This window comes from Nonomuraea sp. NPDC049607 (assembly GCF_040675375.1).
Lineage (GTDB): Bacteria > Actinomycetota > Actinomycetes > Streptosporangiales > Streptosporangiaceae > Nonomuraea.
On sequence record NZ_JBFAOV010000017.1, the window covers coordinates 112,937 to 167,909 of the forward strand.

Annotated in this window: 52 protein-coding genes and 1 pseudogene (2 of these 53 cut by a window edge); 25 read left to right on the plus strand and 28 right to left on the minus strand. The window is 72.2% G+C overall.

The window, feature by feature from the left end; translation table 11 throughout:
* The 8 genes from AB0J97_RS29955 to AB0J97_RS29990 form a co-directional block, all read left to right on the plus strand.
* Positions 1-369 carry the end of a cytochrome ubiquinol oxidase subunit I gene (locus AB0J97_RS29955; RefSeq protein WP_364094539.1) on the plus strand. It extends 801 nt beyond the left edge of the window, so only the last 369 of its 1,170 coding nucleotides appear in the window; the start codon falls outside the window, past its left edge; it ends in the stop codon at positions 367-369.
* Between the two features lie 10 nt (positions 370-379).
* Positions 380-1,144, plus strand: coding sequence for a cytochrome d ubiquinol oxidase subunit II (locus AB0J97_RS29960; protein ID WP_364094542.1), 765 nt, complete (start codon positions 380-382; stop codon positions 1,142-1,144).
* A gap of 7 nt (positions 1,145-1,151) precedes the next feature.
* Positions 1,152-2,876, plus strand: a complete 1,725-nt coding sequence (gene cydD / locus AB0J97_RS29965) for a thiol reductant ABC exporter subunit CydD (protein ID WP_364094545.1) — start codon at positions 1,152-1,154, stop codon at positions 2,874-2,876.
* Complete coding sequence (gene cydC / locus AB0J97_RS29970) at positions 2,873-4,552, plus strand: thiol reductant ABC exporter subunit CydC (protein ID WP_364094548.1); 1,680 nt, start codon at positions 2,873-2,875, stop codon at positions 4,550-4,552. The genes cydD and cydC overlap by 4 nt, the downstream gene beginning before the upstream one ends.
* Positions 4,553-4,634: 82 nt before the next feature.
* Positions 4,635-5,255 (plus strand): hypothetical protein, encoded by a 621-nt coding sequence (locus AB0J97_RS29975; protein WP_357695814.1) that lies wholly within the window; start codon positions 4,635-4,637, stop codon positions 5,253-5,255.
* On the plus strand, positions 5,252-5,575 hold the full coding sequence (locus AB0J97_RS29980) for a transcriptional regulator (protein WP_357695812.1): 324 nt from the start codon (positions 5,252-5,254) through the stop codon (positions 5,573-5,575). Before AB0J97_RS29975 ends, AB0J97_RS29980 begins: the two co-directional genes overlap by 4 nt.
* A complete protein-coding gene (locus AB0J97_RS29985; RefSeq protein WP_364094552.1) occupies positions 5,572-6,477 on the plus strand; it encodes an ABC transporter ATP-binding protein in 906 nt (301 codons plus the stop codon). Before AB0J97_RS29980 ends, AB0J97_RS29985 begins: the two co-directional genes overlap by 4 nt.
* Positions 6,470-7,210, plus strand: a complete 741-nt coding sequence (locus AB0J97_RS29990) for an ABC transporter permease (protein WP_357695808.1) — start codon at positions 6,470-6,472, stop codon at positions 7,208-7,210. The genes AB0J97_RS29985 and AB0J97_RS29990 overlap by 8 nt, the downstream gene beginning before the upstream one ends.
* Before the next feature lie 70 nt (positions 7,211-7,280).
* Here the strand turns inward: AB0J97_RS29990 and AB0J97_RS29995 are convergent, their stop codons facing one another.
* The 6 genes from AB0J97_RS29995 to AB0J97_RS30020 form a co-directional block, all read right to left on the minus strand.
* On the minus strand, positions 7,281-8,516 hold the full coding sequence (locus AB0J97_RS29995; protein WP_364094555.1) for a trypsin-like peptidase domain-containing protein: 1,236 nt from the start codon (positions 8,514-8,516) through the stop codon (positions 7,281-7,283).
* A gap of 191 nt (positions 8,517-8,707) precedes the next feature.
* A complete protein-coding gene (locus AB0J97_RS30000; protein ID WP_364094558.1) occupies positions 8,708-10,243 on the minus strand; it encodes an AMP-binding protein in 1,536 nt (511 codons plus the stop codon).
* Between the two features lie 101 nt (positions 10,244-10,344).
* Complete coding sequence (locus AB0J97_RS30005) at positions 10,345-11,172, minus strand: MetQ/NlpA family ABC transporter substrate-binding protein (protein ID WP_357695802.1); 828 nt, start codon at positions 11,170-11,172, stop codon at positions 10,345-10,347.
* A 10-nt stretch (positions 11,173-11,182) separates the two neighbouring features.
* The gene (locus tag AB0J97_RS30010; protein ID WP_364094562.1) at positions 11,183-11,839 is read right to left on the minus strand and encodes a methionine ABC transporter permease; all 657 of its coding nucleotides are present in this window, start codon (positions 11,837-11,839) and stop codon (positions 11,183-11,185) included.
* Positions 11,836-12,798: an ATP-binding cassette domain-containing protein gene (locus tag AB0J97_RS30015; RefSeq protein WP_357695798.1), complete on the minus strand. Its 963-nt coding sequence runs from the start codon at positions 12,796-12,798 to the stop codon at positions 11,836-11,838. Before AB0J97_RS30015 ends, AB0J97_RS30010 begins: the two co-directional genes overlap by 4 nt.
* A gap of 296 nt (positions 12,799-13,094) precedes the next feature.
* Positions 13,095-13,907 carry an SAM-dependent methyltransferase gene (locus AB0J97_RS30020; RefSeq protein ID WP_364094566.1) on the minus strand — a complete coding sequence of 271 codons (813 nt, stop codon included), beginning with the start codon at positions 13,905-13,907 and terminating at the stop codon, positions 13,095-13,097.
* Between the two features lie 39 nt (positions 13,908-13,946).
* On the opposite strand from AB0J97_RS30020, the gene AB0J97_RS30025 reads away from it, so the two are divergent.
* Entirely contained in the window at positions 13,947-14,366 is a 420-nt protein-coding gene (locus AB0J97_RS30025; protein WP_364094569.1) for a helix-turn-helix domain-containing protein, read from the plus strand.
* An 88-nt stretch (positions 14,367-14,454) separates the two neighbouring features.
* On the opposite strand, the gene lon is transcribed toward AB0J97_RS30025, so the two are convergent.
* Positions 14,455-16,815, minus strand: coding sequence for an endopeptidase La (lon, locus tag AB0J97_RS30030; RefSeq protein ID WP_357695792.1), 2,361 nt, complete (start codon positions 16,813-16,815; stop codon positions 14,455-14,457).
* Positions 16,816-16,991: 176 nt separating this feature from the next.
* On the opposite strand from lon, the gene AB0J97_RS30035 reads away from it, so the two are divergent.
* Together AB0J97_RS30035 and AB0J97_RS30040 are read left to right on the plus strand one after the other, a co-directional pair.
* Positions 16,992-18,485: a sensor histidine kinase gene (locus AB0J97_RS30035; RefSeq protein WP_364094573.1), complete on the plus strand. Its 1,494-nt coding sequence runs from the start codon at positions 16,992-16,994 to the stop codon at positions 18,483-18,485.
* Positions 18,482-19,138, plus strand: coding sequence for a response regulator transcription factor (locus AB0J97_RS30040; protein WP_357695788.1), 657 nt, complete (start codon positions 18,482-18,484; stop codon positions 19,136-19,138). Before AB0J97_RS30035 ends, AB0J97_RS30040 begins: the two co-directional genes overlap by 4 nt.
* Before the next feature lie 285 nt (positions 19,139-19,423).
* On the opposite strand, the gene AB0J97_RS30045 is transcribed toward AB0J97_RS30040, so the two are convergent.
* Positions 19,424-19,777: a helix-turn-helix domain-containing protein gene (locus AB0J97_RS30045; RefSeq protein ID WP_352359473.1), complete on the minus strand. Its 354-nt coding sequence runs from the start codon at positions 19,775-19,777 to the stop codon at positions 19,424-19,426.
* 179 nt (positions 19,778-19,956) lie between these two features.
* Between AB0J97_RS30045 and AB0J97_RS30050 the strand changes: the two genes are divergently transcribed.
* Positions 19,957-20,823 carry an NAD(P)-binding domain-containing protein gene (locus AB0J97_RS30050; RefSeq protein ID WP_364094578.1) on the plus strand — a complete coding sequence of 289 codons (867 nt, stop codon included), beginning with the start codon at positions 19,957-19,959 and terminating at the stop codon, positions 20,821-20,823.
* 314 nt (positions 20,824-21,137) lie between these two features.
* The gene (locus AB0J97_RS30055; RefSeq protein ID WP_364094581.1) at positions 21,138-22,460 is read left to right on the plus strand and encodes a phenylacetate--CoA ligase family protein; all 1,323 of its coding nucleotides are present in this window, start codon (positions 21,138-21,140) and stop codon (positions 22,458-22,460) included.
* Positions 22,461-22,503: 43 nt separating this feature from the next.
* On the opposite strand, the gene AB0J97_RS30060 is transcribed toward AB0J97_RS30055, so the two are convergent.
* From AB0J97_RS30060 to AB0J97_RS30085, 6 genes are read right to left on the minus strand one after another with little or no spacing between them, the layout of a single operon-like run.
* Positions 22,504-24,093: a fused response regulator/phosphatase gene (locus AB0J97_RS30060; protein ID WP_364094584.1), complete on the minus strand. Its 1,590-nt coding sequence runs from the start codon at positions 24,091-24,093 to the stop codon at positions 22,504-22,506.
* Positions 24,086-25,768 carry an ATP-binding protein gene (locus tag AB0J97_RS30065; RefSeq protein ID WP_364094587.1) on the minus strand — a complete coding sequence of 561 codons (1,683 nt, stop codon included), beginning with the start codon at positions 25,766-25,768 and terminating at the stop codon, positions 24,086-24,088. The genes AB0J97_RS30060 and AB0J97_RS30065 overlap by 8 nt, the downstream gene beginning before the upstream one ends.
* Positions 25,755-26,756 (minus strand): ATP-binding SpoIIE family protein phosphatase, encoded by a 1,002-nt coding sequence (locus AB0J97_RS30070; RefSeq protein WP_364094590.1) that lies wholly within the window; start codon positions 26,754-26,756, stop codon positions 25,755-25,757. Before AB0J97_RS30070 ends, AB0J97_RS30065 begins: the two co-directional genes overlap by 14 nt.
* On the minus strand, positions 26,744-27,127 hold the full coding sequence (locus AB0J97_RS30075) for an anti-sigma regulatory factor (protein ID WP_357696075.1): 384 nt from the start codon (positions 27,125-27,127) through the stop codon (positions 26,744-26,746). Before AB0J97_RS30075 ends, AB0J97_RS30070 begins: the two co-directional genes overlap by 13 nt.
* Positions 27,128-27,135: 8 nt before the next feature.
* Positions 27,136-27,501, minus strand: coding sequence for an STAS domain-containing protein (locus tag AB0J97_RS30080; RefSeq protein ID WP_357695774.1), 366 nt, complete (start codon positions 27,499-27,501; stop codon positions 27,136-27,138).
* Entirely contained in the window at positions 27,501-28,343 is an 843-nt protein-coding gene (locus tag AB0J97_RS30085) for an STAS domain-containing protein (protein WP_364094593.1), read from the minus strand. The genes AB0J97_RS30080 and AB0J97_RS30085 overlap by 1 nt, the downstream gene beginning before the upstream one ends.
* A 247-nt stretch (positions 28,344-28,590) precedes the next feature.
* On the opposite strand from AB0J97_RS30085, the gene AB0J97_RS30090 reads away from it, so the two are divergent.
* A complete protein-coding gene (locus tag AB0J97_RS30090) occupies positions 28,591-29,241 on the plus strand; it encodes a biliverdin-producing heme oxygenase (RefSeq protein WP_364094596.1) in 651 nt (216 codons plus the stop codon).
* Here AB0J97_RS30090 and AB0J97_RS30095 read toward each other — a convergent pair.
* The 4 genes from AB0J97_RS30095 to AB0J97_RS30110 are packed head-to-tail and all read right to left on the minus strand — an operon-like array spanning position 29,238 to position 33,253.
* Positions 29,238-31,247 carry an APC family permease gene (locus AB0J97_RS30095; protein ID WP_364094599.1) on the minus strand — a complete coding sequence of 670 codons (2,010 nt, stop codon included), beginning with the start codon at positions 31,245-31,247 and terminating at the stop codon, positions 29,238-29,240. The genes AB0J97_RS30090 and AB0J97_RS30095 overlap by 4 nt on opposite strands.
* Before the next feature lie 22 nt (positions 31,248-31,269).
* A complete protein-coding gene (gene crcB / locus AB0J97_RS30100) occupies positions 31,270-31,647 on the minus strand; it encodes a fluoride efflux transporter CrcB (RefSeq protein WP_364094602.1) in 378 nt (125 codons plus the stop codon).
* Positions 31,644-32,036 (minus strand): CrcB family protein, encoded by a 393-nt coding sequence (locus AB0J97_RS30105; protein WP_364094605.1) that lies wholly within the window; start codon positions 32,034-32,036, stop codon positions 31,644-31,646. The genes crcB and AB0J97_RS30105 overlap by 4 nt, the downstream gene beginning before the upstream one ends.
* Positions 32,036-33,253, minus strand: a complete 1,218-nt coding sequence (locus tag AB0J97_RS30110) for an ammonium transporter (RefSeq protein ID WP_364094608.1) — start codon at positions 33,251-33,253, stop codon at positions 32,036-32,038. Before AB0J97_RS30110 ends, AB0J97_RS30105 begins: the two co-directional genes overlap by 1 nt.
* A 241-nt stretch (positions 33,254-33,494) precedes the next feature.
* Here AB0J97_RS30110 and AB0J97_RS30115 point away from each other — a divergent pair, with 241 nt between their 5' ends.
* The 9 genes and pseudogenes from AB0J97_RS30115 to AB0J97_RS30155 all read left to right on the plus strand — a co-directional run bounded on the left by AB0J97_RS30115 (position 33,495) and on the right by AB0J97_RS30155 (position 41,546).
* A complete protein-coding gene (locus AB0J97_RS30115; protein ID WP_364094611.1) occupies positions 33,495-34,427 on the plus strand; it encodes an urea transporter in 933 nt (310 codons plus the stop codon).
* A gap of 9 nt (positions 34,428-34,436) precedes the next feature.
* Entirely contained in the window at positions 34,437-34,742 is a 306-nt protein-coding gene (locus AB0J97_RS30120; protein WP_357695758.1) for an urease subunit gamma, read from the plus strand.
* 32 nt (positions 34,743-34,774) lie between these two features.
* Positions 34,775-35,080: pseudogene (locus AB0J97_RS30125) on the plus strand (urease subunit beta); the annotation flags it as partial.
* A 238-nt stretch (positions 35,081-35,318) separates the two neighbouring features.
* Complete coding sequence (gene ureC / locus AB0J97_RS30130; RefSeq protein WP_357695756.1) at positions 35,319-37,043, plus strand: urease subunit alpha; 1,725 nt, start codon at positions 35,319-35,321, stop codon at positions 37,041-37,043.
* A complete protein-coding gene (locus tag AB0J97_RS30135) occupies positions 37,040-37,711 on the plus strand; it encodes an urease accessory UreF family protein (RefSeq protein WP_364094616.1) in 672 nt (223 codons plus the stop codon). The genes ureC and AB0J97_RS30135 overlap by 4 nt, the downstream gene beginning before the upstream one ends.
* An 89-nt stretch (positions 37,712-37,800) precedes the next feature.
* Positions 37,801-38,478 (plus strand): urease accessory protein UreG, encoded by a 678-nt coding sequence (gene ureG / locus AB0J97_RS30140; RefSeq protein WP_357695752.1) that lies wholly within the window; start codon positions 37,801-37,803, stop codon positions 38,476-38,478.
* On the plus strand, positions 38,460-39,401 hold the full coding sequence (locus AB0J97_RS30145; RefSeq protein ID WP_364094619.1) for an urease accessory protein UreD: 942 nt from the start codon (positions 38,460-38,462) through the stop codon (positions 39,399-39,401). Before ureG ends, AB0J97_RS30145 begins: the two co-directional genes overlap by 19 nt.
* A gap of 81 nt (positions 39,402-39,482) precedes the next feature.
* The gene (locus AB0J97_RS30150; RefSeq protein WP_357695749.1) at positions 39,483-40,082 is read left to right on the plus strand and encodes a TetR/AcrR family transcriptional regulator; all 600 of its coding nucleotides are present in this window, start codon (positions 39,483-39,485) and stop codon (positions 40,080-40,082) included.
* A 57-nt stretch (positions 40,083-40,139) separates the two neighbouring features.
* Positions 40,140-41,546 carry an MFS transporter gene (locus tag AB0J97_RS30155; RefSeq protein ID WP_364094622.1) on the plus strand — a complete coding sequence of 469 codons (1,407 nt, stop codon included), beginning with the start codon at positions 40,140-40,142 and terminating at the stop codon, positions 41,544-41,546.
* Here AB0J97_RS30155 and AB0J97_RS30160 read toward each other — a convergent pair.
* Positions 41,536-42,765: a cytochrome P450 gene (locus tag AB0J97_RS30160; protein WP_357695745.1), complete on the minus strand. Its 1,230-nt coding sequence runs from the start codon at positions 42,763-42,765 to the stop codon at positions 41,536-41,538. The genes AB0J97_RS30155 and AB0J97_RS30160 overlap by 11 nt on opposite strands.
* A gap of 135 nt (positions 42,766-42,900) precedes the next feature.
* Between AB0J97_RS30160 and AB0J97_RS30165 the strand changes: the two genes are divergently transcribed.
* Positions 42,901-44,283: an FG-GAP and VCBS repeat-containing protein gene (locus AB0J97_RS30165; protein ID WP_364094626.1), complete on the plus strand. Its 1,383-nt coding sequence runs from the start codon at positions 42,901-42,903 to the stop codon at positions 44,281-44,283.
* On the opposite strand, the gene AB0J97_RS30170 is transcribed toward AB0J97_RS30165, so the two are convergent.
* Genes AB0J97_RS30170 through AB0J97_RS30195 form a run of 6 tightly spaced genes read right to left on the minus strand, consistent with a single transcriptional unit; the run spans position 44,268 to position 50,116 of the window.
* A complete protein-coding gene (locus AB0J97_RS30170) occupies positions 44,268-45,764 on the minus strand; it encodes a HAMP domain-containing sensor histidine kinase (RefSeq protein ID WP_364094629.1) in 1,497 nt (498 codons plus the stop codon). The genes AB0J97_RS30165 and AB0J97_RS30170 overlap by 16 nt on opposite strands.
* Complete coding sequence (locus AB0J97_RS30175; RefSeq protein WP_357695739.1) at positions 45,761-46,453, minus strand: response regulator transcription factor; 693 nt, start codon at positions 46,451-46,453, stop codon at positions 45,761-45,763. Before AB0J97_RS30175 ends, AB0J97_RS30170 begins: the two co-directional genes overlap by 4 nt.
* Positions 46,450-46,998, minus strand: a complete 549-nt coding sequence (locus AB0J97_RS30180) for a hypothetical protein (RefSeq protein ID WP_364094633.1) — start codon at positions 46,996-46,998, stop codon at positions 46,450-46,452. The genes AB0J97_RS30175 and AB0J97_RS30180 overlap by 4 nt, the downstream gene beginning before the upstream one ends.
* Positions 46,999-47,008: 10 nt before the next feature.
* Positions 47,009-48,268, minus strand: coding sequence for an ABC transporter permease (locus AB0J97_RS30185; protein WP_364094635.1), 1,260 nt, complete (start codon positions 48,266-48,268; stop codon positions 47,009-47,011).
* Positions 48,255-49,010 carry an ABC transporter ATP-binding protein gene (locus tag AB0J97_RS30190; RefSeq protein ID WP_364094638.1) on the minus strand — a complete coding sequence of 252 codons (756 nt, stop codon included), beginning with the start codon at positions 49,008-49,010 and terminating at the stop codon, positions 48,255-48,257. The genes AB0J97_RS30185 and AB0J97_RS30190 overlap by 14 nt, the downstream gene beginning before the upstream one ends.
* Positions 49,007-50,116 (minus strand): biotin/lipoyl-binding protein, encoded by a 1,110-nt coding sequence (locus tag AB0J97_RS30195; RefSeq protein ID WP_364094641.1) that lies wholly within the window; start codon positions 50,114-50,116, stop codon positions 49,007-49,009. Before AB0J97_RS30195 ends, AB0J97_RS30190 begins: the two co-directional genes overlap by 4 nt.
* 176 nt (positions 50,117-50,292) lie before the next feature.
* Here AB0J97_RS30195 and AB0J97_RS30200 point away from each other — a divergent pair, with 176 nt between their 5' ends.
* Positions 50,293-52,041, plus strand: coding sequence for an efflux RND transporter periplasmic adaptor subunit (locus AB0J97_RS30200; protein WP_364094644.1), 1,749 nt, complete (start codon positions 50,293-50,295; stop codon positions 52,039-52,041).
* 108 nt (positions 52,042-52,149) lie between these two features.
* Here AB0J97_RS30200 and AB0J97_RS30205 read toward each other — a convergent pair whose 3' ends face one another.
* The 3 genes from AB0J97_RS30205 to AB0J97_RS30215 all read right to left on the minus strand — a co-directional run.
* The gene (locus AB0J97_RS30205) at positions 52,150-53,706 is read right to left on the minus strand and encodes an alkaline phosphatase D family protein (protein WP_364094647.1); all 1,557 of its coding nucleotides are present in this window, start codon (positions 53,704-53,706) and stop codon (positions 52,150-52,152) included.
* 85 nt (positions 53,707-53,791) lie between these two features.
* Entirely contained in the window at positions 53,792-54,382 is a 591-nt protein-coding gene (locus AB0J97_RS30210) for an HAD family phosphatase (protein WP_357695728.1), read from the minus strand.
* Positions 54,379-54,973 carry the 3' portion of a hypothetical protein gene (locus AB0J97_RS30215; RefSeq protein WP_357695726.1) on the minus strand. The gene runs 227 nt beyond the window's last position, so the window shows 595 of its 822 coding nt (coding positions 228-822); the start codon falls outside the window, past its right edge; its stop codon occupies positions 54,379-54,381. Before AB0J97_RS30215 ends, AB0J97_RS30210 begins: the two co-directional genes overlap by 4 nt.

Sequence of the window (54,973 nt, forward strand, 5' to 3'; positions counted from 1 at the left end):
CTGGCGTTCGTGCTGCTCTTCATCCTCCTGCCGCTCATCTACTGGCTGCCGCGCTGGCGGTGGACGCACGTGGTGCTGATGCTCATGACCCCGGTGCCGTTCGCGCTGGCGATCCTGGGCTGGATGGCCAGGGAGATCGGCCGCCAGCCGTGGATGGTGTGGCAGAAGCTCACCGTCGCCGACGCCCTGACGCCGGGGCTGACCTCGGGCATGGTCACGGCCTCGCTCATCGGGTTCGCCGGGGTGCTGGGGCTGCTGGCGGTCGTCGACTACGTCCTCATCGCCCGGATCGTCCGGCGGGGTCCGCGCGACCTCGACCTCGGCGCGGTCCCCGCCGGCGCCCGGCCCGCCCCGGCGATGACCTTCTAGGAGTGCTGACATGGAAGTGATCTGGTTCCTGTTCTTCGCGGTGCTGCTGGCCGGGTACTTCGCGCTGGAGGGCTTCGACCTCGGCGTCGGCCTGCTGCTGCCGGTGCTGGGCAGGACGCGCGCCAACCGCGACCGCATGGTGGCCGCGATGGCGCCGTTCGTGCTGGCCAACGAGGTGTGGCTGGTCGCGGTGGCCGGGACGCTGTTCGGCGTGTACCCGCGCCTGGAGGGCGAGGTGCTGTTCGGGCTGTATCCGCTGGTGGTGGCCATGCTGCTGAGCTGGATCCTGCGCGACGCCGGGCTGTGGTTCCGGCGGCGGCTGGACGGCGCCCGGTGGCGCGGCTTCTGGGACGCGATGATCGCGTTCGGGTCGCTGGGGCTGTCGTTCGGCTGGGGCATGGCGCTGCACGCCGCCGCCACCGGGTTCACCTCCTCGCCGGTGCATCCGGTCGGGGTGCTGCTGGGCGTGCTGACGACCCTGCTGTTCGCCTTCCACGGGTGGACGTTCCTGGCCTGGCGGGAGCCGGGAGCCTTCGGGGGCGTGCGGTCGGGGCGGGCGCTGGTGGTCTCGGGGCTGGTCTCGGCGCTGCCGGTGATCGGCCTGCTCGTGGGGGCGATGCCGTTCTTGCTGGAGCACAGCGCGCCGGCGGCTACGTTGAATGTGCTCAGTGTCATGGCGTTGCCGTTCGCGCCGATCATGCTGGGCGCGCAAGTATGGGTATGGCGGACTTTCCGGCCAGGTAAGGGCGCCGTCCCGCTCCCCTCGTTCTTCTGAAGGCCACGTGCATAAGGATCTTCTGCGGCTCATGCGGGCCGAGCGCTCGGTGCGCCGCCATCTGACCGTCACCATGGTCGCGGCCGTGCTGGCCGGCCTGCTCGTGCTCGCGCAGGCCGAGTTGCTGGCCGGGGTGCTGTCCGGCCGGTTCACCGCCGCCGCGCTGGGCGCGCTGGCCGCCGTCGTGGGCGTACGGGCGCTGCTGGCCTGGACGCAGGGCGTCTTCGCCGGGCGCACGGCGACGGGGGTGAAGTCCGCGTTGCGCCACCGGCTGCTGGCCCGCCTGGGCGAGCTGGGCCCGTCCAGGCTGACCGGTCACCGGTCGGGCGAGCTGGTCACGCTGACCGGCCGGGGCCTGGACGGCCTCGACGCCTACCTGACCGGCTACCTGCCCTCGATCGCGGTGGCGGCCGTCGTGCCGGTGGCCGTGCTGGTCCGGTTGTTCGCCGCCGACCTGGGCAGCGCGGTGATCGTCCTGATCACGCTGCCGCTGATCCCCGTCTTCGGCGCGCTGGTCGGCATGACGACCAAGGCCGTCACCGAGCGGCAGTTCCACGCCCTGTCGCGGCTCGGCGGGCACTTCCTCGACGTCGTGCGCGGGCTGCCCACGCTGCGCGCCTTCGGGCGGGCCCGCTACCAGGCGACGGTCATCCGGCAGGTCGCCGACGCCCATCGGAGCGCGACCATGCGCACGTTGCGGGTGGCGTTCCTGTCGTCGCTGGTGCTGGAGCTGTGCGCGTCGTTGTCGCTGGCGCTGGTGGCGGTGCCGATCGGGCTGCGGCTGCTCGGCGGGTCGCTGGACCTGACGACGGCGCTGCTGGTGCTGCTCTTGGCGCCCGAGGCGTACCTGCCGCTGCGGGCCATGGGGACCCGGTTCCACGCCTCCATGGAGGGGGTGGCCGCCGCCGACGCCGCCTTCGCCGTCCTGGACGACGCCGCCGGCGACCCGCCGGGCGCGACCCGCCCGTACGCCGGGCACGGCGCGCCGGAGATCCGCCTGGAGAACGTGACCGTCCGCTACCCCGGCCGCGACGAGGCCGCTCTGGAGAACGTGACGCTCACCATCGCGCCCGGCGAGCGGGTGGCGCTGGTCGGCGAGAGCGGCGGCGGCAAGAGCACGCTGCTGCACCTGGTCCTCGGCTTCCTGCGCCCGTCCGAGGGGCGCGTCCTGGTCGACGGCGCCGACCTGACCGAGCTGGACCTGGACAGCTGGCGGGCGGCCCTGGCGTACGTGCCGCAGCGCCCCCACCTGTTCACCACCTCCGTGGCCGACAACATCCGGCTCGGCGCGCCCGGCGCCACCCTGGAGGAGGTCCGCCGGGCCGCGGCCGCCGCGCACGCCGACTTCGTGGACGGCCTGCCCGAGGGGTTCGACACCGTCGTCGGCGAGCGCGGCGCGAACCTGTCGGCGGGCCAGCGGCAGCGCGTGGCGCTGGCCCGGGGCTTCTGCCGCCCCGGCGCCACGGCGCTGCTGCTCGACGAGCCCACCGCCCGCCTCGACGGCCGCAGCGAGGCCGCCGTCGTGGCCGCCACGGCCGAACTGGCGCGGGGGCGGACCGCCGTCATCGTCGCGCACCGGCCCGCGATGATCGACCTGGCCGACCGGATCGTCCGGGTGCACGAGGGCCGCGTCGTCTCCGACACCACCCGCGACCGTCCGGCCCGCCCAGGAGGCGACGATCACAGGGAGCCGCAGGGCGTGGCCTCCCTTCCCGAGGGGAGCGCGCGATGAACCGGCGCATGGGCACCCGGCTGGCCTGGGCCGTGCTGGCCGGGGCGGCCGCCGACCTGGCCGGGCTGGGGCTGATCGCGGCCGCCGCCTGGCTGATCACCCGGGCCGCGCAGCAGCCGTCCCTGGCCGCGTTGAGCGTGGCCATCGTGGCTACCAGGGCCTTCGCGACCGGCAAGGGCGTCTTCCGCTACGCCGAACGGCTCACCGGCCACGACGTGGCCCTGCGCGCCCAGGCCGGCACCCGCGAGCGGCTCTACGAGGCGCTCGTCCCGCCCCAGCGCCCCCGCCACGGCGGCGCCGACCTGCTCAGCCGCATGGTGGACGACACCGAGGCCGTCCAGGACCTGCTGGTCCGCGCGCTGCTCCCGGCCGCCGCCGCTCTCCTGACCGGCCTGGCCGCGGTCGTCATCGGGCTGTTCGTGCTGCCGGTGACCGCGCTGGTGCTGGTGGCCGGGCTGGTGGTGGCGGGCGTGCTGCTGCCCGCCGCGACCGCCGCCGCCGCGCGCCGCTGGTCGGCGCGGATCGCCCCGGCCAGGGCCGCGCTCGCGGCCCGCGTGGCCGACCTCGTGCACGGCTCGGCCGACCTGGCCGCCTACGGCGCGGGCGAGCGGGCACTGTCCGGCGCGCTGGCCGCCGACGAGTCGCTGGCCGCGCTGGAGCGCCGCCAGTCGCGCGTGCACGCCGCCGCCCTGGCGGTCGGCACGCTGGCCCAGGGCCTGACGGTGGCGGCCATCGTGCTGCTCGCCCAGGGCGCGGGCGCCGGCTCGGTCGCCACGGCGGTGCTCGCGCTGACCGCGCTGGTGTCGTTCGAGCCGGTGCTGCCGCTGGCCGCGGCGGGTGAGCGCATGGCCGGGATCACCGCCGCGATCCGGCGGCTGCGCGAGGTCCGCGCCGCCGCCCCGGCCGTCACCGAGCCCGCCGCGCCCGCGCCCGTGCCGTCCGCTCCCCTGACGGTCGAGGTCGAGGGCCTCGTCGTACGCCACCCCGGCGCCGCCAGGCCGGCCCTCGACGGCGTCTCCCTGCGCCTCACTCCGGGCCGCCGGGTGGCGATCGTGGGCCCGAGCGGCGCGGGCAAGAGCACGTTGCTGGCCGCGCTGATGCGCCTGGTCGAGCCCGAGTCGGGAAGCGTCCGCGTCAACGGGGCCGACCTGCGCGACCTGTCCGGCGACGACGTCCGCACGCTGATGACCGGGCTCACCCAGGACCCGTACATCTTCCGCACCACGCTGCGCGACAACCTGCGCCTGGCCGGGCCGGACGCCGATGACGAGCGGCTGACGGCGGCCGTACGGGAGGCCAGGCTCGGCCCGTGGGTCGAGCGCACCGGCTGGGACGCCGAGCTCGGCGAGGACGGCAGGACCGTCTCCGGCGGCCAGCTCCAGCGCCTGGCCCTGGCCAGGGCGCTGCTGTACGACCCGCCCGTCCTGCTGCTGGACGAGCCCGCCGAGGCGCTCGACGAGGAGACCGCCGACCGCCTGATGGCCGACCTGCTGGACGTCATCCGCGAGCGCACCACCGTGCTGGTGACCCACCGGCTCAAGGGCCTGGAGTCGGTCGACGAGGTCGTGGTGCTCGACGAGGGCCGCGTCGTCCAGCGCGGGCGGCACGACGAGCTGGTGGCCGTGCCCGGCTATTACCGCGACCTGTGGGAGTCCGAGGCCCTGACCAGGCGGTAGCCGTCCCGCCCGCCCTGCTGTAGAGTTTGCGCCGTCATCAGGTTTAAGATACAAACCTGTTTGCGGGACAAGAGGGGCAGGCATGGTGGACGACGATCACGCGCGTACTCCGGAGGAGACGCTGCGGCTGATCGAGCAGCAGCGGACCGCCACGGTCAGGCGCCTGCACGGCGACCCCGTGCTGCTCTACGTGCCCTGGGGCGTGGCCTGGCTGCTCGGCTTCACGGCGCTGTTCCTGCACTACGGCCTCGACGGCGTGCCCTACGCGCCGATCTCCCGCCCGCTGGCGCTCACGGTGCTGTTCGCGGGCATGTCGCTGGCCGGGGCGATCGCCGTCTTCGGCATGGTGAAGATGGGGGCGCAGGTCCGCGGCGAGACCTCGGCCAAGGGCATGATGTACGGCTACGCCTGGGTGGCCGGCATGATCTCCATGACGGTGCTCGCCGTACGCCTGAGCCCCCAGCTCTCCGCCACCGAGAGCGGCCTGCTGTGGGGCGGCGGCTTCATGATGCTCGTCGCCCTGCTCTACATGGCCGGCGGCGCGATCTGGACGTACTGGCCGATGTTCTTCGTCGGCGTGTGGACGGCGGTCGTCAACGGGGTGGGCGTCATGCTCGGGGCCGGCTGGCACGCGCTGCTGACGGCCGTGCTGACCGGCGGCGGCTACATCGTGACCGGGATCGTGCTGCGGCGGCGGACGTGAGCCATGGCGGGGCCGTCCCCGAGCTCGACCCGGTCATCCACGCGCAGGCCAGGCTGCGGGTGGTCGCCACGCTCAACACCCTCGGCGGCCGCGACGAGATCGCCTTCCCCTCGCTGAAGGACCTGCTCGGGATGACGGCCGGCAACCTCTCGGTGCATCTGACCAAGCTGGAGGACGCCGGTTACGTCCGTATCACCAAGACCCACAAGGGCCGCACCCCCGTCACGTACGTCGCGCTCACCCAGCGCGGACGGCTGGCCTTCGAGGACTACACCAAGGCGATCCGCGCCTTGCTCGACAACGCTGGAGGAACCCCATGACGGCCCTCGCCAGAACGGTGGAGGTCACCCGCCGCTACGGGGACGTGCTCGCGCTCGACCGCGTCTCACTCGACATCCGGGCGGGCGAGCTGGTCGGCCTGCTCGGCCCGAACGGGGCGGGCAAGTCCACCCTGATCAACCTGTTCGTCGGGCTGCGCCGCCCGACCTCCGGCACGGTCGAGCTGTTCGGCGGCTCGCCCCAGGACCCCGTGACGCGCCGCGGCATCGGCGTGACCCCGCAGGAGACCGGCCTGCCGGAGTCGCTGCGGGTCGGCGAGATCACCGACTTCGTGCGCGCCCACTTCCCCGACGCGCTCGGCAAGGACGAGCTGCTCGACCGCTTCGGCCTGAGCGACCTGGTCAAGCGCCAGGTGGGCGGGCTGTCCGGCGGGCAGAAGCGGCGTCTGGCCGTGGCGCTGGCCTTCGCCGGCCGGCCGCGCCTGGTGTTCCTGGACGAGCCGACGACCGGCCTCGACGTCGAGGCCAGGCGCACGCTCTGGGACGGCATCCAGGCCTTCCACGCCGAAGGCGGCACGGTCGTCCTGACCAGCCACTACCTGGAGGAGATCGAGGCGCTGGCCCAGCGCGTGGTCGTGGTCGGCCAGGGGCGGGTGCTGGCCGACGACACCGTGCGGGCCGTGCGCGACATGGTGGGGGTGCGGCGCGTCTCGCTCGACGCCGAGGACCTGCCCGAGCTGCCCGGCGTGCTCAGCACCGAACGCCGGGACGGCCGGATCAGCCTGCTGACCACCGATCCCGACCGGCTGGTGGTCGAGCTGGTGCGCAGCGGCACGCCGTTCTCGGGGCTGGAGGTCAGGCCGACCACGCTGGAGGAGGCCTTCCTCACCATCACCGCCACCTCGGACACCTCGACCGCTTCCAAGGAGGACGCGAATGTCTAGCCTGATCGCGGCCCACACCCGGCTGCAGCTCGTCGAGCAGTTCAGGGTGCCCATCGGGATCCTGGCCAGCTCCATGTTCCCGGCCATCTCGATGCTGGCGTTCGTGGTGCCGTTCGCGGGCGGTGACCCGGCGGCGGCGACGACGGCGACGGGGGCGCTGATGTTCTTCGGCGCCATGTCCTCGGCGGTGATCGGGCTCAGCGCCTCGGTCTCCCAGGACCGCGAGCAGCCGTGGGACCCCTACACGCGCACGCTGCCCGCCGGGCCGTTCCCGCGCCTGGCCGGGCGGATGTTGTCGACGGTGGTCCTCATGCTGCTGTCGGTGGTCCCGGTGCTGGTGGTGGCGGCGCTGCTGACGGAGGCGGTCATCACGCCGGTGCGGCTGGCCCTGGGGCTGGCGGCGCTGGTCGGCGCGGGGGTGCCGTTCATGCTGATCGGGCTGTTCCTCGGCCTGACGCTGCCGTCGAAGGCGGCGCTCGCGGTGGCCCAGATCGTCTTCTTCCCCGTGGCGATCGTGGGCGGGCTGATCCTGCCGCCGCAGATCCTGCCGGACATCGTGGAGACCATCTCGCCGTACGTGCCGTCCAGGGGCGCGGCCGAGCTGATCTGGGCGGCCATCGCGGGGGCGCGGCCGGACGGGATCGCGCTCATCATGCTGGGCGTCTGGACGGTGCTCGCGGCGGCCGCCGCCACGTGGGCCTACCGCCGTGACGAGGGCCGCCGTTTCGCCTGATGGGGGGGTGTGCCGCCGAGTCCGCAGCGATCTCAACGGCACACCCGTCTCCGGGAGGGGGTCCTGGTGTTTACTTCTTCTCTTGGAGGGTGACGGTGACCTCGCCGGACTGTCCGCCCCTCATATATGTGATCTTGACCTGTTGGCCCGGTTTGAAACCTCTGACCTGTCCAACAACGGTATCGCCTGAGTCAACAGGTGTGTCCCCAATCTTGGTGATCAGGTCCCCCTCCTTCAGCCCGGCCTTGGCCGCCGGGCTTTCCGCGGTCACCTGACGGATAAGCGCGCCGGGCACGTCGCCGGTGGCGTCGGTGACGCTCACGCCGAGGAAGGCGTGGCTGACCTTGCCGCTCTTGATGAGCTGCTCGGCCACCTGCTTGGCGGTGTTGACCGGGATCGCGAAGCCGACGCCGCCGCCGGCCGCGTCGGAGGCGATGGCGGTGTTGATGCCGACGAGGGCGCCGGCCGCGTTCACCAGCGCGCCGCCGGAGTTGCCGGGGTTGATGGCGGCGTCGGTCTGGATGACGTCGCCGATGGTGGCGCTCGGCGCCTGGCTCTGCTGCTGCTCGCCGCCGAAACCGGGCGGAAGCTGCTGGCGCTGCTCGCCGCCCAGGTTGAGGGTACGGTTCAGGGCGCTGATGATGCCCCTGGTGACCGATCCGTCCAGGCCGAGCGGGCTGCCGATGGCCAGCACGTCGTCGCCGACCTTGAGCTGGTCGCTGTCGCCCAGCGTGACCTTGGTCAGCCCCGAGACGTCCTGGGCCTTGATGACCGCGAGGTCGGTGGCCGGGTCCGTGCCCACGACGCTGGCCTTGGCCGTCCTGCCGTCGCTGAACTTGACCGTCATCTGCCCCCCGCCCTGCGAGGCGCCGACGACCACGTGGTTGTTGGTGAGGATGAGGCCGTCCTCGGAGAGCACGACCCCCGAACCCTCGCCCGTCTGCCCCTGGATCATGACCACCGACGGCTGCACCCGCTCGGCCACCTCAGCGGTGGAGAGCTGGTTGGAGGCCGACCGCAGCACCGGGCTGGGCGCGCTGACCACCTGCTGCGGCTGCGGCTGGAAGGCGGTGGCGACGGCCGCTCCCACGACCCCGCCGCCGATGGCCATCGCGGCCAGCGCCAGGCCCGCGACGGCCTTCTGCCCGGCGCTGAAGCGCGCCTTGACCAGGGCGGACGGCGGAGGAGGAGGCGGCTGCTCCATGACGATCGTGTCCCGCCGGGGGAAGCCCCCGGCGGCCGGTGGCGTGGCGCCGAACTGGCTCCAACCACCGGTGCCCTGCTCGCGAGGCTCGTTCGCGTCCATCTGTCATCTCCCTCAAGTCCCTATGGCTCAAGGGTGCCAAGGACGGCGTAAGAGCTGGTTAAGGCGTTGATCGGAACTCTGTGAGACGACTCACTCACGCCTTATCTGCGCTGCTCGCAGGCCATGCCGCCGCGCCGAGAACGGGCAAAAAAAGGTGAAATACGTGCGTATCGGCCCGTCGCAGGGGGTGGTCAGGTGCGGGCGGGCCAGTATTCGTCCCTCAGGAGGCGCTTGTAGAGTTTGCCGGTCGGGTGGCGTGGGAGCTCGTCGCGGAAGTCGACCGACTTCGGGCACTTGTAGTGCGCCAGACGCTCCCGGCAGTACGCGATCAGCTCCGCCTCCAGCGCCGGTCCCGCCTCGGCCGCCGTCATCGGCTGGACCACGGCCTTGACCTGCTCCCCCATCTCCTCGTCCGGTACGCCGAACACGGCCACGTCGGCCACCTTGGGATGGACCGCGAGCACGTTCTCGGCCTCCTGCGGGTATATGTTCACCCCACCGGAGATGATCATGTACGAGCGGCGGTCCGTGAGGTACAGGAAGCCGTCGGCGTCGAGGTAGCCGATGTCGCCGAGGGTGGTCCAGCCGCGGCCCTTCGGGTCCTGCGCCGAGCGGGTCTTGTCGGGGTCGCCGTGGTACTCGAAGCGGGCGCCGTTCTCGAAGTAGACCGTGCCGTGCTCGCCGGGCGGCAGGTCCTCGCCCTCCTCGTCGCAGATGTGCACGACGCCGAGCAGCGAACGGCCGACCGTGCCCCTGTGCGCCAGCCAGTCCTGGGAGCCGACGTAGAGGAAGCCGTTGCCCTCGGTGCCCGCGTAGTACTCGTGGATCACCGGGCCCCACCAGTCGATCATCTGTTCCTTGACCGGCACGGGACACGGCGCGGCGGCGTGGATGGCACAGACCAGCGACGACAGGTCGTACTTCTTCCGGGTTTCTTCGGGCAGCTTGAGCATCTTGATGAACATCGTCGGCACGAGCTGCGAGTGCGTCACCGCGTACCGCTCGACCAGCCGCAGGTACTCCTCGGGGTCGAAGCGCTCCATCACCACCACCGTGGCGCCGAGCCGCTGGAAGGACAGGCAGTAGCGCAGCGGCGCGGCGTGGTACAACGGCGCGGGCGAGAGGTAGACGCTGTCCGCCGACGGCGCGAACAGCCCCTGGATGAGCCGGACCAGCGTGTTCGACTCGGTCAGCGGGGCCAGCGAGGCGGCCACCTTGACGCCCTTCGGACGGCCGGTCGTGCCGGAGGAGTAGAGCATGTCGGCGCCCTGGCACTCGTCGGCGATCGGGGTGACCGGGCGGCCGGCCACGGTCTCCTCGTAGGAGACGAAACCCTCGGCTACGCCGTCGAGCATGAGCCGCAGCTCCACGCCCGGCGTGGCGGCGGTGATCGAGGTGGCCACCTCGGCCAGGTCCGCGCTGGAGATGAAGACCCGGGCGCCGCAGTTGTCCACGATGTAGGCGAGTTCGTCGGTCCGCAGGCGGGAGCTGATCGGCGTGTAGTACAGGCCCGCGCGGTACGCGGCCCAGGCGACGGCCAGGAAGAGCGGGTGGTTGGCGAGCATGAAGGCGACGTGGTCGCCGGGCTTGAGCCCGGCCTCGCGGAAGGCGTGGGCCAGGCGGTTGGACTCCTCTTCGAGCTCGCGGTAGGTGAGGACCTGCCCGGAGCCCGCCATGATCACAGCGGGCTTGTCGGGGGTGACGGCTGCGATGGCTCCCGGGTACATATTAGAACAGTATTCGGTCCGTCGGCGGCGGCGCTAGGGCGCGCCGAAGCCGCGGCTCCCCGGTGGAGGGCCGCGGCTTCGGCGCCGATCGACGCCGGAGGTCACTCGGCGGGGATCACCGAGCCCTCGTACTTCTGCTTGATGAAGTCCTTGACCTTCGGGTCCTGCAGCAGCTTGCCGAGGGTGACGATGCCGGCGTCCTTCTCGTGGCCGGCCTGCACGACCAGCCCGTTGACGTACGGGTTGCCCTCGGTCTTCTCCAGCACGAGCGCCTGGCTCGCCGGCTTGAGCCCGGCCTCGATGGCGTAGTTGCCGTTGATCACCGCGGCGTCCACGTCGTCCAGCGCGCGCGGGAGCTGGGCCGCCTCAAGGGGCTTGAACTGCAGCTTCTTCGGGTTGTCCGTGACGTCGCGCTCGGTGGCCGCGGTGCCCGCGCCGTCCTTGAGCTTGACCAGGCCGTTGTCGGCGAGCAGCTTGAGCGAGCGGCCGAGGTTGGTGGCGTCGTTGGGGACGGCCACGGTGGCCCCGTCGGCCAGCGCCGACAGCGAGGTGATCTTCTTGGAGTACAGGCCGAGCGGCTCCAGGTGCACCGGGGTGACGAAGCTCAGCTTGGTGCCCTTGGAGGCGTTGAAGTCGTCCAGGTAGGGCTTGTGCTGGAAGAAGTTGGCGTTCAGCTGGCCCTCGTCGAGCTGCACGTTCGGCTGGACGTAGTCGGTGAACTCGACGATCTCCAGCTTCAGCCCGGCGGCCGGGGCCAGGTTGTCCTTGACGAACTTCAGGATCTCGCCGTGCGGGACGGGGCTCGCGCCCACCTTCAGCACCGTGTCGGCCGACTCGGCGGCGGGGGTGCTGGTCGCGGACTGCGACGTACCGCATGCGGCGAGCAACAGGGACAGCGCGGCAGCACCCAAGATCGAACGGATCTTCATGTTTTTTTCCTTACTTATGTGAAATGCGCCGAGCGACCCAGTCGCCCAGACTCTGCAGAATTTGCACGATGACGATGAGCAGGACGACGGTCACGATCATCACGAGCGTCTCGAACCGCTGGTAGCCGTAGCGCACGGCCAGGTCCCCGAGCCCGCCGCCGCCGACGGTGCCGGCCATGGCCGAGTACCCGATGAGCGCGACGATCGTGACGGTCAGCCCCGACACCAGGCCCGGCAGCGCCTCGGGCAGCAGGACCTTGCGCACGACGGCGGTCCGGCTCGCGCCCATGGCCTGCGCCGCCTGCACGACGTCGGTGCCGACCTCGCGCAACGCCGTCTCGACCAGCCGGGCGAAGAACGGCACGGCCCCCACGGTCAGCGGCACCACCACGGCCGCGGTGCCGATCGTGGTGCCGATGACGAACCGGGTGAACGGGATGATCGCGATCATCAGCACGATGAACGGCAGCGACCGCCCGACGTTGACGACGATCCCCAGCGCGGACTTCAACGCGGGCAGCGGACGCAGCCCGTCCCGGTCGAAGGCCACCAGCGCCACGCCGAGCGGCAGCCCGAACAGCACGGTGAACAGCGTGGCCCACCCCACCATCTGGGCGGTCTCCCAGGTGGCCGGCCACAGCAGCGGAACGATCTCTTCCCAGGTCATGCGGCCTCCCCCGCGACTTCGACGATCAGCCCGGAAGCCCGCAGGAACGACAGCGCCGAGGACGACTCCGCGCCGGTCAGCGACACCCGCAGGCGCCCGACCGAGCCGCCGGCCAGGTCCTCGATCGAGCCGCCGAGGATGTTGACGTCCACGTCGAACTTGCGCACCATCTCCGAGACCAGCGGGCGGCCCGGGTCGCCGGTGAAGGTGAGCGTGACCGCGCCGGCCGGGGCGGGCTCGGGCAGCGGGAAGATCTCCCTGGTCAGACGGGATCCGGGGGTCCTGATGAGGTCGGCGATCGCACCCGACTCCTCGACGCGTCCGCCGGACATGATGGCGACCGAGTCGCAGACGCTCTTGACCACGTTCATCTCGTGGGTGATGAGCAGGATCGTCAGGCCCAGCTCGGCGTTGAGCCGCTTGAGCAGGGCGAGGATGGACTGGGTGGTGGCCGGGTCGAGCGCGGAGGTGGCCTCGTCCGACAGCAGCACCGACGGGTTGCCCGCCAGCGCCCTGGCGATGCCGACGCGCTGCTTCTGGCCGCCGGAGAGCTGGTGGGGGCGGTCGCCGCCGCGTCCCTGGAGGCCGACGAGTTCGAGCAGCTCGGCCACGCGCCGCTGCCGTTCGGCCCTGGGCACGCCCATGACCTCCAGCGGGAAGGCGACGTTGCCGGCCACCGTGCGCGAGGACAGCAGCGCGAAATGCTGGTGGATCATGCCGATGCGCTGCCTGGCGCGGTTGAGCTCGCGGCCGGGCAGCGCGGTCAGGTCCTGCCCGGCGACGGTGACCGTGCCCGCGGTGGGGCGTTCGAGCAGGTTGACGCAGCGCAGCAGCGTGCTCTTGCCGGCGCCGCTCTGACCGAGCACGCCGTAGATCTCGCCCTCGCGCACATGCAGGTCGACGCCGTCGAGCGCGACGGTCTGGCCGTACTGCTTGCGCAGGCCGGAAGCCTGGATCACGAAAAATCCCCACGACTGAGAGCGGCCGGCGACGGGCCGCTTCCTGACACGAACATCACCGTCGAAACGGTGGGATCTAGTGGCTGCCCGGAGGGAACGGCAGGTGACTCAGCCTGCGCAGCACGAAGCAAAAGGTGTGGATCATGGTGACCTTCGAGGAGAACGGGCGGGATCTGGTCTCTAACGGGCCGGCATTCGCCCCATACGCAGGCGACAACACATGGCGTCCCGGTGGGCGCGGTGGTCGTTCGCGTATGCCTCGTTCACGCCGTTGCTAACACCGCTTTTACATACTCCTATTCCGGGGAATTGCGGTGATCTGCGTCACTGCGGGTGGCGGTGAGGAAGGCGCCGCCCGGGGCGCGGCGACCGTAGCGGGCGGCCAGGGCGGACGCGTCGACGGTACGCGCCCGCCAGCCGCGGGCATTCAGCCGCGCGACGGCGTCCTCGCCCAGGCCGCCCTTCCACAGCGTGGCGATCCGGCGCAGCTCGGGCATCGTCCGCGCCCGTTCGGCCAGTGCGGCGGAGGCGGCCGGGTCGTGCTCGAAGGCCAGCCCGCTGCCCGCCGCCGACAGCGCGCCGATGCCGTCGAGCAGCCGTGCGGCCTCGGCCGGGCTCAGGTAGATCAGCAGCCCCTCGGCCAGCCAGGCCGTCGGCCGCGCCGGGTCGAACCCGGCCGCGCGCAGGCTTCCCGGCCAGTCCTCGCGCAGGTCCACCGGCACCGGGACGCGCTCGCACCGCGCCGTCGCGCCCAGCCCGCGCAGCACGCCGTCCTTGAACGCCAGCAGTTCGGGCAGGTCGAGCTCGAACAGCCGCACGCCGGGCGGCCAGTCGAGGCGGTAGGCGCGGCTGTCGAGCCCGGCGGCCACCAGCACGACCTGGCCGCAGCCGGACTCGCTCAGATAGTCGTCGAAGAACCTGGTCCTGAACACCAGGTGGTCACCGAAGAGCCCAGCCGCCCCGCTCCCCCGCCCCGCATCCGCCCGCTCGGTCTCGGCCGCCGCCACGAAGGCCGCCGCGTACGGGTCGTCGAACAGCCGGTCGGGCCGCTCGCTCTCGCGCGCCCGCAACCACGCCGCGCCCACCGCCGTCTTCGCCACCCCATTCATATCGCTGACGATACATCTCCAGCGATACAATCGACGACCATGAACGTGGCGCGGATGCGAAGGCTCGGACGGCGGCTCGTGGAGCTGTCGAAGACGGCGGCCGGCGAGACCAAGGGCCCGCCCCTCACCCCCGGCGAGGAGGCCGTCTTCGAGGACGCGCTGCGCCACCCGGGCAGCACCGTCGGCGAGATCCAGGCCAGGACGGGCTTCGTCCAGAGCCACGTGTCGGCGTCGGTGGCCAGGATGCGCGAGCGGGGCCTCGTCCGGACCGCGCCCGACCCGGACGACGGGCGGCGCACCCAGGTCACGGTCACGGAGCCGGCGCTGAACGCGGTCCACCGCCGGGCGGCCAGGCCGGTGGCGGAGGCGGTGCGGGCGGCGGTGGGCGACGACCCCGAGCGGGCCGCCCGGGTCGTGGCGCTGCTGGAGGAGCTGGAGACGCTGCTGGTCGCGGACTGAGGCCCTCTTCCGGCCACACATGGGGCCGCCCCGCCGCCCCCGGAAGGAACCGGGTGCGGCGGGGCGGTGTCGGAGGGAGCGGGCCGGGTCAGGCCGCGACCGTGGTGGCGACCTCGGCCGGGGTGAGCGCGATGTCGAGCACCTCGCGCACGTCGCTGACCGCGTGGATGGTCAGCTCGTTGCGGACCTCCTCGGGCACGTCGTCCAGGTCGGGCTCGTTGCGCGCCGGGATGAGCACCGTGGTGATGCCCGCCCGGTGGGCGGCCAGCAGCTTCTGCTTGACGCCGCCGATCGGCAGGACCCGCCCGGTCAGCGAGATCTCACCGGTCATGGCCACGTCGGAGCGGACCTGGCGGCCGGACAGCAGCGAGGCCAGCGCGGTCGTCAGCGTCACGCCCGCCGAGGGACCGTCCTTGGGGACGGCGCCCGCCGGGAAGTGCACGTGCACCGACCGGTCCTTCAGCGCGGTGACCGGCAGCTCCAGCTCCGCGCCGTGCGAGCGCAGGTAGGACAGCGCGATCCGGGCCGACTCCTTCATCACGTCGCCGAGCTGGCCGGTCAGGGTCAGGCCGGTCTCGCCGGTCTCCGGGTCGGCCAGCGACGCCTCCACGTAGAGCACGTCGCCGCCGGCCCCGGTCACCGCCAGGCCCGTGGCCACGCCCGGCACCGAGGTGCGCTGGGTGGACTCGGGCAGCGACGACTCCGGCACGAACCGCGGCCGGCCGATGTAGCCGACCAGGTCGTCGGCGCCGACCGTGACGGGCAGCTCGTCCTTGGCCGCCACCTTGCGCAGGATCCGGGCGACCGCCCGCTCCAGCGAGCGGACCCCGGCCTCGCGGGTGTACTCCCCGGCCAGCCGCCGCAGCGCGGCGTCGTCGACCTTGACCTCCTCGGGGGTCAGCCCGGCGAGCTCCAGCTGCCGGGGCAGCAGGTGGTCGCGGGCGATCGAGACCTTCTCGTCCTCGGTGTAGCCGTCGAGGGTGACGACCTCCATGCGGTCGAGGAGCGGGCCGGGGATGGCCTCCAGCACGTTGGCCGTGGCCAGGAACAGCACGTCGGACAGGTCGAGCTCGACCTCCAGGTAGTGGTCGCGGAAGGTGTGGTTCTGGGCCGGGTCGAGCACCTCCAGCAGCGCCGCCGTGGGGTCGCCGCGGTAGTCGGCGCCGACCTTGTCGACCTCGTCGAGCAGGACGACCGGGTTCATCGAGCCGGCCTCGCGGATGGCCCGGACGACGCGGCCCGGCAGGGCGCCGACGTAGGTGCGCCGGTGTCCGCGGATCTCGGCCTCGTCGCGCACGCCGCCGAGGGCGACCCGGACGAACTTGCGGCCCATGGCGCGGGCCACCGACTCGCCCAGCGACGTCTTGCCGACCCCGGGAGGGCCGGCGAGGGCCAGGACGGCGCCGCTGCGCCGGCCGCCCACCACGCCGACGCCCTTGTCCTGGCGGCGCTTGCGCACGGCCAGGTGCTCGATGATGCGGTCCTTGACGTCGTCGAGGCCCGTGTGGTCGGCGTCGAGCACGGCCCGCGCGCCCGCGATGTCGTAGTTGTCCTCGGTACGCTCGTTCCACGGGATGTCGAGCACCGTGTCGAGCCAGGTGCGGATCCAGCCGCCCTCCGGCGACTGGTCGGAGGTCCGCTCCAGCTTGTCGACCTCCTTGAGCGCGGCCTCGCGCACCTTCTCCGGCAGGTCGGCGGCCTCGACGCGGGCCCGGTAGTCCTCTTCCTCGCTCTCGGCCGTGTCGCCGTTGAGCTCCTTCAGCTCCTTGCGGACGGCGGCGAGCTGCTGGCGCAGCAGGAACTCGCGCTGCTGCTTCTCCATGCCCTCCTGGACGTCCTTGCGGATCGTCTCGGCGACGTCGAGCTCGGCGAGGTGCTCGCGGGACCACTCGATCAGCCTGGCCAGGCGGTCGGCCGGGTCGGCGGCCTCCAGCAGCTCGACCTTCTGGGCGGTGGTCAGCCACGGGGTGTAGCCGGAGCTGTCGGCCAGCACGGAGGGGTCGTCGATCTGGTTGACCTGGTCGACGACCTGCCAGGCGCCGCGCTTCTGCAGGATGGTGGTGGCCAGGGCCTTGTACTCCTTGGCCAGCTCCTGGGCGCGCTCGCCGGCCGGAACCGTGTCGACCGTGTCCGCCTCGACCCAGAGTGCGGCGCCGGGGCCGGTGGTGCCGGTGCCCACGCGGACGCGGTCGACACCGCGGACCACGGCGGCGGGCTCACCGCCGGGCAGCCTCCCGACCTGCTCGACCACGGCCTGGACGCCGACGGCGCCGTAACGGCCGTCGATCCGGGGAACGAGGAGGACCCGCGGCTTGTTACCACCGGACGCGCGGGCCGCGTCGATCGCAGCACGCACCTCGGAGTCGGACAGGTCCAGCGGAACCACCATGCCCGGCAGGACGACCTCGTCGTCGAGCGGCAGCACCGGGAGGATCAAGCTCTCACTCATACGAACTCCAAAGGGTTGAGTTATACCGACTCAATTCATCAGAGCGCGCTGTTGTTCCCAACCTTGCCGATGTTCGCTCACGGCGATCGTAATGATGTAAGCGATACCTGAGAGTGACACCGCTATCAAACCTGGGTCTGATGCCGGGCCGCCCGGCCGTCCGTATCCTTGACCAGGTGAATCACCGTGACGGCCGCTCCGCGCCTCCCGCCCTCCCGGGCGACGCGCGCGCCGGCGCGTCCCCGGCTCCCGGCGGCCCGCCCGGTGAGCCCGCGGCATCGTCCGGAGGGGCGGCCGTGCGGTTCGTGATCGCGCTGGGCCGGGTGTCGGCGGCCGTGCTGCGGCCGTTCACGCTCGCGCTGCTCACGGGCAGCGCCGATCCTCCGCCGCGGCCCCGTTCCCGGTGGCTGCGGATGCCGGTGCCGCGGTGGCTGGCGCCGCTGGTCCCGGTCCAGACGTTCAGCCTGCTGCAGGCGGCCGAGCTGCTGATCGCCGTCGAGCTGTTCGGCGTCACGCTGTCCACGGTCACGGACTGGAACGAGCAGGCCGCCGCCACGCCGGGCGCTCCCCTGCCGCTCTGGGGCGGCGTCGTCGTGCTCGCGGCCCTGGCCGCCGGCCTGCCCGTGGCGTTGCGCAACCGGTGGCCGCTGGCGGCCTGGCGGGCGGCGGTCGTGCTGACCCCCGTCGCCGTCTACGCCCAGGTCACGATCGGGCGGGACGAGGGCTACGCCCCCTACCCGATGACGGTGGGGCTGGCGTACATGCTGGCGCTCTACTCCGTGGGCGTGCGCTGCGAGCGGCGCATCACGCTGGGGGCCGGGATCATCACGGTCCTGCTGTGCCTGGCCGTCGACGCCGACTCGGCGCCCGTGGTGGCGGGCGCGGCCGGGATCGTCCTGCTGTTCGGCTACAACGTCCGCGCCCGGCGCAACGCCACGGCCAGGCTCATCGAGGAGGAGCGGCGCACCCGGCAGGCCGAGGGCGCGCACGCGGTGCTGGAGGAGCGCGCCCGCATCGCCCGCGAGCTGCACGACGTGGTGGCCCACCACATGTCGGTGATCGCCATCCAGGCGGAGGCCGTGCCGCTGAGGGCCGCGGGCGACCCGTCGCAGCTGGAGGCCGGGCTGGCCGAGATCCGCGCGCTGTCCCTGGAGGCCATCACCGAGCTGCGCCAGGTCCTCGGCGTGCTGCGCGACCCCGACGGCCGCACCGACACCGCGCCGCAGCCCGGCCTCGACCGGCTGGAGGAGCTGGTGGGCAACGCCCGCAACGCGGGGCTGACCGTGGAGGTCGGCCTGCGGCGGCCGATCGGGCCGCTGCCGCAGGCGGTGGGGTTGTCGGCGTACCGGATCGTCCAGGAGTCGCTCAGCAACGCGATGCGGCACGCGCCGGGGTCGAGCGTCACCGTGGAGATCACCCGCGACGACGGCACGCTGCGCCTGCGCGTCGCCAACGGCCCCGGCCGGTCCCCCGCCGCCGCTCCCGGAGCCGGTCAGGGGCTGGTCGGCATGCGCGAACGCGCGGCGCTGCTCGGCGGCACGCTCGACGCCGGGCCCGCGCGGGGCGGCGGCTACCAGGTGAGCGCCGAGCTGCCGATCGAACCGCCGACCGAGTCGCCGATCAAGTCAGCGATCGGGTCGCCGATCGGGAAGAGGGAGGGTGCCGCGTGATCCGCGTGCTGATCGCCGACGACCAGGGGATGGTCCGCACGGGGTTCACCGTGTTCCTGAGCGGCCAGCCGGACATCGAGGTCGTGGGCGAGGCCGCCGACGGCCGCGAGGCGGTGACGCGGGCCGTCGCGCTGAGCCCCGACGTGGTGCTGATGGACGTGCGCATGCCGGTCATGAACGGGCTGGAGGCGACCCGGGAGTTGCTGGCGGCGTGCCCGGCGTCGAAGGTGCTCATCCTGACCACGTTCGACCTCGACGACTACGTCTACGAGGCGCTGCGGGCGGGCGCCAGCGGCTTCCTCCTCAAGGACGCGTCGGCGGCCCAGCTCGCGGAGGCCGTCCGCGTGGTCGCGGCCGGCGACGCGCTCATCGCGCCGGCCATCACCAAGCGGCTGATCCACGAGTTCGCCCGGCTGGGCGGTCCCCGTCCGCCGTCGGGCCGGCGGCCGGAGGAGCTGACCGAGCGCGAGACCGAGGTGCTCATCCTGGTCGCCCAGGCCATGTCCAACCAGGAGATCGCCCAGAAGCTGTTCGTGGCCGAGCAGACGGTCAAGACGCATGTGGGGCGGGTGCTGACGAAACTCGGGCTGCGCGACCGCGCCCAGGCCATCGTCTTCGCCTACGAAACCGGCCTCGTCCGCCCAGGCGAGTAACCCCACCGCCCCTTGCGGACGGAAGCCGCCGAGCGACACCGGCCGTACAGCGCCCCACGGGCGGGGGTACGGCGGGCACAGGGTACGGCAGGCCCCGCGAGCGGGCGCTGACGCGGGGATGCCAACGCATGCGCACATCGAGGCGGAGCTGCGCGAAGACAGGTGTGCGCGAACGCGAAGGTCCATGGCGCGGAAGTGGGCGCACGCGGGCGCGGAGGGGAGAGGGGCGGGCGGCGGGAGGGTGAAGCAGGGGGTGATGAGGCCTGCCGATCCATCCGCTCACGTTCACCCCACCTGGTCCCACGGAATGGCCTCGATGCGCTCGACGTGCTCCTCGCCCCACTCCCCGAGCGGCGCCATCGCGGTGTTCAGTGAATGACCGAACTCGGTGAGCGAGTACTCCACCTTCGGCGGGACCTGGTGATAGACCTCGCGATGCAGCAGCCCGGCGGTCTGCATCTCCCGCAACTGCAGGATCAGCACCCGCTCGCTGATGCCAGGCACCGCGCGCCGCAACTCCCCGAAGCGCAGGGGACCATCCTGGAGCGCGAAAAGGATCAGTCCCTTCCACTTGCCTCCCATGACAGCGATGGCGGCGTCGAGACCGCAGGTGAACGTCCGCTTCTTCGTCTCCTTCACCGACCTATGCTTACATTTATGTCAGTACCCGGCAAAAATGTAGGTACTTGAGAGAATGCAGGCGCTCCAGCCAGCATGGAACAGGCCCGCGCCAGACCACAACGGTCTCCACTACAGCGCGCCCATCTCCTCATCTCTGTGGCTGGAGCATGCATATGACCGCGAAGAACCTGACACCTGTGACCGTCATCGGACTGGGCTCCATGGGCACAGCACTGGCCGAGGCCTTCGTCAAGGCCGGACACCCGACCACCGTCTGGAACAGGACCGCCGCCAAGGCCGCGCCCCTCATCGCCATGGGAGCCAGACATGCGGAGGCCATTGAGGACGCGGTGGCGGCAAGTCCCCTGGTCATCACCTGCCTGACCACCTTCGAGGACACCCGGGTGGCACTGCGGCCCGCCGGCGCGTCGCTGCGCGGACGAGCCCTGGTCACCCTCAACAGCGGTTCCCCGGCCGGCGCCCGAGAGACGGCCGCCTGGGCCATCGGCCATGGCGCCCGGGTCCTGGCCGGCGCGGTCAAGAACGTGCCCTCGGCCGTGGGAGCGCCGGACACCCTGCTGTACTACAGCGGCGACAAGGCGGTCTTCGAGGAGTTCGAGACGACCCTGAAGGTGCTGGGTGGCGACACCGTCCACCTCGGCGACGAGGCCGACCTGGCCGCCCTGTACGAGATGGCGGTGGGCGCCATGCTGCTGCCGGCACTCGTCGGCTTCTTCCAGGGCGCCGCCGCGGTCCAGGCGCGCGGGCTGGAGGTGAACACGATGGTGCGCTTCGCCGGCAAGTGGCTGGACATGATCAAGTCCCTGCTGCCGATCTACGCCAAGGAGATCGACAGCGGCGACTACACCGACGCCGCCTCCTCGGTGAACCTGTTCCTGGCGGCGGCGGCCCACGACGAGGACCTGGCCAGGGAGACGAACGTCGACACGACCTGGCTCGCCCCGCTCCATGACCTGGTGAGGCGGGCGGTTGAGGCGGGCTACGGCGATCAGAACATCTCGGCCCTCACCGAGGTGCTCAGGAAGCCGGCGCGACAGCCGTAAGCCGGCTCACCTCATCGGTAGGAGTCCCCGCGCCGTCATGGCTGAGCATTCCCTCACCAAGATCGGAGCCGAAGGCGGAATCCGACAGCTCACCCTGAACACCGACAGCTTCAGCTGCAACCGGCAGTGCCGAGCGCGGAGGGGGCGGGGGGGTGGAGGGGTGTCGGGTGTAGTGGGTGGTGTCACCATGGGGGTGGAGACGATCAATCAGTGGAGGGAGGAGGCGTGGTGGGCGTTCAGGGCCGGGGTTCTGGGCGGACGGCCGCGCGTACCCCATGGATCCCCTTGAGCTCTTTCATCAGGTGGCCGCGACCGTGCCGGCCTATCGCTCGTTCCTGGCCGAGCACGGGGTCGAGCCCGCGAGCGTGACCGCTCCGGAGCACTTCAGGCGGCTGCCGATGACGTCCAAGGACGCCTACATCCGCCGTCACCCCCTCCCCGACCTCTGCCGGGACGGCGTGATCGGGGACATGATCGCCGTGTCGTCCGGTTCGACGGGTACGCCGTCGTTCTGGCCGCGTTCGGTCGCCGACGAGCGGGTGATCGCCGCCCGTTTCGAGGAGGTCTTCCGGGACTCCTTCGACGCCCGCGAACGCCGTACGCTGGCCGTGGTCTGCTTCGCCCTCGGCACCTGGGTGGGCGGCCTGTTCACCATCGAGTGCTGCCGTCACCTGGCCGAGCGCGGCTACCCGATCACCGTCGTCGCGCCGGGCACCGACCGCAGGGAGATCGCCCGGGTGCTGCCGGAGCTGGCGCCGCACTTCGACCAGGTGGTCCTGCTGGGCTATCCGCCGTTCCTGAAGAACGTCATCGACACCGAGCCGCTCCCCTGGGCCGACTGGAACGTCAAGCTGGTCACGGCGGGCGAGGTGTTCAGCGAGGAGTGGCGCACGCTGGTGGCCGAACGGGCCGGGATCGCCGACCCCGTGCGCGGGATCGCCTCCCTGTACGGCACCGCCGACGCCGGGGTGCTCGGCAACGAGACCCCGCTCTCGGTCGAGCTGCGCCGCTTCCTGGCCGGACGTCCGGACACGGCCAGGAAGTTGTTCGGGGAGTCCCGCCTGCCGACCCTGGTGCAGTACGACCCTCGGGTGCGCTTCTTCGAGGAGCACGAGGGCACGCTGCTGTTTTCCGGCGACAACGGCGTCCCCCTGATCCGATACCACATCGCCGACGAGGGCGGGGTGATCCCGTACGAGCGCATGCTGGAGTTCGCCGAGCGGCACGGTTTCAGGGCCGCCGCCTCCGGCCCGCGCCACCCGTTCGTCTACGTGTTCGGCCGCAGCCACTTCACGCTGTCCTACTACGGCGCGAACGTCTACCCCGAGAACATCGCGGTGGGGCTGGAGCAGCCCGAGGTCAGCGGGTCGGTGACGGGTAAGTTCGTGATGGAGGTGGCGGAGGACGCCGACCACGACCGGCATCTGACGGTCACGGTGGAGCTGATGCCCGGCGAGAAGCCCTCCGACGAGGTCGCCCAGGCGGTGGGCGCCTCGATCCTGGCCCAGCTTTTGCGGCTGAACAGCGAGTTCGCGAACTACGTGCCGGTGGCGCAGCAGATGCCGTTCATCCGGTTGCGCGAGGCCGGGGACGCCGAGTACTTCCCGCCGGGAGCCAAGCACCGCTACACCCGCTGACGCGCCCCCAGGAGGCCCCCAAGAGGCCGCCGGGACTGCGCGGTCAGGTTCCGGCGGAGTCCGCGTCGGGCGTGCGGCGGACGACGACCAGCGCCACGTCGTCCTCGCGCGCCCCGAACGCCGCCAGCATGCGCTCGGCGAAGTCCTCCAGGTCGTCCTCGACGGTCTCGGCGAGCTGCCTGGCCTTCTCCATGCTGTCGTCGAGCAGGACGTGCCGGTCCTCCAGCAGCCCGTCGGTGAACAACATCATCGTGCCGCCGGGCGGCAGTTTGAGCCGGTCCACCTGGTACCGCTCGGGCACCGCGCCGAGCAGCAGGTTCCCCAGCGTGTGGTAGGAGCTGCCGGGCCCGGCGAACAGCGGCGGCATGTGCCCGGCGTTGGCCAGCTCGATCTCGCCGGTGGCCGGGTCGATGAGCATCAGGCACACGGTGGCGGTCAGGCCCCGGTGGTAGCGCCGCATCATCTGGTTGAGCAGGTCGAGGGAGGCGCTCAGGTCCACCTGGGCGATGAGCGAGGCGCGCAGGGCGTGGCGCACCTCGGCCATGACGGTCGCGGCGTGCAGGGAGTGGCCCTCCACGTCGCCGACGGCGACCAGCACGCGTCCGTCGACCTGCAGCACCTCGTAGAAGTCGCCGCCGACCTCGACGTTGTCCACGGCGGGCTGGTAGCGCAGCGCGACCTGCAGGCCCGGCACCTCGGGGATGCGGCTGGGCAGCAGGCTGCGCTGCAGGGTCAGCGCGATGTCGTGCTCCTCGGTGTAGGCGCGCAGCGCGCCCAGGGCCAGCGCCAGCTCCTGGCCGAGCTGGCGCAGCAGGTTGACCTCGTCGGCGTCGAGCGGCGAGACGGCCTCGGCCCCGAGGTAGACCGGCGACGGGGAGTTCTTGGTACGGCAGAGCACGCCGGTGGTGGAGCCCTCGGCGCGCACGTCGGGCAGCAGGCCCTGCCACTCGGTGCTGTCCAGGGTGAACACCCGGGCCCTGGCGGCGTCCTTGAGCGCCAGCTTCGACAGGCGGTCCAGCACGTCGGGGGCGGCGGCCTGGGCGGCGGCGGGCTCGCCGGGCCGGGCGCGGTAGCGCCGCAGCCGCCCGTCGGGCAGCACGGCGAGCGTGCCGCAGTAGCGGCCGAGCACCTCGGCCGTGCCCTCCACGGCCACGGTCAGCAGCTCGTCGAACGTCTCGGCCTCGTTCATCCGCAGGGTCACCTCGGCCAGCTTGGCCAGGCGTTCGGCCATCAGCTCGGCCCGCCAGCGCGCCCGGTAGTAACGCAGCATGGCCTCGACGGTGGCGGCGAACTCGGTGGGCTCGATGGGCTCGCTCAGGTAGGCGTCGGCGCCGCGTTCCAGGCCCTCGGTGCGGTCGGCGGGGGTGATCGCGTTGGCCGACACCTGGATGACGGGGATGGAGGCGGTGGCCGGGTTGGCCTTGATCAGCTCGCAGACCTCGTAGCCGCCGATGTCGGGCAGGCGGACGTCGAGGACGACCAGGTCGATCTGGTTGGCGGCGAGCATGCCGAGTGCCTCCTCGCCGCCTCTCGCCTCCAGCACCTGGTGCCCGGAGCGGCGCAGCCAGCTCGACAGGATGTAGCGCTTGGTGGGCGTGTCGTCCACCACCAGCACGCGTGCGGACTCAGACATCCTGGTCCTCTCCAGCACCGCCGTTCTCGCCCTGGCGGGCGCTGCGGATGGCCTGCAGGAGGTGTTCCCTGCGCAGCCCGTGCTTGGACAGTACCGGCCAATTGCCGGGGGCGTGCTGCGGAGCGATGGTCACGATGACGACGGGGATGCCGCTCAGCCGCTCGTCCTCGGCCATCTGGTGCAGCAGGACGTTGCCGTCGACGCGGGGCATGAGCAGGTCGACGAGGATCACGTCGGGCGGGGAGGCGGCCATGACGTCGAGCGCGGCGGCGCCGTCGGCGGCCTCGTCCACATGAACGGTGAAGCCGTAGAGCATGCGGCGGGCACTGGCGCGGAACACCTCGTCGTCGTCGGCGATCAGCACGCGTTCCAGCTCGGGCGTGCCGATCTGGTGCGGCAGCCGCAGGGTGGCGACGGTGCCCTCGCCCTGGGTGCTGGTGAGCTCCAGCGTGCCGCCCAGCGCCTCGGCGAGCCTGCGCGCGTACGGGAGGCCGAGGCCGGTGCCCCTTGCCCTGACCTGCAGCGAGCCGGGAACCTGGTAGAAGTCCTCGAACACGCGCCTCAAATGTTCCTCCGAGATGCCGATGCCGCTGTCGGTGACCGTGATGACGATCTCGCCATTGGCTTCGTCGGCATGCGCGGCCAGCACTACCTGCCCGCTTTGCGTGAATTTGAGCGCGTTCGAGAGCAAATTACGCAGAATTCTGATCAACATGCTCTCGTCGGCGTACAGCTCGGTGGCCTCCGGAGCGATCTCGTGACTCAGCGTCACCCCGGCGCGCTCGCTGGTGGGACGCATGGTGACGTGCAGCTGCCCGGCCATCCGGGACAGGTTGACCAGCGTGGGCTGGGGATCCAGGCGGCCGGACTCGGCCTTGGCCATGTCGAGCAGCTCGCTGACGAGTTCGAGCAGCGTCTGCGCCGAGTCGCCGATCAGCCCGATCTGGTGGGTCTGCTCCTCGGTCAGCGGCTCGCCGCCCTGGCCGGTCAGCAGCCGGACCAGGCCGATGACGGAGTTCAGCGGGGTGCGCAGCTCGTGGCTGACGGTGGCCCAGAAGCGGTTGCGCGCCTCGATCGTCTCGCGGAGCTGGGTGGACTTCTCGTCCAGCTCGGCGTACAGGGCGACGACTCCCCTGTTGGTCTCCTCCAGCTCGGCCGAGAGCTGGTTGTACATGGCCAGCACGCCGGTGTTGGTCTCCTGCAGCTCGGAGTTGAGCCGCAGCACGTCCTCCAGGGTCTCGGCGAGCTCCCTGTTCTGCTCGCGCAGCTCCTCCAGCGCGCTGACCGGGGCCAGCTTGGCGAGGCCCGCGCGGATGGACTCCAGCGGGACGGCGGCCGCCCGTGGCCGCAGCCGCTTGGTGATCGTGACGTGGCCGTCGCCGAGGGTGATGTCGTCCACGAGCCGACCGGCCAGTGTCACGCCTTCGGAGCGGTCCAAACCGGATGGCCTGGTGTGCCGGATGCTGATCAGCAGCACGTCGCGGCCGAGCGTGATCACGGCGGCGGCGCCCTTGCCGAACGCCTCCCTGCCCACCTCGCTGAGGGCGGTGGCGACCCTGATCTGGTCCTGCGACTCCAGCCCGACCAACTCGGCGGCGGCCCGGCCGAGCCGGCGCAGGACGAAGACGTCCTGGTCGGTGTCGAGGCCGATCCTGACGAGCTCAGTTCCCGCCATTGCCAGGCCTCACCGTCACCACGCAGGCGTCGTCACGCCTGCTGCCGGCCTCGCGCAGCAGGCCCGCCGCGATGACCGCGGGGGTGCGCGCGAACAGCCCCGGCACGTTCCCGGGGTCCCATCGGTCGGTCAGGCCGTCGGAGTGCATGACGACGGTGGCGTACGGGGCGATGCGGTACTCGTACTGGCGCAGGGTGCGTCCCTGGTGGCCGGCGATGCCGGGCAGCGAGATCATGCCCTGCCGGCCGGTCGCGTCGGCCACCCAGCCGGAGACGTTGCCGAGACCGGCGTAGGTGACGGTGTCCGGCCCGACCCTCGCCACCGCGACGGCGCCGCCGCGGGTGCCGCTCAGCCCGCGGTGCAGGTGTTCCAGGATCGACAGCGGCTCCTGGTCGTTGACCTGCGCGAACAGCTCGACGGCGGTGTCCGCGACGACGGCGGCGATGTGGCCGTGGCCCAGCCCGTCGCACAGCAGCACCGTCGTCGTCTCGCCGTTCTCCGCGATGGCGTAGCCGTCCCCGCAGCTCACCTCGTCGCCGATCGGCCGGGTCAGGCCGCTGGCGCGCAATGGCGGGCCGGGCGTGCCCTCAGCGGTGAAATGCATGACGAGCACAGTGCCCATACTGGGCACCGAGTGAACGTCGTATCCGGTGGCGATGCGGGCGATCGCGCCCATGCCGATGCCGAGCGTGCCGGAGGTGGAGTAGCCGTCGCGCAGGGCGCGGGCCACGTCGGCCATGCCGGGGCCCTTGTCCACCGCGACGAGTTCCACCCCGAGCGGGGCCTCGGGGTGCGGCCGGACCAGGACGACGCCCTCCACGGCGTGCTTGACCAGGTTGGACACGGCCTCGCTGACGGCCACGGCGATCTGCCCGGTGCGGGTGGTGTCGAAGCCGGCCACCTCGGCCAGCGCGACCGCCTGCCGCCGGACGGCGCCGACGGCGCTCGGGTCCTCGGCGCGCACCCAGGCCGGGGTCACCTGGCCCACTTGGTCACCGTCACGGTCGTGCCCTTGCCGGGGGCGGAGATCAGGTCGAACTCGTCGACCAGCCGGCGCGAGCCGCCGAGGCCGAGGCCCATCCCGCCGCCGGTGGTGAAACCGTCGGTGAGCGCCTTGTCGAGGTCGGGGATGCCGGGGCCCTCGTCGCTGAAGATCAGCTTGAGGCCGCGTTTCCTGCCGTTCTCGACGAGGTCGATGCGCACGTCGCCGCCGCCGGCGTAGACGAGCGCGTTGCGGGCCAGCTCACTGGCCGCAGTGACGATCTTGGTCTGGTCGACGAGGGACAACCCCGCCTCGATCGCGAGGGTCCGCACGACCTGCCGGACCATCACGACGTCCGCGCTGCCCGCGATCGTCATCGTCTCGGTCACCTGTCGGCGCCCCTGACGTGGTCAAGGAGCGCCACTCCCTTCTCCAGGTTCAGCGCCGTACGCACACCGCCCAGCGACAGGCCCAGCTCGACCAGGGTGATCGCCACCGCGGGACGCATGCCGACGACGACCGTCTGGGCGTCCAGCATGCGGCACATGGTGGCGATGGTGGCCAGCATGCGGCCGATGAAGGAGTCGACGATCTCCACCGCGGTGATGTCGATGATCACGCCTCTGGCCCCGGTGGCGACGACCCGATCGGCCAGGTCCTCCTGAAGGGCCAGGACGCTCTGGTCCTCCAGGTCGATCTGGATGGAGACGATCAGGATGTCGCCGAGCTTGAGTACGGGCACCCGCTGCATCAGGCGTCCTCCGCCCGCACGGCGATCCGGGCGTTGTGCGACCGGATCACCTGCACGCCGCTGCGCCTGAAGGCGTGGGCGAGCGCGTCGGCCAGCGACGCCTTGGTGACGATGTCGCCGAACTCGATGCCGAGCGTGACGATGGTGTGCGCGATCTGCGGGCGGATGCCGGAGATGACGCATTCGGCGCCCATCAGCCTGGCGGCCACCACGGTCTTGAGCAGGTGCTGGGCCACCTGGGTGTCCACGGCGGGCACGCCGGTGATGTCGATCACAGCGTGCTCGGCCCCGGTGTCGACCAGGGTCTGCAGCAGCTTCTCCATCACGACCTGGGTCCTGGCGGAGTCGAGGGTGCCGATCAGCGGGACGGCGACGATGCCCTCCCAGAGCTTGACCACCGGGGTGGACAGTTCGAGCAGCTGCTCGGCCTGGTCCAGGATGATCTTCTCGCGGGCGTCGGAGAAGATCTCGAAGGTGAGCAGGCCCAGGTCGTCGATGAGCCGGGAGAACCAGATGAAGCCGCGCAGGGCCTCGGCCTCGCCGTCGGCCTCGACGACCTCGTACAGGGCCTCCTTGAGGCCGAAGACGGCGCGGGCGGTGTCGGCCGGCGCGTGGCCCGCGCGGGCGCGGGTGCGGGAGAGCTCCGCGAGCAGGCCGCGGACGTCGGCGAGGTCCCCCTTGCCCTGGTCGAGCGCGGACCGCAAGGCCCGGTATATGTCGAGGAGCTCGCCTGACGGGGCCTTGGCGATCTGCACCCAGCGGGCGAGGATCTGCTCCTCGTGCTGCCGGAGCAGGTCTTCAATGCGTCGCCTGGCGGCATCGGCTTGGACGGTCAAGATCACTCCTGGGTTGGCTAGCGAGTGACGGTGTCACCGTATGTTAGAGCGATTTTTCCAGGTAGCGGACCGTTTGGCGTCCGCGACTGTACGCGACGGGGGCCTCGCGGGGTGTGTCCTCTTGAGTTCGTTCTTCCTGGGTAGATGAACGGCGAGGCGAGTTTTGCTGACATGCTGTCGTCATCGCCTTGACGGAGCCTTCGAGGGTTTGTGACACTGTGTCAGAAACAGTCGCGCGAGTTGAGGAAGTGCTGTGACGACGTCGTTCTCCGAGACCTTGAGGGCCGCCACCTGGGGCGACCACGAGTCGGCCGAGTCCGAGGGCTACCTCGCCGAGCTGATGGGCGGCCGGTTGAGCGAGCACGAGTACGGCGAGATGGTCGCCCAGCACTACTTCGCCTACCTCGCCCTCGACGGCGTCTCGAAGGAGCTGGCCGACCACCCGGTCGCCGGCCGCTTCGTCTTCCCCGAGCTCTACCGCGAGCCCGCCCTGGAACGCGACCTGGCCACGATCTACGGCCCCGCCTGGCGCGAGCGCGTCACCCCCTCCAAGGCCACCCGCACCCTCCAGGCTCGCATCGAGCAGATGGCCGACTGGCCCGGCGGGTACGTCGCCCATCACTACACCCGCTACCTCGGCGACCTGTCGGGCGGCCAGTTCATCCGCATGGAGCTGCAGAAGATCTTCGGCTACCAGGCCGGCGGAGGCGTCGACTTCTACATCTTCGACGAGGTGGGCAGCCTGCCGCGGTTCAAGACCGAGTACCGGGCGCGGCTCGACGCCCTCGGCGCGGAACTCGACGAGCGCGAGCAGCGGCGGATCATCGGCGAGGTGCGGCTGGCCTACCAGCTCAACACCGAGGTCCTGGCCGAGCTCATGCACGTCGTCAGGGCCGCCGCCTAACCGTCGTCGGCGTCGGAGGCGGAGGTGGGGGCGTCGTCGGTCGGCTGCATGGCCAGGACGGCCAGGCGCGTGGGCAGGCGCGGGCGGCGCTCGGCGCGGCGTTCGCCCGAGGCCAGCCGGTAGGGCACCAGCGTGACCATCACCCCGGGGACCAGCAGCAGCTGGTCGCGCAGCCGGGCGGTCAGCCGGTTGTGCAGGGCCGGCTCCCACCAGTGGCCGGTCACGTAGTCCACGATGTAGACGGTCACGATGTGGCCGGGGTGCAGGGCCAGCCGGTCGCGCACGTGCCGCAGGATCGGGCCCACGGTGGTCCGGTAGGGCGCGTCGATCATCGTCAGCGGCACGGAGGAGGGGGCGTACCGCTCCCATCCTTCGCGCAGCTCGCGGGTCGTCTCGTCGTCGGTGCACACGTGCACGGCCTCCAGCCCGGCCGGACGGGTGGCCGCGGCGTAGGCGACCGCCTGGAGCGCGGGGCTGCCCAGCCGGGAGACCAGCACCATGGCGTGGGCGCCGGCGGGCAGCTCGACGGGCGTGTCGGGCGTGGTGGCCGCCTGTACCTGGTCGTAGTGCCGCCTGATGCCCTTCATGAGCGCGAACAGCCCGGGGATGGCCAGGCAGACGAGCCAGGCGCCGTTCATGAACTTGGTCACCAGGACGATCACCAGGACGGCGGCGGTCACCGTCGCGCCGGTCGCGTTGACGGCCTGCCGCCGGCGTACGCCGGGCGACCCCGGGCCGGTGCGCCGCCAGTGCCGGACCATGCCGGCCTGGCTCAGCGTGAAGGAGATGAAGACCCCGATGATGTAGAGCTGGATGAGCCGGGAGCTGTTGGCGTCGAAGACGACGAGCAGCACGGCCGCGGCCGTCGCGAGCAGCAGGATGCCGTTGCTGAACACCAGCCGGTCGCCGCGCTTGTGGAGCTGCCTGGACAGGTAGGAGTCGGCGGACAGGATCGAGGCCAGCATGGGGAAGCCGTTGTAGGCGGTGTTGGCGGCCATGATCAGGATCGCCGCGGTGCTGGCCTGGAGGAGGGCGTACAGGACGCCGCGGCCGAGGACGGCGTCGCCGATCTGGGCCAGGGCGGTGGGCTCGACGTACCCGGCGGGCATCCCGGCGAGCCTTCCGGGGTGGTCGGGGTCGGTCATCCGCACGTGGGTGAGCAGGGCCAGCACGGTGATGCCGGTGAACATGGTGACCGACAGCACGCCCATGATCGCCAGGGTGTTCGCCGCGTTCCTGCTCTTGGGCCGGCGGAAGGCGGGGACGCCGTTGCTGACCGCCTCCACCCCGGTCAGCGCCGTGCAGCCGGAGGCGAACGCGCGCAGCACCAGGAAGACCGCGACGAAGCCGACGGGCTGGTAGAGCGGTTCGATGGTGAAGTCGGCGCTGACCGCGCGGGGATGCTCGCCGGTCAGCAGCCGCCAGGCGGCGACCAGGAACATCAGGTAGACCGTGGCGATGAAGGCGTAGGTGGGCACCGCGAACCCGCGGCCGGACTCGCGGGTGCCGCGCAGGTTGACCAGGGTGAGCAGCGCGACGCAGGCCACGCTCAGGGGCGCCGACCAGCGGTTCAGGCCGGGCGCGTAGGAGGTGATGGCGTCCACCCCCGCGGCGACGGAGACGGCCACGGTCAGCACGTAGTCGACCAGCAGCGCGCTGGCGGCGACCAGGCTGGCGTTGACGCCCAGGTTCTCCCGGCTGACGACGTACGCGCCGCCGCCGCCCGGGTAGGCGTAGCAGGTCTGCCGGTAGGACACGATGATGATCACCAGCATGGCCACGATGGCCGCCGCGATCCAGCCGGTCAGGTGCAGCAGGACGAGGCCGCCCAGGGTGAGGGCCATGATGATCTGCTCGGTCGCGTACGCCACCGACGAGATCGGGTCGCTGCAGAAGACGGGCAGCGCCAGCCGCTTGGGCAGGAGCTGCCGCTCCAGGTGCTTGGTCCGCAGCGGGCGGCCGACCAGGGCCCGTTTGGCCCGCTCCCACGGGGACGGGACGGTCATGGGCGTTCCCGCCTCCTTCCGGTCAGCCGGCCAGCGCCCTGCCGAGCAGGTAGCCGAGGCTGACGACGGCCAGGCCGAGCACCACGTTCATGGCGATGTTGGCCAGCGCCCGGCCGGTGGACCCGGCGGCCAGCATCTTCCAGGTGTCGGTGCTGAAGGTGCTGAACGTGGTGAGCGCGCCGCAGAACCCGGTGCCGACCAGCGACAGCACGGCCGGCGGCAGGGAGTCGCGCGAGGCGATGCCCATCAGGACGCCGAGCACGGCCGAGCCGATGACGTTGACGGCCAGCGTGCCCCAGGGCATCGCCTTGCCGGCCGCCTTGGTGACCCCGGTGTCCACGAGGTATCGGGCGGGCGCGCCGATCAGGCCGCCGACGAAGACCGCCAGGACGAGGATCACCGCCGGCCGCCCAGCTTCAGGCCCGCCCAGACGGCCCCCAGGCCCAGGACGACGCTGAGCACGAGGTAGACCGCCGCCCAGCCGGCCGCGCCGTCCACGGTCAGCTCGCGGACGCCGTCCACCAGGTGCGAGAAGGTGGTGAAGCCGCCCAGGAAGCCCGTGCCGAGCAGCGCCTTGACCGGCATGCGGTGCAGCGGGTGCCGGGTCAGCTCGCCGGTGAGCAGGCCCATCAGCAGGCAGCCGACGACGTTGACCACCAGCGTGGGCCAGGGCAGCGGATGGTCGGCGCCCATCAGCGTCTGGGTGAGCAGGTGGCGGACGACCGCGCCGACGCCGCCGCCCACCGCCACCAGGGCGAGGGCGCGGGCCGGATGCCGGGTGGCGGCCATCAGTCCTCCGTCCCGAGTTGCGCGTCGGTGCCGGCGAGCTGTTCGGCCTCGGTCTCGCGCATCCGGCAGACCCGGTCCACGACCCGGCCGATCAGGTAGGTGACGATGAAGGAGTAGAGCGCGACCACGATGATCGCGGCGATCTGCTTGAGCAGCACCTGGATCGAGCCGCCATAGAACAGGCCCTTGGTCGTGCCGGCGCCGACGCCGGTGGCGAGCAGGCCGATGAGGGCCGTGCCGACGATGCCGCCCGCGCCGTGCACACCGACGACGTCCAGGGTGTCGTCGTAGCCGAGGACGAGCTTCCAGGTCACCGCGAACGACACCACGACGGCGGCCACGATGCCGATGATCAGGGCGCCCTCGGAGTTGACGTACGCGCAGGACGGCGTAATGGCCACCAGTCCGGCCAGCGCGCCGGTGGCCGAGCCGAGCCGGGTGAAGTGCCGGTACCGGAACCATTCGATGACGAGCCACGTGAGCATCCCGGCCGAACCGGCGATCATGGTGGTCAGGAAGGCGTTGACGGCGATGCTCCCGTCGGCCATGGCCGAGCCGGCGTTGAAGCCGAACCAGCCGAACCACAGCAGGCCCAGGCCGAGCATGACGAACGGGATGTTGCTCGGCCGGGGCGGCTCCTTCCTGCGGAAACGCACGCCTGGACCGAGCGCGAGGGCCAGCGCGAGGCCGGCCATGCCGGAGTTCAGCTCGACGACCAGGCCGCCGGCGAAGTCGAGCACGCCCCACCGGCTGATCCAGCCCTGCCGGTCGAACACCCAGTGCGCGATCGGGAAGTACACCAGCGTCACCCAGACGATCGAGAAGACGATCCACGGCCCGAGCCGGGTCCGGCCGGCGACCGATCCGCTGATCAGGGCCACCGTGATGATGGCGAAGGTGAGCTGGAACAGCGCGAAGGCGTAGGTGGGGACGCGGCCGTGCAGCATGGTGGGCGTGATGTCGGCGAAGCGCAGGTCGCCGAAGCCGATCACTCCGGCGCCGCCCACGTCGGGGCCGAAGACGAGGCCGTACCCGTAGCCGAACCACAGGATCGTGACCAGGGCTATCGAGACGAAGCTCATGAAGAGCATGCTGAGCACGTTCTGGGCGCGGACCATGCCACCGTAGAAGAAGGCCAGGCCGGGCGTCATGAGCAGCACCATGGCGGCGCTCACGAGCACCCAGGCCGAATCCCCGGTGTTGAGCCCTGGCGGCATCGCTCGACCTCGCTTCCTGTCCCCAGACAGGATGATCGGCCGGAGTAGACGTAAAACGCCCTGGTCAAGGGCCTTTGCCGGGCCTGTCCATTGTTGAGGTGCTCTTAGTCCTGGACTCGTTTTCGGCAGCCCTTGCAAAGAATGTCCATCGAATCACCGCCGCCGCGTGGCCCACCGGACGCCGGGGAATGTTGCCGCTCGTTGACCCGGTTCCGGCGAGTGGCGAGGGAGGCAGGCGTACATGCGCGCCGACATGCCCGACCTGCCGCTCGCCACGCTCCGCGGCTTCAGCCAGGTGGACCTGCAGAACAACCTGGCGACCGCGATCTGCTTCGTCGTCGCGCTGCTCGCCGCCGGATGGCGGTTCGCGCTCTTCGGCCTGATCGGCGCCGCCGTGGGCACGCTCACCGCCTGGTTCCTCGGCGCGGCGCGGGAGAGCGTGACCGCGGGGCTCGAAGGCTTCAACGGCACGCTGATCGGCGTCGCGCTGGTGCTGTACTTCCAGGCCCGGTGGATCACGCTGCTGCTGGTCGTCGTCGGGGCGATCATGGGCAGCGTCCTGACGGCGGCGCTCAAGACGCTGCTCGGGCCGCATGGCCTGCCGGGGCTCACCGCGCCGTTCTGCGTGGTCGCCACGATCATGGTGGTCGGCGGCCCGTCCTACGAGCGGGTCTGGCGCAGGCACACTCTCGCGGCACCGCCGTCGGCCACGTCCCCGGGGACCACGGTGACGTTCGCGGACCTGTGGCAGGGCCTGCTCAACGGCGTCGGCCAGGTGTTCTTCCAGGGCAAGTGGTACGTCGGGCTGATCTTCCTGATCGGCCTGGCGCTCGCCGGATGGCGGGTTGCGGTGGCCGCGCTGGCCGCCAGCGCCGTCGGGATCGTGGTGGCCGTGCTGCTCGGCGCGCCCGCGGCCGACATCGGCGCCGGCCTGTACGGCTACAACGCGGTGCTCACCGGCATCGCGCTGTGCTGCGCGTTCGTCGTGCCGACCGTGCTCGGCCTGCTGTACGCCCTGGCCGGCGTGGTGTCGGCGACCGTGCTGACGGCGTTCGTCGGCCACCTGTTCGCGCCGGTCGGCGGCCACACCCTGACCTGGCCGTTCGTCCTGGTCACCTGGATCTTCCTGGCGGCGGTCCCGGCGTTCTCCGGCGTCCGGCGCGCTTCCACCTAAGGAGAGCTCATGAACCTCGCACCGCGCGAAATCGACAAGCTGCTGATCTACGTGGTCGCCGACCTGGCCACCAGGCGCCGCGACCGCGGCGTGAAGCTGAACTACAGCGAGGCGGTGGCGCTGATCAGCGTCGCGGTCCTGGAGGCCGCGCGGGACGGCAGGACCGTGGCCGAGTGCATGGAGCTCGGCAAGCAGGTGCTCGGCGCCGGGGACGTCATGCCCGGGGTGCGCGAAATGCTCAAGCTGATGCAGGTCGAGGCGTCGTTCAAGGACGGTTCCAAGCTCGTTTCCTGCCACGACCCCATCGGCGGCTGACACCCGCCGCGACCAGAAAGGAGCGGTTCGCCATGACGGACACGGACCGGATCATGTACGGGGACGACCCGATCGAGATCAACGCCGGTCGTGCCTCGGTCACCCTGACCGTGCGCAACACCGGCGACCGGGCCATCCAGGTCGGCTCGCACTTCCACTTCTTCGAGGCCAACCGGGCGCTCAGCTTCGACCGCGAGAAGGCGTACGGCATGCATCTCGACATCCCGGCCGGGACCGCCGTCCGCATCGAGCCGGGTGACACCCACCAGGTCACGCTGGTCGAGTTCGCCGGCGGCATGCGCGTCGTCGGCTTCGCGGGCCTGGTGGACGGCGGACTGCGGGCCAGGGACAGCCGCACGCACGCCCTGCGCCGCCTGGCCGAGCTGGGGTATGCCGACCAGCCGGAGCCCGGGGCCACCGTCCGCGCGGCGGGCGAGGGGAAGCCGGCGCGGAAGGCGGCGGGCGAGGAGAAGCCGGCGCGGAAGGCGGCGGGCGAGGAGAAGCCGGCGCGGAAGGCGCCCGCCAAGAAGGCCGCCGCCAAGAAGCCGGCCGCCGGGAAGAAGAAGGCCTGAGCCGATGAGCACCATGAACCGCAAGCAGTACGTCTCCATGTTCGGCCCCACCGTGGGCGACCGGGTCCGACTGGCCGACACCAACCTGGTGATCGAGATCGAGAAGGACCACACGGCCGGCTACTACGGCGACGAGGCCGTCTACGGCGGCGGCAAGACCGCCCGCGACGGCATGGCATCCGACCCCGGCTCCCAGAACGCCACGATCGCGCTCGACCTGGTGATCACCAACGCGGTCGTCCTGGACCCGGTGCTCGGCGTCGTCAAGGGCGACATCGGCATCAAGGACGGCCGGATCGTCGGGATCGGCAAGGCGGGCAACCCGCACACCCAGAACGGCGTGGACCGCCGGCTGGTCATCGGCGCAGGGACCGAGGTGCTGGCGGGTGAGAACATGATCGCCACTCCGGGGGCCATCGACCCGCACGTGCACCTGATCGCGCCGCAGCAGGCCCAGACCGCGCTCACCAACGGCATCACGACGCTGATCGGCGGCGGCACCGGCCCCACCGACGGCACCCGCGGCACCACCTGCACGCCCGGCCCGTGGAACATCGGCCGCATGTTGCAGGCCGTCGAGGCGCTGCCGGTCAACATCGGCATCATGGCCAAGGGCAACGGCAGCCTGCCCGCCGCGCTCGCCGAGCAGATCGAGGCCGGGGCGTGCGCGCTGAAGGTGCACGAGGACTGGGGCTCCACCCCGGCGGTGGTGGACTGCGCGCTGCGGATGGCCGACGAGTACGACGTCCAGGTGGCGCTGCACGCCGACAGCCTCAACGAGGCCGGCTACCTGGAGGACACGATCAGCGCCATCAACGGCCGCGCGATCCACACCTTCCACACCGAGGGCGCGGGCGGCGGGCACGCGCCGGACATGATCCGCATCGCCGGCGAGCCGAACGCGCTGCCGTCCTCGACGAACCCGACGCTGCCGTACACGATCAACTCGGCGGACGAGCTGCTGGACATGGTGATGGTCTGCCACCACCTCAACCACGACATCCCCGAGGACGTCTCCTTCGCCGACAGCCGGGTGCGGGTGGAGACCATCGCCGCCGAGACCGTGTTGCAGGACATGGGCGTGATCAGCATGTTCTCCTCCGACTCCCAGGCGATGGGCCGGGTCGGGGAGACCTTCACCCGCGCCTTCCAGACGGCCCACCACTGCAAGGACCAGCGCGGCCGGCTGCCGGAGGACTCCGAGCGCAACGACAACGCCCGGGTGCTGCGCTACCTGGCCAAGCTGACCATCAACCCGGCCCGTACGACCGGCATCGCCGAGACCGTCGGCTCGCTGGAGGACGGCAAGCTGGCCGACATCGTGCTGTGGCCGTTCACGTCGTTCGGGGCCAAGCCCGCGCTGGTGGTCAAGGGCGGCCTGATCAACTGGGCGCAGATGGGCGACCCGAACGCCTCGCTGCCCACGCCGCAGCCCGTCTACTACCGGCCGATGTACGGCGCGATGGGGATGGCGCAGCGCAAGAGCAACGTGACGTTCCTTCCGGACGCCGCCATCGCCGCCGGGGTGCCCGAGCGGCTCGGCCTGCAACGGCTGATCGCCAAGGTGCGCCACACGCGGACGGTGGACAAACGGCACATGATCCGCAACAACGCGCTGCCGAAGATCACCGTGGACCCGGAGACGTTCAAGGTCACCGTGGACGGCGAGCACGCGACGATCGCGCCGGCGCAGGAGCTGCCGCTGAACCATCTGTTCTTCCTGGCATGAGCCTGCTCGCCCAGCTCCAGCTCACCGACTCGGCCTTCCCCGGCGGCCTGTACACGCTCTCGCACGGGCTGGAGGCGTACGCGCAGGCCGGGCCGGTGGACGTCGCCGCCCTGCTGGAGGACCTGCTGCTGCACGCGGCGGGGCCGGGCGACGCCACCGCGCTGGTTCTCACCCACCGGGCGGTGACGGCGGGCGACTGGGACGCGGTGGTCGAGGTCGACCGGCGGCTGCACGCCGTCAAGCTCGGCCGGGAGATCCGGGCCGCCGCCACCAGGACCGGCAACCAGGTCCTGCGCACGGCGGCGCTGGTCTTCGCGACGCCGGAGCTGGCCCGCCTGTCGGGGCTGGTCGACGGCAGGGTCACGCCGGGCAACCACGCCGTGGTGCTGGGCACGGCCTACGCCGGGCTCGGCGTCCGGGAGGCCGACGCGGTGACCGGCGACCTGTACGCCTTCGCCGCGAGCTGGGTCGGCGCCGCCGTACGGCTGCGCCGGCTGGACTTCCGGCAGGCCCAGGCCGTCCTGTACGGCGCGGCCGGCGCGATCGGGCGGGCCGCCGCGCACGCCCTGGCCGCCCGCGGCCCGCTCGACCTGCACGCCGCCACCCCGCTCGCGGACACGATGAGCGCCGCCCACGAACGCGCCGAGGCCCGCCTCTTCGCCACCTGACAGGCCCGGCCGAGAGCCCCACGCCCAGAACCGGCGGAGAGCCGCCGGAGCGCCACTGATGACAGCCACCTGAGAAAGAGGCCGCGCACATGCATCACCACCACCCGCACCCCGCCGTCGAGGTGCCCTCGGGCACCGCCATGGACCACGTCTTCAAGATCGGGATCGGCGGGCCGGTCGGCTCCGGCAAGACCGCCCTCATCGAGGCGCTGGTGCCCGTCCTGCTCGAACGGGGACGCAACGTGGCCGTCGTCACCAACGACATCTACACCCAGGAGGACGCCCAGCACGTCCGGCGCACCCTCGACGGCGTGCTGGACCCCGCGCGGGTGGTGGGCGTCGAGACCGGCTCCTGTCCGCACACCGCCGTGCGCGACGACCCGACGATGAACCTGGCCGCCGGGGCCGAGCTGCTGGAGCGCTTCCCCGACATCGACACGCTGCTGTTCGAGAGCGGCGGCGACAACCTGACCCTCACCTTCAGTCCCGTCCTGGCCGACGTCTACGTCTTCGTCCTGGACACCGGCGAGGGGGACAAGATGCCGCGCAAGCGGGGGCCCGGCATCACCGACTCGGACCTGCTGGTCATCAACAAGATCGACATCGCGCCGTACGTGCGGGCCGACCTGGAGGTGATGTCCCGCGACGCCGACCGGGTCCGCGACGGGCGGCCGGTCGTGCTCACCGACGCCCTGCGCGGCACCGGCGTGGCCGAGGTGGCCGACTTCGTCCTCAGCGGCGCGACGGCATGCTCGCCGGCCCGGTAGACCGGCTGGCCGCCGGCCACTACACGATCGACTCGGTCCCGGCGGACGTGGCCCGGTACGCCGACGTGCCCGACACCCTGCCGGTCGGCAGCCCCGGCAAGGTCGGCGTGCTGGACCTGGCGTTCGAGCGGCGCGGCGGGCGTACCGAGCTGACCGGCCACTACCAGAAGGCGCCGCTGCAGATCATGCGGCCGCACTACTACGACCCGGCCCGGCCGGACCTGCCGTACCTGATGGTGATGTCCACCGGCGGCGGCATGCTCCAGGGGGACCGCCACCGAATCGACGTGACCTGCGGCGCCGGCGCGTCCGTGCACGTCACCACGCAGGCGGCCACCAAGATCTACCGGATGGAGCAGGACTACGCCACCCAGCTCCTCACGCTCACCGTGGGGCCGGACGGCTACCTGGAGTACCTGCCGGACCCGGTCATCCCCTTCGCCGGGTCCCGCTTCTACCAGCGCACCCTGGTGAACGCCGGGCCCGGCGCCACGGTGATCCTCGGCGAGACCGTGCTGGCCGGGCGGCTGGCCCGGGGCGAGCGGCACGCCTACACCGCGTACTGCAACGACCTGGACGTCCACGACGCCGACGGGCGGCTGCTGTTCGCCGACCCGATCAGGCTCGTGCCCGGCCGCGCGCCGGTCACCGGCCCGGCGATGTTCGGCGACCACGGCGTCCTGTCCACCCTGTACGTGATCACCTCCGCCGTGCCCGCGGACCAGCTGGCCGGGGCGCTGCACGAGACGGCGACGGCCGGCGGGCCGGCGGGCGGGGCCAGCACGCTGCCCAACGGGGCGGGCGCCTGGGCGAGGCTGCTCGGCCCGGAGTCGCCGCCCGTCCTGGCCACCCTGGAACGCCTGTGGGACCTGGCCCGGCGCGCCGTCACCGGCGACCCGGCCCCGGACCGCCGCAAACCCTGAGCCGGTCCCGAGAAGGGGGCTGACCCGGCCCCCAGGGACCGTCCCGGGTGCGCCGGGGGCGATCCGGCCTACCATGGGCCTATGCCCCGCATCTCGGCCGCCACGATCGGCGAGCATCGCGCCCAGACGCGCGACCGCATCCTGCAGGCCGTCTCACGCCTGTCCAGGGCCCAGGGCATCGACGCCATCTCCCTGACGGACGTGGCCCACGAGGCCGGCATCACCCGCACGGTCCTGTACAACTACTTCCCCGACAAGGCCGCCCTGCTGCTGGCCTTCACCGAGCGCGTGACCAGCTACTTCATCGAGAGCTACGAGCGGGAGCTGCCCGAGGAGGCCTCGCCCGCCGACCGGTTGCGGGCCTTCGTCCGGCTCCAGCTCGCGGGGCTGCTCGCCCACCCCCACCCGGGCGCGGCCGACCTCGGCGCGGCGCTCGGGCCCGACGCCTACCAGCAGCTCGCCGAGCACGTCGCGCCCATGCAGCGGGTGCTGGTGGAGATCCTCGACGACGGCGTGCGGTCCGGCGACTTCCAGGTGCCGGAGGTGGGGGCGACGGCACGCATGGTGCTGGCCGTCATCGGGGCCGAGCGGGTGCCGCTGATCAGCGGCGAGGTCACGGTCGAGACGGCCGAGCAGGCGGTGGCGGGCTTCGTGCTCCGGGCCCTCGGGGCGCGCCCGTAGGACCGCGACACCGGGGTGGCCGTCGCGGGCCGCCGGAGCCGGTGACAAGATTGTCAGATGGGACAGAACGGGCACGTCCAGGTCAGGTCGGCGCGGGGGCGGTGGATCCTCGGCGCGACCGTGCTCGGCTCCGGGCTGGCCCTGCTCGACAGCACCGTCGTCAACGTCGCGCTGCCGTTCCTCGGCAAGGAGCTGCACGCGGCCATGGACGGCCTGCAATGGACCGTCAACGCCTACACCCTCACCCTGGCGGGCCTGATCCTGCTGGGCGGCTCGCTGGGTGACCGCTACGGGCGGCGCAAGATCTTCCTCATCGGCACGGTGTGGTTCGCCGTGGCCTCGGCGCTGTGCGGCCTGTCGCCGAACATCGAGTTCCTGGTGGGGGCCCGGGCGTTGCAGGGCGTCGGCGGCGCGCTGCTCACCCCGGGGTCGCTGGCCATCATCCAGGCGTCGTTCGTCAAGCAGGACCGGCCGCGGGCCGTCGGCGTCTGGTCCGGGCTGGGCGGCGTGGCCAGCGCGATCGGGCCGCTGCTCGGCGGCTGGCTGGTGCAGACGGCGGGCTGGCGGTGGGCGTTCCTGATCAACCTGCCGTTCGCGCTGGTCGTGGTGCTGGTGACGCTGCGCCACGTGCCGGAGAGCCGCGACGAGGAGGCGGCCGGGCGCTTCGACGTCCTGGGGTCGCTGCTGGCGGCGCTGGCGCTGGCCGGGATCACGTACGGGCTGATCGAGAAGGGCGCGCCGGTGCCGCTGATCGCGGGGGTGCTGCTCGGGGCGGCGTTCGTGGTGACCGAGCGGCGCCGGTCGCCCCAGGCGCTGGTGCCGGTCGCCATCTTCAGGAACCACGTCTTCACGGCGGTCAACGTCGTCACGCTGATCATGTACGCCGCCATGGGCGTGGTGTTCTTCCTGCTGGTGATCCAGCTCCAGGTGGTGTCCGGATTCTCGCCGATCGCGGCGGGGCTGGCGATGTTGCCGACCACGATCCTCATGATGCTGCTGTCGTCGCGGGCCGGGGAGACGGCCCGGCGGTTCGGGCCGCGCTGGCCGATGACGATCGGCATCCTGCTGGCGGGGGCCGGGTTCATGCTGATGAGCATGATCGGCCCGCACGCCTCCTACCCGCTGCTGGTGCTGCCCGCGGTGACCGTCTTCGGGCTCGGCCTGTCGGCGGCGGTCGCGCCGCTGACGGCGACGGTGCTGGCCACGGCCGACGAGCGCTACGCCGGCACGGCCAGCGGCGTCAACAACGCGGTGGCCCGCACCGGGAGCCTGCTGGCGGTGGCCGCCGTGCCGCCGCTGGTCGGCCTGGTGGGCGACGCGTTCCAGAACCCGCCGGTGTTCAACGCCGGGTTCCGGACGGCCATGCTGATCAGTGGCGGCATGATGGCGGTCGCCGCGGCCATCACCTTCTTCACCATCAGGACGAACGTGCTGGCCGGAGAGCCCGAGGCCGTCAGTACGTGAACGCCTGACCGCGCACGCTGTTGTCGAAGTTCGACAGCAGCAGGTCGGGCTCGCCGACCGAGCGGATGCCGGGCAGCCTGGTCAGCAGCTCCCTGAACATCGTGCGCATCTCCTGCCTGGCCAGGTTGGCGCCGAGGCAGAAGTGCGGGCCCGGCCCGCCGAACCCGACGTGGGGCTTGGTGTCGCGGGTGATGTCGAAGGTGTCGGGGTCGGGGAAGACCGACTCGTCGCGGTTGGCCGAGCCGTAGAACAGCACGACCTTGTCGCCCTGCTTCAGCTCCAGCCCGCGCAGCGTGTAGTCCTCGGTGACCGTGCGGCGGAACTGCATGATGGGCGAGACGTAGCGGACCATCTCCTCGATGGCGCCGTTGATGTGGGCGTCGAAGTCGGAGGTCAGCAGCTCGCGCTGGGCCGGGTTCTCGGTCAGCAGCCGGATGCCGTGGGCCATCGTGTTGCGGGCGGTCTCGTTGCCCGCCACCAGCAGCAGCGAGAAGAACGAGCCGAGCTCCTTGTCGGTCAGCTTCTCGCCGTCGGGGTTGGCGTTGACCAGCAGCGAGACCAGGTCGCCCTTGGGCTCGGCGACGCGCTCGTGGCCGAGCTTGATGACCATGCGCTGCAGGGCCAGCAGGGCCAGCATGTTCTGGCCGGCCATCTGGACGCTGCGGGCCAGGCTGGGACGCACGCCGGTGTAGGCGGTGGAGACGTCGACGTGCTGGTGGACCTTGGCGCGCAGCTCCTGCGGGATGTCGAGCATGTCGCAGATGACGTGGATGGGGAGCTTGGCGGCCACCTGCGTGACGAAGTCACGCGGGCCGTCGGCGACGACGTCGTCGACGATGCGGGCGCAGGCGGCCTCGATGTCGCTCTGGAGCCCGGCCAGCATCTTCGGGCTGAACGAGCGCGTCACGATGCGGCGCAGGCGGGCATGGCGGGGGTCGTCCATGTTGACCATGGACTCGCCGAACACCTGCTTGACCCAGCCGGGCGGCTCGGGGTTGGTCACCGCGGGCTCGCTGGAGAAGATCTTGGCGTTGCGGCTGGCCTCGACCACGTCGGCGTGCCGGACGAGGGCGTAGAAGCCCTTGCCGGAGCGGAGGAGGGGCACCTTCTTCTCCGGGAAGAACACCGGGTGCTCCAGTTGCCGGAGCCGGGCGAATGCCTCATTCCGCTCTTTAAGCGGTTTGCGCCAGAAGTCCAGATCAGCGAGGTCGATGTCCACCCGTCTATCCTGGCACGCTCCCACCCCCGGCCGGACGGGCCGAAGTCCCTTCCGAAGCGGATGTGCATCGTGCCCTCCTGACCCGTTCTCGTGGCGTTAAGTCCGGGTTCGACCACAACGGAGATGACTGTCCGTATGAACGCGTTGCTCGCCGCCTGCCTGGTCGTCCCCCTCGTCTCCGGCACCGGCCCCGCCGCCGCCCGCGCGTGCGGCGGGCACCCCCTCGACTTCGACGGCGACGGCCGCGCCGACATCGCCGTCGCCGCCCCCTACGACGACTCCAGGGCCGGATCGGTCACCGTCATGTACGGCTCGGGCCGGACCGTCACGCTCACCCAGCCCGGCGCGGAACCCGGGGACGCCTTCGGCTCGGCGCTGGCCGTCGGCGACTTCAACGGCGACCGCTGCGCCGACCTGGCGGTCGGGGTGTCGGAGGAGTTCGACGGGGCACGGGTGCCCGGCGCGGACGGCAACGGCGTCGTGCAGATCTTCGACGGCTCCCCCGGCGGCCTGGTCGCCGGGGAGGAGCTGGCGCCGGCCGGGCGGGGCAGCGACCGGTTCGGCGCGGCGCTGGCGGCCGGCGACTTCGACGGCGACGGCCGCGACGAGCTGGCCGTGGGCTCCCCCAGCCACTCCTCGGGCGGCGCCGTCACCGTCTACTGGACGAAGGGGCGCGCGACGTACCGGGTCACCCAGAAGACGTCGTGGGTGCGGCAGACGGCGAACGTCACCGACCAGTGGGGGGCGGCGCTGGCGGCCGGCGACTTCGACGGCGACGGCCGGGACGAGCTGGCCGTCGGCGCGCCCGCCGACAGCGTGCGCCTGGACGGCCAGGGCTCGGTGACCGTGCTCGACCCGCGCGCCCGCCGGGCCCGGCTGCTCACGCAGAGCTCGCCCGGCATCGCCGGCGCCGCGGAGAAGTGGGACGCCTTCGGCGCGGCCCTGGCCACCGGCGACTTCGACGGCGACGGCCGCGACGACCTGGCGATCGGCGTCCCCGGCGAGGGCCTCAGCGCGAACCAGCGGGCCATGGACTACGGCGACGGCACCGTGGACGTCCTGTACGGCTCGCGCGCCGGCCTGCGCACCCACGGGAGCGAGGCGTGGTCGCAACGCTCGCTGAAGGGCGAGCCGCGCTACTACGACCGGTTCGGCGCGGCGCTGGCCGCCGGGGACTTCACCGGCGACGGCAGGGACGAGCTGGCCGTCGGCGTGCCGGGCGAGCACGCCGTCCAGGTGCTCCAGGGGCGCGCGTCGGGCGGCCTGACCCGGGTGGGGAACCTGCTGATCAAGGGCAGGGGCCGCGACTTCGGCGCCTCGCTGGCCACGCTCCCCGGCGGGCGCGGCGGCCGCTTCCGCGCGCTGGCCGCCGGACGCCCCCTGGACGGGCTGCTGATCGCCGCCCCCGACCAGGGCCTGGTCATGTACGCCCCCGGCGTCCGCGAGCCCGGCCTGCGCCTGGGCCCGCTGCGCCAGGTCTCCCAGGGCGCCGGCCTGTACGGCTACACCTTCGGCTGACCCCCGGACCCCGCGGCGGCCCGCCCCGGCGGCGGCTCGGACGGCAGGAGCACGCGGAACAGGCCGCCCTTGCCCGGCTCCCCCTCCGCCATGACGACGCCGCCATGCGCCTCCACCAGCGTCGCCGCGATCGACAGCCCCAGCCCGGCCCCGCCCACCCCGCGCGCCGGGTCGGCCCGGTAGAACCGCTCGAACACCCGCTCGGCCACCTCCGGCGGGAACCCCGGCCCCTCGTCGGCCACCTCCACCACGGCCCGCTCGCCGTCCACGCCGACGCGCACCTCGAACGGCGTCCCCGGCGGCGTGTGCTGCAACGCGTTGCTCACCAGGTTCCCGAGCACCTGGCCGAGCCGCGACTCGTCGCCGGTCACCAGCACCTCGCCCTCGCCGCCGTCCAGGCGGACCAGCTCGATCCGCCGGTCCGGGGCGAGCGTCTGGGCGTCGATCACCGCGGTCGCGGCCAGGCTGAGCAGGTCCACCGGCCGCCGGGCCAGCTCCCGCCGCTGGTCCAGCCTGGCCAGCAGCAGCATGTCCTCCACCAGCAGCCCCATGCGCGCGGCCTGTCCCTCGATCCGGCTCAGCAGCCGCACGGCCTCGGCCAGGTCCTTCTCCTGGCCCAGCCGGAACAGCTCGGCGAACCCCCTGATCGAGGTCAGCGGCGTGCGCAGCTCGTGCGAGGCGTCGGCCATGAACCGGCGCATGACCTCCTCCGAACGCCGCGCCGCCGTGGCCGACTCGCGCGCCGACTCCGCCGCCGCCTCCCGCTCGCGCACCGCCGCCTCGATCTGGGCCAGCATGCCGTTGAGCGAACGGCCGAGCTTGCCGACCTCGGTGGTGCTCGCCCACATCGGCACCCGGCGCGACAGGTCGCCGCCCGCGATGTCCCTGGCGGTGCTGCCGATCTCGCGCAGCGGGCGCAGGCTCCGCCGGACCAGCCAGTAGCAGGCGACGCCGAGCACGACCAGCGTGCCGCCGCCGGCGAAGGCCACGATGAGGGCGAGCCGGCGTACCGTGCCCTCGACGTCGCCGAGGCTGATGGCGATGATCCGGCTGCCGCCGTCGCGGCCGGGCACGGCGACCACCCGCCAGTCCGGTCCGCCGGGCGCCGTCGACTCGACGGTGAACGGCCGCCCGCCGCGCGCGGCGACGTCCGCGCCGGTCAGCCGGGGCAGCCTGGGCGTGTGCTCCTCGGTGGACTCGCTCATCACCCGTACGGTGGCGCCGCCCGCGTCCACCAGCACCGAGTGGAACAGCCCGAAGAAGCGCTGCGGCTGCCGTCCGACCGGCCAGGCCTCGGGCGGCGGCGGCATGTCGCGCGGCGCGCCGGCCGCCACCAGTTGCCGGTCCACCCGCTCGACCAGGTACCCGCGCAGCAGTCGCACGGCGAACAGGCCGGTCAGCGTGATGGCGAGGGTGACCAGCAGCAGCGTGGCCGAGACCAGGCGCAGCCAGAGCGGGGCGCGGGCGAGGTGCTTCCTCATATGCGGGGCGGACGCAGGATGTAGCCGACCCCGCGCAGCGTGTGCAGGTACTTGCGGTCGCCGTTGTCGATCTTACGGCGCAGGTAGGACACGTACGACTCGACCAGGCCCACGTCGGTGCGCCAGTCGCCGTTCCAGACGTGGTCGAGGATCTGCGTCTTGGACAGCACCCGGCCCACGTTCAGCATGAAGTACCGCAGCAGCCGGAACTCCGTCGGCGACAGCCGCACCGGGACGCCGTCGCGCCAGACCTCGTGGCTCTCCTCGTCCAGCTCCAGGTCGGCGACGCTCAGCCGGTTGGGCGGCGGCGCGCCCCTGCGGGTCCTGCGCAGCACGGCCCGGATCCGGGCGATGACCTCCTCCAGGCTGAACGGCTTGGTCACGTAGTCCTCGCCGAGGCCGAGGCCCGCGATCCGGTCCTCCGGCGTGTCCTTGGCGGTGACGAACAGCACCGGGACCCGGCGGCCGCGGGACCGCAGCCTTCCCGCGACCGCCAGGCCGTCGATGTCGGGCAGCATCACGTCGAGCATCACCAGATCGGGCGTGCTCTCCTCGGCCACCCGCAGCGCCTCCCGCCCGTCGGCGGCGGTCAGCACCTCGAACCCGGCCATGCGCAGGCTGGCCGAGAACAGCTCCCTGATGTTGGGTTCGTCGTCGACCACCAGCAGCCTGGCCTCGGGTCCGCTCATCGCGGGCCCCCTCCCTGCGTGCCCTGCGTGATCGTGGTCGCGGTGACCGAGCCGTCGCCGGACTGCTGGCCGCGCACCACGACCGTGGTGCCGGCGGCCAGGTCGGCGACCTTGCCGGGCTTGGAGATCTGGACCGTGGTCTGGTCGCTGGTGGTGACCGTCACCGTGGAGCCGTCCATGGTCTTGACGTAGAGCTTGTCGCCGTCGACCTTCTCGACGGTGCCGATCGTGCCGCCGCCCATGCGCTGCCCGAGGCCGCCGTTCTGGCCGCCGCCCGGCTGTCCTCCGCCGGGCTGGCCGCCGTAGCCGCGCTGGCCGTAGCCGCCGCCGGGGAACTGGCCGTTCTGACGTTGGAGCTGCGCGGCGGCCGGCGTCCCGGTGGACGTGCCGAACAGTTTGCCCGCCTGGATCCCGATGAGGACGCCCGCCACCAGCAGGACCCCGGCGGCCAGCCCGAGCGTCAGCTTCGAGACGCCCTTGCGCGGCTGGACGGCGAGCTCCTCCCCCAGGTCGTCGGGGAAGGGCGAGGAGTCGAGCCTGTCCATGTCATTCTCCTTACTCATGCCGCAGGGCCTGGATCGGCCGGAGCTTGGCCGCCCTGTTGGCGGGATAACTGCCGAAGAACAGCCCGATCCCCACCGACACGCCCAGCGCCAGCGCGACGGACGAGGGCACGAGGACCGGTTCGATGCCGGCCACGGTGAACCTGGTGCCGAGGAAGGCCACCAGCACCCCCAGCAGCCCGCCGACCAGGCTGAGCAGCGTGGCCTCCATCAGGAACTGGCCGAGGATCGCGCCGCGCGGCGCGCCGATCGCCTTGCGGATGCCGATCTCGCGGGTCCGCTCGGTCACGGTGACCAGCATGATGTTGGTGATGCCGATGCCGCCCACCAGCAGCGAGATCGCCGCCACGGCCCCGAGCAGCACGGTGAACGTGCCGGTCGCCTCGCTCACCGTCTCCTGCAGCGTGGCCTGGTTGAGTACGCGGTAGTCGGCGTTGCCGTCGGTGATGCCGTGCCGCTGGTTGAGGATGGCGGTCACCTCCGCCTGCGCCGCCGTGGTGGCCTCCGCGCCGGTGGCCTGCACGACGATCGAGCCGAGCGAGCCGAACCCGCTCAGGCTCTGCTGCACGGCCGGCAGCGGCGCGACGGCCACGTCGTCGGCGTCCTGCATGCCGGTGGAGCCGCTCTCCTTGAGCACCCCCACCACCGTGAACGGCACCCCGGACACGCTGACCTGCCGGCCGATCGGGTCCACCGTGCCGAACAGCTCCTCCACCACCGTCTGCCCGAGCACCACGACCTTCCTGGCGGCCAGCACGTCGTCGTTGAAGAAGTACGTGCCCTTGGCCACGGGCTTGTTCATGGCCTCGAAGTAGCTGGGGTAGGTGCCGACGAACTGCGCGATCGTGTGGCTGGCGGCGCCGTACGCGGCGGTGGAGGAGGAGGCGTCGACCACCGGCGAGACGGACCTGACCGACGGCGCGAGCGTCCGGTCGGTCAGCGCCTTGGCGTCGGCCAGGCTGAGCTGCCTGGCCTGGGTGCGCGGCCCGGTGTTGCCGCCGCCACCGCCCGGCCCGCGCCCGCCGAAGCCCCCTCCGCCGCCTCCGCCGGAGAAGGACGGGGAGATCGTCAGCGTGTTGGCGCCGAGGCGCTGGATGTTCTTCTGGATGCTCTGCGAGGAGCCCTCGCCGACCGCCACCAGCAGGATGACCGCGGCGACGCCGATGAGGATGCCCAGCGTGGTCAGGGCGCTGCGCATCTTGTTGGCCAGCAGGCCGCGCAGCGCGAAGCGGAGGATCTCAAGCTGGTTCACTGGCCGCCGTCCTCGGGGGCTGTCCGTCGACCGGCGCCTGGCGGCGGTCCTCCACGATCTCGCCGTCCACCAGCCGGATCACCCGTTTGGCGTGCGCGGCCACGTCGTCCTCGTGGGTGATGAGCACGATCGTGCGTCCCGACTGGCTGAGCCGGTCGAGGATCTGCAGCACGTCGCGGGTGGAGGCGGTGTCCAGGTTGCCGGTGGGCTCGTCGGCGAGCAGCAGCGCGGGCGCGGTGACCAGCGCCCTGGCCACGGCCACGCGCTGCTGCTGGCCGCCGGAGAGCTGGTTCGGCTCGTGCCGCACCCGGTCGGTCAGCCCGACCTGCTCCAGCGCGGCCAGGGCACGGGAGCGCCGCTCGGCCGGGGCGACGCCGCCGTACACGAGCGGCAGCTCGACGTTGGCCAGCGCGCTCATGCGCGGGATCAGGTTGAAGGACTGGAAGACGAACCCCACCCTGCGGTTGCGCAGGATCGCGAGCTGGCGCTCGGCCAGCCGCCCCACATCCGAGCCGTCGATCTGGTACGTGCCCGAGGTGGGCACGTCGAGGCAGCCGAGGATGTTCATCAGGGTGGACTTGCCGGAGCCGGAGGCGCCCATGATGGCGAGGTAGTCGCCGCGCTCGACGTCCAGGCTGATGCCGCGCAGGGCGCGCACCTTGGCGTCGCCCTCGCCGTACTCCTTGACGAGGTCCTTCACCCGCAGGACGGGGGCCGCCGTCGCGGTGGCCGGGGCCGTCATCGCCCGCCTCCCGGCATGCCGCCGCCGGGGAACCCGCCGCCGAACCCGCCGCGCTGGTTGGTGCCGCTCTGCGTGCCGGTCGCCGGAGGCACGAGCTGGTCGCCCTCCGACACCCCCGACCTGATCTCGGTGAGCGCCGTGCCCTGGACGCCGACCTCGACCGCGGTCCTGACCTGGCGGCCGTTCCTGAGCAGGGTGACCGTGGTCTGACCGCCGCTGGTGGAGACCGCGGTGGAGGGGACGGTGACGACGTCGTCCGCCTGGCCGACGACCACCTCGACGGTGGCGGTCTGGCCCAGCCTGACCTGGGACGGCACCTTGGTGAAGGTGACCGTGACCGGGTACTGGACGACGTTGTTGCTGGTGGTGGCGACCGGCTGGATCTGTGTGACCTTGCCGTCCGCGGTCACCCCCGGCAGGGCGTCGAAGGTGACGGTGGCCTTCTGGCTCTGCTTGAGCTTGCCGACGTCGGACTCGGTGAAGGTGCCCACGAGCTGGAGGCGTCCGGTGTCGGCCAGGTCGACGAACCCGCCCGTCCCCGTGCCGCCGCTCTGGGACTGGCCCTGCGACTGGCTCTGGCCGCTTCCACTCCCACTCCCGCTCCCGCTTCCGCTTCCGCCCGAGCCGGAGGCGGTGCCTCCGACGGATCCGTTCACCGCCGTGACCGTGCCCTTGAACGGCGCCCGCAGGACGGTGGCCGCGACCGTGCGCTCGGCCTCGCGGTAGGCGTTGCGCGCCTTGACGTAGGAGGCGTACAGGGCGGCCGTGCCGGTGCCCTCGTCGATCGCGCTCTGGTACGTGGCCTTGGCCGCCGACAGGCTCTCCTGGGCCGCGGAGTCGTCGAGCCTGGCCAGGATGTCGCCCTTGTCGACCTTGTCCCCGGCCTTGACGTAGATCCGCTCGACCGTGCCGCTCGTGCCGAACGACAGGGCCCTGGTCTTGGAACTGGCCACCGCGCCCGACGCGGACACCGACGCGGTCACCGAGCCGCGGCTCGCGCTCACCGTGCGCACGACCGTCTCGCCCGCCGCACGGTCCGTGCCGAGCTGGACGTAGGCGAGCGCGGCACCGCCCAGCAGGAGCACGCCCAGTGCTCCGTTGGTCATCAGCGCTCTGCGCGTTGTCGACACCTTCACAGCCGGTGACCCTTGCACACCAGCCTGCGCCGCAGCCGTGACGGAGCTGAACGTTCGCTGACAACCTGGGCCCGCGCCGGGCCACACAGGGAACTCTCAGGCTGCTCGCAGGCTGCCGCGAACCTGGTCGGCCAGGATGGGCGGTCATGAGACCGACTTTCGCGCTGGGCGGGCTCGCCCTGGCCGTGCTCGTCGCCGGGTCGGGCCTGGCGCTGGCACTCCGCGACGACGCCCCTCCCGCCGTGCGGGTACGGCTCGCCGCCGCTCAGCGGGGCCAGGTCACGGCCCTGGTCAGCGCCGCCGGCAACACCGTGGACGGGGCCCGCCGGGACCTGGCGTTCGGTTCGTCCGGCCCGCTGACCAAGGTGTACGTCAAGGTCGGGGCCAAGGTGACCAAGGGGCAGGTGCTGGCCAGGATCGACGGGCGGGCGGCTCGGGAGGCGTACGCGGCCGCCAAGGCCGACCTGGCCGCCGCCCAGGAAGCCCTCGACACGTCCACCGCCACCGGCACCCCGTCCACCCCGTCCACCCCGTCCCCCCGCACCGCCGCCACCCCCGGCTCACCGAACCCGGCCGCCACCGGCTCCCCTGGGACCCCCGGGTCGCCGAACTCCGCCGCCTGCCCCACCCCGTCGGCCTCCCCAAAGCCCACCCCGAGCAGCGGAAGCCCCAAGGGCGAGGGCGTCCTCGGCCCGACCACCCCTCCCAGCACCCCGGCCACCCCCACCAGCCCCGGCGAGGCCACGGCTCACAACACCGCCGCGACCCCCACCCCCGGCGGGCCTCTCGCCAACACCAGGACCCCCACCACGTCCCCCACCCCCGGCAGGACGCCGACACCCACCCCCACCGAGAACACCCCCGAGCCCCATCCCACGGCGACGGTCACCGAGACCGCCACCGTGACCGCCACCGCGACCGCCACGGTGACGGCCACCGTGACCGTGACGGCGACCCCGCCCGGCGACGGCACCCCGGGAGGCGGCCACACCTCCTCCCCCGGCACGCCGTCCACCCCCGCACCCCCCGCCACGACCAGGCCGACGACCACCCCGACCCCGTCCCAGAGCGCCAGGCCCACGGCGAAGGCCACCCCCAGAACGTCCTCCCCCCGCCCCACCGGCTCCTGCTCCCCCGGCACGACCTCCCGGGCCACGACCTCCCGGGGCAGCACCGCCCGAACCGCCACCACCGGCACGAACCCCGGCACCGGCACGAACGCGGGCACCGGCGCCAAGGGCGGGATCACCGAGGACCAGGCCGCCGCGAACGTGGACCGCGCCGAAGCCGCCCTGGAGCAGGCCGCCGACGCCGTACGCGCGACCCGCATCGTGGCCCCCGCCTCGGGCACCGTCCTGTCGGTGGCGGGCGCGGTCGGCGACACGGCCGGCACGGGCGCCTTCATCAGCCTCGGCAACCTCAACGAACTCCAGGTCCAGGCCATGGTCACCGAATCGGACGTCAACCGCCTCAAACTCGGCCAGAAGGCCACCGTCACCCTGGCCACCCGCCCCGGCGAGCACCACAGCGGGACGGTCACCGCCATCGCCCCGACCGCCACCGTCGAGGACCAGCTCGTCCGCTACTCCGTCACCCTGGCCTTCGACGAGCCGCCCACGGGCCTCATGCTCGGCCAGACCGCCACGGTCTCGGTGACGACGGCCGAGACCAAGGACGCGATCTACGTCCCGGCCGCCGCCGTCCGCAGCCGTTCCGACGGCGCCCAGGTCGTCACCGTACGCTCGGGCGGGCAGGACGCCGCGAAGGTCGTCGCCACCGGCGTCCGCGGCGACCAGTACGTCGAGATCACCTCAGGTCTCGACGAGCGCGACCAGGTCGTCATGTCCGGCACCGCCACCGGCGAGTTCCCCGACGCGACCTGGCCGGGCGCCTGAGCGACCGTCCGACCATCCGGCACCGGCGGTTCCCAGCCGATCCCCAGCCGATCCCCAGCCCGCTCCCAGCAAACCTTCAGCCGCCCCCCACGAAGCCCCCGCCGTCCCTCAGCCGTGGCGCGGCACGGGACGGACGGCGGCCCGCCCCGCCGCCGAGCGGGCCGGTTCGGCCGGGACGGTGAGCCGGTGCGCGGTGCGGGCCTGCGCGCCGCGGCGGGAGATGTGGTCGAGCGTGCGGAAGTCCACCGACAGTTCGTCCCGGGTCAGCCGGGCCATGAGGTATCCCCGCCGCTGGTCGATGAAGGAGATGTGCGGGTTCTCCTGGAGGGCCTCGGCGATCCACGTCCGGTCCCGGTAGCCGTCGCCGTCGCTGGCGATCGACGACGTCACCAGTTCCCTCGCCACCACCGGCGAGTCCGGGTCGTCGAAGTCGGCCTTGAGGTCGGCCAGGTGGTGCATGTGGGCGTCCCCGGTCAGCACGACGGGGTTGGAGGTGGTGGACAGCGACCCGAGCAGGCGGGTGCGCTCGGCGGCGTAGCCGTCCCAGGAGTCGAGGTTCACCTCGTGGCCGGGCCCGATCTTGTAGTCGCGCTGGGCCATCAGGATCTGCTGCCCCAGCAGGTTCCACCGGGTTCCGGACCCGCTCAGCCCCTCCTCCAGCCACCGCCACTGGGCCGAGCCGAGCAGCGTGCGCCGGTCGGACAGCCGTTCGTCACAACCGGCCCGCACCCCGTCCAGGCAGGCCTGGTCGTCGCGGAACTGGCGGGTGTCCAGCAGGTGGAAGCGGGCCAGCGTCCCCCAGGAGACGCGCCGGTTGATGCGCAGCACGGCTCCCTGGAGGCTGGCCCGGCGCAGCGGCATGTTCTCGTAGTACGCGCGGAAGGCGTCGGCGCGGCGGCGGGCGAAGCCGGGCGCGCCGGTGCTGGAGACGGGGCCGGCCCAGTTGTTCTCCACCTCGTGGTCGTCGAAGGCCACCAGCCAGGGCGCGACCGCGTGGGCGGCCTGGAGGTCGTGGTCGCTCTTGTACTGGGCGTGCCGCAGCCGGTAGTCGGCGAGCGTGGCGCACTTGCCCGGCGTGTGCGTGCGCACCCGTCCGGCCAGGGCGGTGTAGCCGCTGGGGCCGTACTCGTACATGTAGTCGCCGAGGAAGACCACCAGGTCGGGCTCCTGCTCGGCCAGGCGGCGGTAGGCGGTGTAGTAGCCGTGCTCGTAGTGCGCGCAGGCGGCCACGGCGAAGGTGAGCGGGCTCTCCCCGGCGGGCGTCGTCCTGGTGCGGGCGGCGGGCGAGAGCCGGCCCTGGCTCCTGAACCGGTAGAAGTAGTCGCGGCCGGGCTCCAGGCCCTCCAGCTCGACGTGCACGCTGTGGGCGTCGCGCGGCCGGGCGGTCACGGTGCCCGACCGCACGACCGAGGAGAAGCGCTCGTCGGTGGCGACCTGCCAGTCGACCTCCACGTCGCGCGTGGGCATGCCGCCGCGGCCGTCGCCGCTCAGCGGGTCGACGGCCAGCCGGGTCCACAGGACGAAGCCGTCGGCGGAGGGGTCGCCGGAGGCCACGCCGAGGGTGAACGGGTCGGACTTGAGTGTCGTGGCGGAGGCGGGCGGGGTGACGGCGCCGGGCGCGAGGAGGCCGGCCGCCGCCGCTGTCAGGAACGTTCTGCGGTCCACGCTCCAGGTATGTCCGCCCGCGCTGACCCCGTCGTGACAGGCGAGTCAAGCGTGGGTGAACAGCGGCGGTCGTCCCGGCGGGCGGTCAGCGGGGCAGCTCGCGCAGGGACTTGCGGAGCGCGGCGGCGCCGGTGAACAGCACGCCGGTCATGCCCGCGCGCTCGGCGCCCTCGACGTTCTCTGCGCGGTCGTCGACGAAGACGATCTCGGACGGGTCGGCGGCCAGCTCGCGGGCGACCTCGTCGAAGATCTCCCGGTCGGGTTTCACCAGGCCCATCCTGCCGCTGTAGAAGCGGTGGCCGATGGCGGCGATCCAGGGCAGCTCGTCCAGGCCGTCGGCCATGCAGACGGGCATGTTCGACAGCAACGCCACGCCGCCGCCCGCGTCGAGGATCTCCCCGAGGACGGCGACCGTGCCCTCGTCGGGATAGGCCCAGCTCGCGACGTCCATGGCCACCAGGCGGGCGACCTCGGACGGGGTGGCGGCCCGGCCCAGCACGGCCGACCAGTAGGCGACGGGGCTCAGGCTCGCCCGGTCGAACTCCAGGCGGTGCTCCCAGTAGCCGCGTGCGAACCCTTCCGGCTCGGCCCCGACGGCCCGCGCCATGGCCTCGTTGTCGGACTCGGACTGGGGAAGGGACAGGACGCTGCCGTAGTCGAACACAATCCACGTCATGCAAGGAATGGTCGCAGATGCGGGTCGAGCGCCGGGCAACCCAGGTACTTCTCGGCCGTGTGGAAGTCGATCCAGTCCAGGTTGACCAGCTCTTCGACGTCCACGCCGGTGAAACTGGCGCGCAGCGCGGGCGGGATGGCGGCGATGTCGTCCTTGTCGGCGATGTTCACCCAGCGGGCGACGTTCTTCGGGCGCTCGCCGAGGCCGTTGACGGGGGCGGGCAGCAGGCGCTCGAAGACGACGTTGCGCATGCCGAGCGGGCTGCCGAGCGTCAGGAGCAGGTCCACGGGCAGGTCGGGGTTGGCCCACAGGGCCTCGTACGCCACGACGCTGCCGAGCGAGTGGGCGATCACCACCCTGGGCCGGTTCCTGCGGATGGCGTCGGCCACGGCCCGCCGGCACCGCTCGCGCCTCTCCTGGTCGGTGAGGTAGACCGCGACCTCGGGCGCGAACAGCTTGGCGAACGCCGCGGACCTGGTGTCGAGCCTGCCGAGCAGCCACCCGGTGAACGACTTGAGCGCGCCGGTGACGTGCTCGCCGAGCCCGAGGTCCTTGGCCCATTCGACGAGCACCTGCTGCGTGGCGGCCTCC

Excerpts from the sequence above, each read along its gene's own strand:
- AB0J97_RS29960 (WP_364094542.1), top strand. The coding sequence starts at position 380 with ATGGAAGTGATCTGGTTCCTGTTCTTCGCGGTGCTGCTGGCCGGGTAC.
- cydC (WP_364094548.1), top strand. The coding sequence starts at position 2,873 with ATGAACCGGCGCATGGGCACCCGGCTGGCCTGGGCCGTGCTGGCCGGG.
- AB0J97_RS29975 (WP_357695814.1), top strand. The coding sequence starts at position 4,635 with ATGGTGGACGACGATCACGCGCGTACTCCGGAGGAGACGCTGCGGCTG.
- AB0J97_RS29985 (WP_364094552.1), top strand. The coding sequence starts at position 5,572 with ATGACGGCCCTCGCCAGAACGGTGGAGGTCACCCGCCGCTACGGGGAC.
- AB0J97_RS29990 (WP_357695808.1), top strand. The coding sequence starts at position 6,470 with ATGTCTAGCCTGATCGCGGCCCACACCCGGCTGCAGCTCGTCGAGCAG.
- AB0J97_RS29995 (WP_364094555.1), bottom strand. The coding sequence starts at position 8,516 with ATGGACGCGAACGAGCCTCGCGAGCAGGGCACCGGTGGTTGGAGCCAG.
- AB0J97_RS30000 (WP_364094558.1), bottom strand. The coding sequence starts at position 10,243 with ATGTACCCGGGAGCCATCGCAGCCGTCACCCCCGACAAGCCCGCTGTG.
- AB0J97_RS30005 (WP_357695802.1), bottom strand. The coding sequence starts at position 11,172 with ATGAAGATCCGTTCGATCTTGGGTGCTGCCGCGCTGTCCCTGTTGCTC.
- AB0J97_RS30010 (WP_364094562.1), bottom strand. The coding sequence starts at position 11,839 with ATGACCTGGGAAGAGATCGTTCCGCTGCTGTGGCCGGCCACCTGGGAG.
- AB0J97_RS30020 (WP_364094566.1), bottom strand. The coding sequence starts at position 13,907 with ATGAATGGGGTGGCGAAGACGGCGGTGGGCGCGGCGTGGTTGCGGGCG.
- AB0J97_RS30025 (WP_364094569.1), top strand. The coding sequence starts at position 13,947 with ATGAACGTGGCGCGGATGCGAAGGCTCGGACGGCGGCTCGTGGAGCTG.
- lon (WP_357695792.1), bottom strand. The coding sequence starts at position 16,815 with ATGAGTGAGAGCTTGATCCTCCCGGTGCTGCCGCTCGACGACGAGGTC.
- AB0J97_RS30060 (WP_364094584.1), bottom strand. The coding sequence starts at position 24,093 with ATGTCTGAGTCCGCACGCGTGCTGGTGGTGGACGACACGCCCACCAAG.
- AB0J97_RS30065 (WP_364094587.1), bottom strand. The coding sequence starts at position 25,768 with ATGGCGGGAACTGAGCTCGTCAGGATCGGCCTCGACACCGACCAGGAC.
- AB0J97_RS30075 (WP_357696075.1), bottom strand. The coding sequence starts at position 27,127 with ATGACGATCGCGGGCAGCGCGGACGTCGTGATGGTCCGGCAGGTCGTG.
- AB0J97_RS30080 (WP_357695774.1), bottom strand. The coding sequence starts at position 27,501 with ATGCAGCGGGTGCCCGTACTCAAGCTCGGCGACATCCTGATCGTCTCC.
- AB0J97_RS30095 (WP_364094599.1), bottom strand. The coding sequence starts at position 31,247 with ATGACCGTCCCGTCCCCGTGGGAGCGGGCCAAACGGGCCCTGGTCGGC.
- AB0J97_RS30105 (WP_364094605.1), bottom strand. The coding sequence starts at position 32,036 with ATGGCCGCCACCCGGCATCCGGCCCGCGCCCTCGCCCTGGTGGCGGTG.
- AB0J97_RS30110 (WP_364094608.1), bottom strand. The coding sequence starts at position 33,253 with ATGCCGCCAGGGCTCAACACCGGGGATTCGGCCTGGGTGCTCGTGAGC.
- AB0J97_RS30115 (WP_364094611.1), top strand. The coding sequence starts at position 33,495 with ATGCGCGCCGACATGCCCGACCTGCCGCTCGCCACGCTCCGCGGCTTC.
- AB0J97_RS30120 (WP_357695758.1), top strand. The coding sequence starts at position 34,437 with ATGAACCTCGCACCGCGCGAAATCGACAAGCTGCTGATCTACGTGGTC.
- ureC (WP_357695756.1), top strand. The coding sequence starts at position 35,319 with ATGAGCACCATGAACCGCAAGCAGTACGTCTCCATGTTCGGCCCCACC.
- AB0J97_RS30135 (WP_364094616.1), top strand. The coding sequence starts at position 37,040 with ATGAGCCTGCTCGCCCAGCTCCAGCTCACCGACTCGGCCTTCCCCGGC.
- ureG (WP_357695752.1), top strand. The coding sequence starts at position 37,801 with ATGCATCACCACCACCCGCACCCCGCCGTCGAGGTGCCCTCGGGCACC.
- AB0J97_RS30145 (WP_364094619.1), top strand. The coding sequence starts at position 38,460 with ATGCTCGCCGGCCCGGTAGACCGGCTGGCCGCCGGCCACTACACGATC.
- AB0J97_RS30150 (WP_357695749.1), top strand. The coding sequence starts at position 39,483 with ATGCCCCGCATCTCGGCCGCCACGATCGGCGAGCATCGCGCCCAGACG.
- AB0J97_RS30155 (WP_364094622.1), top strand. The coding sequence starts at position 40,140 with ATGGGACAGAACGGGCACGTCCAGGTCAGGTCGGCGCGGGGGCGGTGG.
- AB0J97_RS30165 (WP_364094626.1), top strand. The coding sequence starts at position 42,901 with ATGAACGCGTTGCTCGCCGCCTGCCTGGTCGTCCCCCTCGTCTCCGGC.
- AB0J97_RS30170 (WP_364094629.1), bottom strand. The coding sequence starts at position 45,764 with ATGAGGAAGCACCTCGCCCGCGCCCCGCTCTGGCTGCGCCTGGTCTCG.
- AB0J97_RS30175 (WP_357695739.1), bottom strand. The coding sequence starts at position 46,453 with ATGAGCGGACCCGAGGCCAGGCTGCTGGTGGTCGACGACGAACCCAAC.
- AB0J97_RS30180 (WP_364094633.1), bottom strand. The coding sequence starts at position 46,998 with ATGGACAGGCTCGACTCCTCGCCCTTCCCCGACGACCTGGGGGAGGAG.
- AB0J97_RS30190 (WP_364094638.1), bottom strand. The coding sequence starts at position 49,010 with ATGACGGCCCCGGCCACCGCGACGGCGGCCCCCGTCCTGCGGGTGAAG.
- AB0J97_RS30195 (WP_364094641.1), bottom strand. The coding sequence starts at position 50,116 with ATGACCAACGGAGCACTGGGCGTGCTCCTGCTGGGCGGTGCCGCGCTC.
- AB0J97_RS30200 (WP_364094644.1), top strand. The coding sequence starts at position 50,293 with ATGAGACCGACTTTCGCGCTGGGCGGGCTCGCCCTGGCCGTGCTCGTC.
- AB0J97_RS30210 (WP_357695728.1), bottom strand. The coding sequence starts at position 54,382 with ATGACGTGGATTGTGTTCGACTACGGCAGCGTCCTGTCCCTTCCCCAG.